We start from the raw sequence: 57,671 nt of genomic DNA, 5'->3' as shown, positions 1-57,671 counted from the left end.
TATCGAGGCTGTATTTGATAAATTAGATCTCTGGCAATGGTTTGGCGTGATTTGTAGCGCTGATGAAGAGAGCTTTGGTAAACCGCATCCCGCCGTTTACCTGACCGTAATGCGAAAACTGGGCCTGCAAGCCGCTCAATGTCGGGTCATTGAAGACAGCCTTAATGGCTTTACCGCCGCCCGGCGGGCTGAGATTAAAACCTTTGTTGTTGCCCCTGATTGCCATGAACCAAAATTCGCTTCGGCAGCTGGGCATTACTCAACGCTAACTGAACTTAGTCATGCTCTAAATCTTCACAGCGAACCGGCGCTAAGAGCCAGTTGCTGACTAATACGGAAGCGCAGAAATCATCCAGGGGAGTGAACGGTCTGACATCCTGGTTTCTGCGCTTCCTTTCACTTTCTTAATCTAACGTCTGTCAGGCGCGCCCATGGGTTACGCGTGAACGTCTGGCCACGGAGTCGACGATGACGGCAATCGCAAGTACGCCGCCTGTAATCATATATCGCAGCGACGAAGGCAAATTAAGTAGCGTCAGCCCGTTAGAAATACACTGAATAACAATAATACCCAGCAGGGCGGAATAGGCGCTTCCTCGGCCGCCAAACAGACTCGTACCGCCAATAACCGCCGCCGCAATGGCGTTTAAATTGACATCTCCGGTACCGGCTTGTTGGCTGGCGGACGCCAGGCGTGATGCGGCAAGAATGCCGCCGGTGGTTGCCAGCACAGAGCAAATCATAAATGCACTAATATAAATACCGCGCACGTTAATACCTGAACGGCGAGCGGCTTCACGGTTGCCACCCACGGCAAACATCGACCGGCCCCATTTTGTTCTTTTGAGCGCGTAGTTAAGCACGACGACCACGAGGATAAACAAGCCGAAAACCCATGGCACACCGCGACCGATGTTGAGATAAAACACCATAAATTCAAAAACAGCGGTCATAAACAGACTGCGAGCCCACAAAGAGCTGAGCGGTTCGCAAGACAAATTTGCTGCGGCACGGCGTGTGCGGGTGCGAAAACCCTGGGCGAGCATCACGATACCGGGTAACAGCGCAAAAATATGCGCCATCCAACCGGGCATAACTAAGACCTGGCCGAAACGCACCAGCGGCGAAACATAGGGGAGGTTGATACTGCCTGATGGCCCGAGAATATAAAGTTGCATCCCGAGCAGCGCCAGAAGCCCGGCCAACGTCGCCACAAAACTCGGCATCCCTAAACGGCTGTAAAGCTCGGCATAAATCAGGCCAACCACTGCGCCAACCGCGAGTGCAACGGCGATAGCGCCAACTACGGACCAACCCTGATTCACCCACAGCACGCCAATAATTGCCGACGCCAGGCCGCTCATCGAACCGACCGAGAGATCGATCTCACCTAACAGCAATACACAAACAATCCCCAGCGAAATAAACCCGACGGTCGCACAGTCAAATAACATATTAACGAGATTATTCGGGGCCATATAAATCGGGTTGAGAAGGGTGAAAACAATCGAAATTATAATCAGCCCTAGCACCACGGGAATCATCCCTAAATCGCCCGTTTTAATCCGGGTAATATAAGCGCGCAGCAAGCCAAAGATATTATCCTGATGGTCGACGCGCTCATCGCTGCGATCTAACCGGGTTTCGGGAAGCAGTGGTTTATTGGTCGTCATCGCTTAATTCGCCCCCAACGTATGTTCGGTTGTTTTTCTTTCCACCCGACGTGAGACGGAATTTTCTGTCGCTCCGGTAATGGCCGCCACTAATTCCTGATTGGTAGATTCGGGTGTGAAAATGCCTTTATTGCGGCCCAGACGTAATACGACAATTCTGTCTGCGACGGCCCGCACATCTTCCATATTATGACTGATGATAATGACCCCCAGACCGCGCTCGCGAACGCGTTCAATCAGGTTAAGTACTTCGGCTGTTTGCGCCACGCCAAGTGCCGCAGTTGGTTCATCCAGCATGATGATTTTCGGGTTAAGCAGAAGCGAACGGGCAATCGCCACAGTTTGGCGCTGGCCGCCGGACAACGAAGCGACCGGCTCGCGTACCGAAGGAATGCGCGCAGCCAGCTCTTTTAAAAGCGTCCAGGCGCGGACTTCCATCGTCACTTCATCAAGCTGCCAGGCCGATAATTCGTGCCCGAGAAACAAATTCGCCACCACATCTAAATTTTCACATAACGCCAAATCCTGAAAGACGGTTGAAATACCATATTCCAGCGCCTTTCCTGGCGTATCGAGAGAGATTAATTCCCCCTCGAATTCAACCATGCCGGAAGTGGGTTGATGAACCCCCGCTAATATTTTTACTAGCGTTGATTTTCCCGCGCCGTTATCACCCACCAGGGCGACGACTTCCCCGGCGTAAACATCAAGATCAATATCGGTTAGCGCAGAAACTGCACCAAAGTTTTTAGAGATTTTACTTAATTTAAGCAGCGGCTTATCAGTGCGAGGCGCGAGGTCATTTTCAATTAACATAGCCAGAACCTTAATATCGTCAGTGCGTCCGTAAGAAGATTTACGGACGCATGAGTCGTGACTTAGTGAGTAATACCTAATTTCTTACAGGCCTCTTGATATTCACCCGTACAAACCTGTTCCGGGGTCTGGATTTTCTTATCAAAAATTTCTGCTTTGATATTTTTGGACGTAATAACTGCCGGGACAAATAGCTGCGAAGGCGTGTTATAGAGAGTCGAAGTCGCTTTCGGTGTCTGCCCGTTAATTAATTGCACGGCAACATTGGCGGCAGCCGCGGCGACAATTTCCGATGGTTTAGAAATAGTGTTGTATTGATCGCCTGCGATAATTAACTGTAGTGCGGCAATGGTCGCATCATTACCGGTAACCGGTGGAATCGGCTGCACGCCACCCGCTTTGAATGCGGCAATGGCACCGCCGCCAGTGCCGTCGTTTGCCGCCACAACGCCTTTAATCTGGTCACTAAAACGCGTGATTTGGCCTGCGGTCCACTCCTGCGCTTTTGGCGGAGCCCACTCTGGCGTGTCAAATTCTGCCAGTGTTTTATAGCCCGAGTCTTTAAGCCCACGATGAATACCATCGCGAATCAGACCCGCCGCGGCATCCGTCGGCGAACCGTTGATTTCAAGCACGCCTGCGCCTGCGGGAACGCCGGATGTTTTCATGTGCTCAACCAGCGATTTGGAAATGGCATATCCGATTCCTTCGTTATCAAACGAAATATAAAAATCGGCAGGTTTTGCGGGGATAGGGCGATCGTAGGCAATCACTTTGACGCCTTGGGAGTGCGCAATTTCTACCAGGCCCGCGGCGGCGGATGAATCAACAGGATCAAGCACAATGACTTTCGCACCCTGGGCAATCGCTGAGTTGAATTGCTGTTGTTGCAACGAGGCATTGGCGTTGGCGTTTTGGTAGATAACTTTGCACTGCTGGCAAATCTTATTTAGCTCGGTTTTAAAGCCGGGGAAATCATGTTGTTCGTAACGGGTCGAGGCCTGGTCAGGCATTAAAAAGGCGACGGTTGCCGCTTCCTGAGCATGAACTGCGCCAGTAAAACCTAATACGACCATAAGGGTTGCTTTGAACATAGTACGATATTGCATCTTTCTGCTCCTCGCTGATCCGAACACGATAATCGCCTCTGTACGGCATCGCTGAGGCGAAGGGTATGTTTTAACTTATTGCAATATAAGGTAAATTTCCTTTATCACTGTTTCACTCAAGAATTATGCTGAACATCCCCATCTTGCTACCGTGAAACCAGAAATTAAACTTTTATTTATCATCTGATTTACATTTGCTCAATCGGTGAAGCAGAATTGCCACTACTCATTTAGGTTGTCAAGATAACTCAGAAAAGCGATGTGATTTTTGTGATTAACAGCAGAATAGAAGAGTGGGGAGGGTACGACGATAAGCTGGATCGGGAGGGGTGAAAGATAATAAAAAAGGCCGCATATAAATGCGGCCTTTTTGCTTCTCAGAAGAACTTAGTCTTGTTGAGAAGACTGAATCGCAGTCAGAGCGATGGTGTAAACGATATCGTCTACCAGTGCGCCACGAGACAGGTCGTTGACTGGTTTACGCATACCTTGCAGCATTGGCCCGATGGAGATCAGGTCTGCTGAGCGCTGTACCGCTTTATAGGTGGTGTTACCGGTGTTCAGGTCTGGGAAGATGAACACGGTAGCGCGACCCGCAACCGGTGAGTTTGGCGCTTTAGATTTAGCAACGTCAGCCATAACTGCGGCGTCGTACTGCAACGGACCATCGATGACCAGGTCAGGACGTTTTTCTTGAGCAATACGTGTAGCTTCACGTACTTTCTCAACGTCGCTACCTGCACCAGAAGTGCCGGTGGAGTAGGACAGCATTGCAACGCGTGGATCGATACCGAATGCAGCAGCGGAATCCGCAGACTGAATAGCGATTTCTGCCAGTTGCTCAGCAGTTGGGTCCGGGTTGATCGCGCAGTCGCCGTAAACGTAAACCTGTTCTGGCAGCAGCATGAAGAACACAGAAGAAACCAAAGAGCTGCCTGGGGCAGTCTTGATCAGCTGCAATGGTGGACGAATGGTGTTCGCGGTAGTGTGAACAGCACCAGAAACCAGACCGTCAACTTCGTCTTGCTCAAGCATCAAAGTACCCAGCACAACGTTGTCTTCCAGTTGCTCACGCGCAACAGCTTCGGTCATGCCTTTGCTCTTACGCAGCTCAACCAGACGTGCAACGTAGCTTTCGCGAACCACTTCCGGGTCAACGATTTCGATGCCAGCACTCAGTTCAACGCCTTGCGCCGCAGCAACACGGGTGATTTCATCCGGGTTACCCAACAGTACGCAAGTTGCGATACCGCGTTCAGCACAGATAGATGCCGCTTTCACGGTACGTGGCTCTTCACCTTCTGGCAGAACAACACGTTTGCCCGCTTTACGTGCCAGCTCAGTGAGCTGATAACGGAATGCTGGAGGTGACAGACGACGGCTACGCTCAGAAGTTGCAGTCAGAGATTCGATCCAGTTTGCATCAATGTGGCTTGCCACATATTCCTGCACTTTCTCGATACGCTGATGGTCGTCAGTTGGGACTTCCAGGTTGAAGCTTTGCAGGCTCAGGGAAGTCTGCCAGGTGTTAGTGTCAACCATGAACAGCGGCAGGCCAGTTGCGAATGCACGCTCACACAGTTTGGTCACGCGTGGGTCCATTTCGTAACCACCGGTCAGCAGAACTGCACCGATATCTACACCGTTCATTGCGGCCAGGCACGCTGCAACCAGCACGTCTGGACGGTCTGCGGAAGTGACCAGCAGAGAACCCGGACGGAAGTGTTCCAGCATGTGCGGAATGCTACGCGCACAGAAGGTCACAGACTTCACGCGACGAGTTTTGATGTCGCCTTCGTTGATGATGGTTGCGTTCAGGTGACGCGCCATATCAATGGCGCGAGTAGCAATCAGATCAAAGCTCCATGGCACACAGCCCAGAACTGGCAGCGGGCTGTCGGCGAACAGTGCTTTAGGATCGATATTCGCGATGCTCGCTTTAGTGGAGTCATCAAAAATCTCGGACAGGTCAGGGCGAGTACGACCTTGCTCATCAACTGGGGCGTTCAGTTTGTTAATGATTACGCCAGTGATGTTGGTGTTCTTGCTGCCGCCAAAGCTGCTACGTGCCAGCTCGATGCGCTCTTTCATCTGCTCTGGGGAGTTGTTGCCCAGGGACATAACGAAGACGATTTCAGCATTCAGCGTTTTTGCGATTTCGTAGTTCAGAGACTGCGCAAACTGATGCTTGCGAGTAGGAACCAGACCTTCAACCAGAACCACTTCAGCGTCTTTGCTGCTGGCGTGGAAGTTGGCAATGATCTCTTCCATCAGCACGTCTTGTTGGTTGCTCGACAGCAGCGACTCAACGTGATTCATGTGCAGCGGCTCAGCCGTTGGGATGTTGGAGTTAGCACGCACGATGCTGGTGGTTTGATCTGGAGTATCGTCACCGGTACGCGGTTGGGCGATAGGTTTGAAAACGCTAAGGCGAACGCCTTTTTGTTCCATAGCACGGATAACACCAAGGCTGACGCTGGTCAGGCCGACGCTGGTTCCGGTAGGGATCAACATAATAGTACGGGACACGGTATAACCTCTTTGTATATACCCGGCATATTTCGGGTCGCAGAGGATTGCAGCAACTCGAATTATTTTGGGTATAGCCCTTTTCAGGGCTCAGAAAACAACACCGCCAGCGAAGGCTGGCGGTAAGGAGAATCAAGCGGTCAGGCGAGATGCATCCTGAGCGATAACCAGTTCTTCGTTAGTCGGAATGACCATCGCAGGAACGGTACCCTCTTTGTTGATGTAGCCTGATTTGCCGAAACGAGCAGCCAGGTTGCGTTCGTGGTCAACTTCAAAGCCCAGAACACCCAGTTTGCCCAGAGACAGTTCACGTACCATTGCAGCGTTTTCACCGATACCACCAGTGAAAACAACGCCGTCCAGACGACCTTCCATCAGTGCAGTGTAAGAACCGATGTATTTCGCCAGGCGATGGCAGAACACGTCCATTGCACGTTTAGCATCTTCTTTAGTGGTGTAGTTATCTTCAACATAACGGCAATCGCTGGTGACTTCAGTCAGACCCAGCAGGCCAGACTCTTTGGTCAGCATTTTGTTGATGTCATCAACGCTCATGCCCAGGGAGTCGTGCAGGTGGAAGATGATAGCTGGATCGATGTCACCAGAACGGGTGCCCATCACCAGACCTTCCAGCGGAGTCAGACCCATAGAGGTGTCAACACACTTGCCGTTACGGATAGCAGAAACAGAACCGCCGTTGCCCAGGTGGCAAGTGATCAGGTTAACTTCTTCCACTGGCTTGTTCAGCATTTTCGCGGCTTCTTGAGTCACATAGAAGTGGCTGGTGCCGTGTGCGCCGTAGCGACGAACACCGTGCTCTCTGTACAGGTTGTACGGCAGAGCATAAAGATAAGACTCTTCTGGCATGGTCTGATGGAACGCGGTGTCGAACACAGCAACGTTTTTATCAGCCAGTTTAGGGAAAGATTTCAGTGCTTCAGCAATACCGATCAGGTGTGCCGGGTTATGCAGTGGTGCAAAAGAAGCAGTATCTTTGATACCCTGAATCACGGTCTCGTCGATAACAACGGAGCTGGTGTACTTCTCGCCGCCGTGAACAACACGGTGGCCGATAGCGGTCAGCTGCTCGGACAATTCAGGTTTTTGTGCCAAAATGGTATTAACCATAAAGTTCAGAGCTTCGCTGTGAGCGGCGCCTGCACCCAAAGCCGCTTCTTGTTTACCGCCATCCATTTTCCACTTGATACGTGCTTCAGGAAGATGGAAACATTCGGCTAAACCAGAGAGGTACTCATCACCGTTTAAAGCATCAATAATTGCGAATTTCAGTGAAGAGCTACCGCAGTTCAGAACCAGTACTAGCTTACTCGACATGGAAGTACCTACTTTTATACGTGGCTAAAAAAACGTCATTTAGTCTCTCAGCGTAGCGCATGATGAGACAGACATTTATGATTAACGTCATGCCAGAAGCGTTTTTTTGGCATGACGAATAAATACTCTAGAGTTTACGCCATATTGCGTGATTTACCGGCAATAGCGAACTGAGCAAAAATTTGACAACCTGCGGTTTCCCTTCTACGGCCATCAAGGCCGGCACAGGATACCCGATTGCAGCAGCTAAAGACAAAATATTTTGAACCATGTAATTTAGAGTTGTTGTTTTGCACAAAAATTTTATTTTTTATATGTGAAGTTGAGGTAAAGCCATGTCGACACCCCTAAATAGCCATGTAAGCTGGTTTAGCCTGTTCAGCCGTGGACAACACTATTCGAAGACCTGGCCTGTCGATAAACGCCTCGCGCCTGTCTTCGTGGAAAACCGCGTCATTCGTGCCACGCGTTTTGCCGTCCGCTTTATGCCTCCGCTCGCTGTGTTTACGCTGACCTGGCAAATTGCGCTGGGCGGTCAACTCGGCCCTGCGGTAGCAACCGCTTTATTTGCTTGTAGTTTGCCAATGCAGGGACTTTGGTGGTTAGGCAAGCGTTCCGTGACACCACTGCCGCCGACAATCCTGAGCTGGTTCTATGAAGTTCGGGGCAAATTACAAGATGCCGGGCAGGCGCTAACGCCTATTGAAGGCAAGCCAGACTACCAGGCGTTGGCCGAGGTTCTGAAGCGTGCGTTTAAGCAGTTGGACAAAACATTTCTTGATGATTTGTAAAATCCCTGCCGTTACGCATATAAAGAAGGATATTTTTCGCAGAGTACTCAACTTTGCGCAACAGGAGCTAAGAAATGGAAATGACTAACGCCCAGCGTCTGATTTTATCTAATCAGTACAAAATGATGACCATGCTCGACCCGGACAACGCCGAGCGTTATCGTCGCCTGCAAACAATCATTGAGCGTGGCTATGGCCTGCAAATGCGCGAGTTGGATCGTGAGTTTGGGGAACTGACGGAAGAAACCTGCCGCACTGTTATCGATATTATGGAGATGTACCACGCGTTGCACGTCTCCTGGACTAACCTGAAAGACAATCAAGACATCGACGAACGCCGTGTGACGTTCCTCGGTTTTGATGCGGCCACTGAAGCCCGCTTCCTGGGTTATATTCGCTTTATGGTGAACATCGAAGGTCGTTATGCGCATTTTGATGCCGGTACTCATGGCTTCAACGCGCAGACACCTATGTGGGAAAAATATCAGCGTATGTTGAAAGTGTGGCATTCATGCCCACGCCAGTATCATTTAAGTGCGAACGAGATCGCGCAAATTATTAATGCCTGAGGGGAGATGCATTGTGAAGTGCAAAGGTTTCTTGTTTGATTTGGATGGGACTCTGGTTGACTCCCTGCCAGCAGTCGAGCGTGCATGGATTAACTGGGCAAAGCGATTCGATATTTCGCCACAAGAAGTATTGGCCTTCATTCACGGCAAACAGGCGATTACGTCTTTACGTCACTTTATGGCGGGCGCGTCTGAAGAAGAGATCCAGCAGGAGTTTTTGCGTCTTGAGAAAATCGAGTCTGAAGACACTGACGGTATCGTCGCCTTACCGGGTGCGGTTGAACTGCTGACTCATCTGAACGAAGCGGGTATTCCATGGGCGATTGTCACTTCCGGTTCTTTCCCAGTGGCCTCTGCTCGCCGTGCTGCGGGCGGACTGCCTGCGCCTGAAGTGCTTGTTACAGCAGAACGTGTCGCGCGTGGTAAGCCTGAGCCTGACGCCTACCTGCTCGGTGCGCAGTTATTAGGTTTCGAGCCTGAAGAGTGTGTCGTGGTGGAAGATGCACCTGCGGGTGTGTTATCCGGCCTTTCTGCGGGTTGCCATGTCATTGCGGTCAATGCGCCAGCCGATACGCCGCGCCTCGAGCATGTCGATTATGCTCTGCATTCGTTGACTGAGCTTCTGGTTCAGAAGTTGCCAGATGGCACAGTCGAAGTGCTTAGAAAACACTAAACACATGATTTAGCCCCGCGATAGCGGGGCTTTTTTATGGCAAGATTTTTGGCTCAGAGACAACTTACAGGGAATTGTTTTGAACTCAGAACTCATTTGGGTTTTATCGCTGTTAGCGATGGCAGTGGTGTTATTCGCCACCGGAAAAGTGCGTATGGATGCGGTCGCTTTACTTGTGATTATTGCTTTTGTCCTCAGCGGCACACTCACTCTCAACGAAGCCTTCTCAGGTTTTAGTGATCCCAACGTTATCCTTATTGCTGCACTCTTTATTATCGGCGATGGCCTTGTACGCACGGGTGTAGCCACAAAAATGGGGGCATGGCTGGTGGATGTTGCGGGTAGCAGCGAAACCAAAATGCTGGTTTTGTTGATGCTCACCGTTGCAGGCCTTGGCGCATTTATGAGTTCGACGGGTGTGGTCGCGATATTTATCCCCGTGGTACTGAGTGTTTCGATGCGCATGAAAACCTCACCATCGCGCTTAATGATGCCGTTGAGTTTTGCGGGCTTAATTAGCGGCATGATGACGCTGGTCGCCACACCACCCAATCTGGTCGTAAACAGCGAACTGTTGCGCGAAGGGTTGCAGGGGTTCCATTTCTTCAGCGTGACTCCCATCGGCGTGGTCATTTTGCTGCTGGGCATAGGCTATATGCTGATTGCGCGTTTTGCCCTAAAAGGGCAGAACAAAGACGACGGCAAGCAAGACTGGCGCCGGCGTACTTTTCGCGATCTGATTAAAGATTACCGGCTGACTGGCCGTGCGCGTCGCTTGGCAATACGCCCTGGTTCGCCCATGGTTGGGCGCCGTCTTGATGATTTAAAATTGCGTGAGCGTTATGGCGCAAACGTGATTGGCCTTGAACGCTGGCGCAAATTCCGCCGGGTTATCGTCAACGTTACTGGTGTCACCGAATTTCGCGCTCGTGACGTGCTGTTGATTGATATGTCAGCTTCTGAAGTTGATCTGCGCGAATTTTGTAGCGAGCAAATGCTTGAGCCGATGGTTTTGCGCGGCGAGTATTTCTCGGACCAGGCGCTGGATGTTGGCATGGCCGAGGTTTCGTTAATCCCAGAATCCGAACTGATTGGGCAGACGCTGCGTGAAATAGGCTTCCGTACCCGTTACGGCCTGAACGTCGTTGGTTTACGTCGTAATGGCGAGGCGATGGAAGGGCTGTTGGTTGATGAGGCGCTACAGCTTGGCGATATCTTGCTGGTTGTCGGCGACTGGAAACTGATTAGCCAGTTACAGCAAAAAGGCCGCGATTTCCTGGTTCTCAATTTGCCAGTCGAAGAGGGCGAGGCGTCTCCAGCGCATAGCCAGGCACCCCATGCGATTTTCTGCCTGGCGTTGATGGTCGCCCTGATGCTGACGGACGAAATTCCTAACACCATCGCGGCCATTATTGCCTGTTTGCTGATGGGCAAGTTCCGCTGTATTGATATGGAAAGCGCGTATAAAGCAGTTCACTGGCCGAGTATTATTTTGATTGTCGGCATGATGCCTTTCGCCCTTGCACTGCAAAAAACGGGCGGGGTGGACTTGATTGTGAACGGGTTAATGAGCCTGGGCGGTGGCTACGGTCCGCATATGATGCTGATTTGCCTGTTTGTAATGTGCGCCGCGATTGGTTTGTTTATTTCAAACACCGCGACCGCGGTGTTAATGGCGCCTATTGCGTTGGCTGCGGCAAAATCGATGGGGGTTTCCCCTTATCCATTTGCCATGATCGTAGCACTTGCTGCCTCTGCTGCGTTTATGACTCCTGTGTCGTCACCCGTTAATACACTCGTTCTGGGGCCAGGAAATTATAAGTTCAGCGATTTTGTGAAGATGGGTGTGCCCTTTACGGTGATTGTTATGGTGGTGAGTGTGGTGATGGTGCCGATGTTATTCCCATTCTAAAACAACCCTCACCCCGCCCCTCTCCCTGAGAGAGAGGGGAGCACCAATCCGGATAATTCCCTCTCCTGGGGGAGAGGGTTAGGGTAAGGGCGCAATAATCAGAGTTAAAGCGGTGAGTCCTGGCTTATCTCATCGAGCGAAAGCTGGAAGCTTGGCACAAAGACATTCATGAAATAATCCATCTCTTCGCTGTGGCGGTCCGCCAGCGTTTTCTCAAGACGGCTTTTCGCCAGCAAAAACTCATTGTTCCCGGCAGAAAGCTCTTCAAGACATTTCAGATAAGCGCACAGCGCATCAGCCTGTTTGACGATTGCTCGTTCTTCATCGCTACTTTGATGTTCATCGATTAACGGCGCCCAGATATCGCGTAACTCTTCTGGCACCATATCGATCAACTTTTGCTGGGCAATTTTCTCAATGGCTTTGTATTCGTGAGCAATCTGCGAGTTGAAGTATTTAACAGGTGTTGGGAGATCACCCGTTAAGACTTCACTGACATCGTGATACATCGCCAGCAAAGCGACATGCTCGGCATTAATCTGCCCGTTAAATTTGCGGTTTTTAATCACAGCTAAAGCATGAGCGACCATCGCGACTTGCAGGCTATGCTCCGAAACGTTTTCGGTACGCACATTACGCATCAGCGGCCAACGATTGATTAATTTCAGACGTGAAAGGTGGGCAAAGAAATGGCTCTGGCTCATCGGTACACTCGGTATCAGTAGGGTGGATTCAGCTTACGCTTATCCACCCTTTGAAGCCAAAAATTACTGGTGGTAATGACCGAGGAAGCGTCCAAATTTTTGGATGGCTATTTCCAGCTCATCAACACGCGGTAAGGTCACGATACGTACGTGATCCGGCCACGGCCAGTTAAATGCTGTTCCTTGAACCAAAAGCACTTTTTCTTGCAATAAGAAATCCAGTACCATTTTTTGGTCGTCGTGGATGTTAAAGCGTTTAGCGTCGATTTTCGGGAACATATACAGCGCACCCTGCGGTTTCACACAGGAAACACCAGGAATATCGTTAATCAACTCCCAGGCACGGTTACGCTGTTCATACAGACGCCCACCTGGTGCGATAAATTCGCTGATACTCTGATAGCCACCCAACGCCGTCTGAATTGCATGCTGAGCAGGCACGTTCGCGCACAGACGCATCGACGCCAGCATCTCCAGCCCTTCGATATAACCTTTGGCGTGCTTCTTCGGCCCGTTGAGAACCATCCAGCCCTGGCGGAAGCCGGCAACACGATAAGTTTTCGACAGGCCATTAAAGGTCACGGTCAGCAGATCTGGGGCCAGTGCCGCAATTGAATGATGTTGTGCTGCGTCGTACAGAATCTTGTCGTAGATTTCATCAGCAAAAATAATCAAATTATGCTGACGCGCGATTTCCACCACTTCCAGCAGCAACTCTTTAGAGTAAACCGCGCCGGTTGGGTTGTTCGGGTTAATAATCACGATGCCGCGAGTTCGAGGTGTGATTTTAGCGCGAATATCATCAAGGTCCGGGAACCAGCCTGCTGACTCATCACATAAATAGTGAACGGCTTTACCACTCGAAAGCGAAACCGCCGCAGTCCATAAAGGGTAATCAGGGGCAGGGACCAGCATTTCATCGCCGCTGTTGAGCAATGCTTGCATTGATTGAACGATCAGCTCGGAAACACCGTTGCCGATGTAGATATCTTCAACTGTCACGTCCCGCATTTCACGTGCCTGATAATGCTGCATGATGGCTTTGCGAGCGGAGTAGAGCCCTTTCGAGTCGCAGTAACCCTGAGCCGTAGGCAGGTTACGAATCACATCGACAAGAATCTCATCCGGGGCATCAAAGCCAAAAGGCGCAGGATTGCCAATATTCAGCTTGAGGACTTTATTCCCTTCTTCTTCAAGACGCTTAGCCTCTTTGAGTACTGGGCCACGGATGTCATAACAGACGTTATCAAGTTTGCTGGATTTTTCGATAGGGGACATGAACCTGACCTTAAATGTTAGCGCCACTTCCTGCCGTGGAAGCGACCAGGCAACAATGTACTCCTGACACGCGCAGATTTGAAGGTTGTCGAAGCGTGGAAACGCAATTAATCTTTTAAAGGTAAGGAAAGTGAAAAAATGAACTGAATAGCAATTTTGCGGCGTTATATTCTGTAGGTTGTTCATTATGCGATAAAAAATATAACTAACGGTGTTATTTCTGATTCAATTAACTGCCTGATCGCAGCGATTGTAGTGAGTGATGCTGATCGTTTTGCGTATTAAATTGAGTAATAGTTAAGGAAAATTGAATATTCATGCTTAAGGTTAAAGTGAATGCATTAACGGGAGTTAATAATATGTATGTAAAATTAACTGGGAATGTGATTTATATAAACAATGAATAGAGTTAAGTTGCTTCTGTTTACATCAGAAGCCATCTGAAGCTTTAGTGTTTACTCAACTGAAGAATGAATTAAAAAAATAGAATGAGATCAGATAATTCGCAACAAAAGTTATGACTTACTACGATTTACGGTAAGATACGCTACTGAAAATGGTAAGTACTTTTGCTGAATATTACGTAACCTTATGTTTTATTGCTGGTTCGTATATGGCCGTTATGACCTGGCAATTGCCAGCATAGTGCAGTGGCTAAAAGTGCGTTTTCATCATACGTATCCCTCGTTGTCACAGTAAGTTGAATAAATAAAACTCAGTATTGAACTGGATTTACAATAATTACTCAGTTTTAATTTAAGTGACTAGTACGTTAAGACGAATGTTTGTATGTTGTTTGTGTCGGTATAATATCTCCAGGAATACGTGCGTCACATTATTGATTCACGTAAGTCTGAATGCATGAAAATAAAAAAAGTCAGAACGGCTGTCAGGATGACGGTGCTCTCCCTCAGGAGACGTTCTGTAAAAGGGAATTGCTTTATCTTTTTGATAAATCACAGCAATAAAACTAAGGCAGACTCGTAAGAGCAACCTACTAGTGAAAAAAATATGATTAACGCAAATCGTCCGATACTTAATCTCGACCTCGATCTGCTGAGGACTTTTGTCGCCGTAGCGGATCTGAATACTTTTGCGGCAGCAGCCGTTGCGGTTTGCCGTACTCAATCGGCTGTTAGCCAGCAGATGCAGCGTCTGGAACAGTTAGTAGGGAAAGAGCTTTTTGCTCGTCATGGCCGTAACAAGCTTTTGACAGAGCACGGTATTCAGCTTCTGGGTTATGCGCGAAAAATTCTGCGTTTTAATGATGAAGCATGTACATCGTTAATGTTTAGCAATTTACAAGGTGTGCTGACTATCGGTGCATCTGATGAAACCGCGGATACTATCCTGCCATACCTGCTTAACCGGATAAGCTCTGTCTATCCTAAGCTGGCGTTGGATGTGCGCGTTAAACGTAACCCGTTTATGGCCGAAATGCTCAACCAGCAGGAAGTTGATTTGGTTGTCACTACGGCGAAACCGGAACATTTTGAGTCCATTGTTTTACGTACTTCGCCGACGTTATGGTACTGCGCTGCGGATTATGTATTCCAGAAAGGTGAAACAGTACCTTTAGTCATGCTCGACGATCCGAGCCCTTACCGCGATATGATGCTTGAGCATTTGAACGCAGAGCGCATTCCGTGGCGCATTGCTTATGTTGCTTCAACGCTATCTGCTGTGCGCGCCGCGGTGAAAGCTGGCCTGGGTGTGACGGCTCGTCCTGTAGAAATGATGAGCCCTGAGCTGCGCGTGCTGGGTGCTGTCGATGGCTTGCCATTGATACCGGATACGGAATATCTGTTGTGCCGTAATCTGCAAACCAGTAACGATTTAGCGCAGGCCATCTTTAGTGCTCTGGAATCTAACCCAAATCCATATCGCTATCTGCCTTCAACTGATGAAGATGATGGCACTGTGTTAATGGAACGTGATTTCGAATAGCACCACCCGATTTGTTCGTAACAAAATATGAAATTCTAAAATAGGTCATTGAGGCTGTTTTTCGTCTCAATGGCTTGTTTTTTAATCAGTGCAAGTTGTATTTATTGCTAATTTGTAAAAACATGTTTTAAAACAAACGACTTCATTCCTCCCTTGTTATCAGCCTTCTGCACCTTTTCTGCGAATCAACTCCTGTTTAAATGTTAAAAAACACGCTGCAATGTTGTTGGTTTTTGATATGGATTAACAAAAGCGTGTCTCAGATCAAGAAAATACTTCCTAATGGGGGGATGAATAGTTGAGATTTCCTGCCAAAATAGAGCAGTAGTTATTTTTTTCCTCCTTAACGGACACGATTCACCTTCATTAAAAACGAGTTAGTAACCTGACGTTACCAGCTTTTAACGCACTAAATGTTAATGAACTTGGGTTGATGTAAATTAATGTGTGGATACTTTTGTTAAAGTTGACAAAAGGTTATAGAAAGGAGTAAAAAACCCCATCAATTTGCTGGTAAAGTTTTGATTCCGGCAGTTATTGTAAGGTTTATTGTTCCTCCCCATGAATCGATGTGGTGTTCATCTGCCAGCAAGAGCAGAGACTTTGGCGCCACTTTTGATGAGTAAGCAATGAGTATGTCAACATCCACTGAAGTTATCGCTCACCATTGGGCGTTCGCAGTCTTTCTTATTGTTGCCATAGGCCTGTGTTGCGTAATGCTTCTCGGGGCCTGGTTCCTTGGCGGGAGAGCTAAGGGTCGGCACAAAAACACTCCCTTCGAGTCAGGTATTGACTCAGTTGGTACAGCGCGCTTACGCCTATCTGCCAAGTTTTACCTGGTTGCCATGTTCTTCGTTATTTTTGACGTGGAAGCCTTGTATCTCTATGCGTGGTCAGTTTCTATCCGTGAAAGCGGATGGGTAGGTTTCGTTGAGGCCGCAATTTTCATTTTAGTGCTACTGGCAGGCCTGGTGTATCTGGTGCGTATTGGCGCGCTTGATTGGACTCCTGCGCGTTCGCGCCGTGCCCAAATCAACCCGGAAACCGACAGTATTACTAACCGTCATACGCAAGATGCTCTAAAGAATTCGGATTACAGCAAGGCGGCAAGCGAGTAAATCCCATGAGCTTACTTAGGTAAGTAATTGGGGTTTATGAACGCAGCCAACACCGCTGTAAATTGAATTATAACGAGCATAAAATGAGGCAATAAGATGGACTATACGCTCACCCGCATAGACCCCGACGGTGAGAACGACCGTTACCCCCTGCAAAAACAGGAGATCGTAACCGATCCTCTTGATCAAGAAATCAACCGTAGTGTGTACATGGGCAAGCTCGAACATGCCATGCACGATATGGTGAACTGGGGGCGTAAAAACTCAATTTGGCCTTATAACTTTGGCCTTTCTTGCTGCTACGTTGAGATGGTGACCTCGTTTACCGCCGTACATGACGTGGCACGTTTTGGTGCCGAAGTACTGCGTGCTTCTCCGCGTCAGGCCGATCTGATGGTTATTGCAGGGACCTGCTTTACCAAAATGGCTCCCGTCATTCAGCGCCTTTATGACCAAATGCTTGAGCCAAAATGGGTTATCTCGATGGGTGCCTGCGCCAACTCAGGCGGCATGTACGACATCTATTCCGTCGTGCAGGGTGTGGATAAATTCCTGCCTGTCGATGTTTACATCCCAGGTTGTCCACCGCGTCCGGAAGCTTACATGCAGGCTCTGATGCTGCTGCAAGAATCCATTGGTAAAGAGCGTCGTCCACTGTCTTGGGTGGTTGGTGATCAGGGCGTGTATCGCGCCAACATGCAATCAGAGCGCGAGCGTAAACGCGGCGAGCGTATTGCAGTCACTAATCTTAGGTCGCCAGACGAGATTTAATTTGCGCCTGTGGTCCGCGTGAGTTTACTTCGCATATCAATAATATTAGCGCGAAGCCGCTGACCGACAGTCACCACGTACCATTTGCAATGGTGAGAATTATGACCGATTTAACCGCGCATGATGCCAACCAGGAAGCCTGGCAAACCCGTGACCATTTAGATGATCCGGTTATTGGCGAACTGCGTAACCGTTTTGGGCCGGATGCCTTTACTGTTCAGCCAACCCGTACCGGTGTTCCGGTGGTCTGGGTTAAGCGCGAACAGTTACTGGAAATTGTCGACTTCTTAAAAAGACTACCGAAACCCTTCGTCATGTTGTTTGACCTGCATGGCATGGACGAACGTCTTCGCACTCACCGCAACGGTTTACCGGCTGCGGATTTTTCCGTTTTCTACCACCTGATTTCCATCGATCGCAACCGCGATATCATGCTCAAGGTGGCGCTGTCTGAAAACGACCTGAACGTGCCAACAATTACCAAACTGTTCCCGAACGCTAACTGGTATGAGCGTGAAACCTGGGAAATGTTTGGCATCACCTTTAATGGTCACCCGCACCTGACGCGCATCATGATGCCATCAACGTGGGAAGGCCATCCGCTGCGTAAAGACTACCCGGCGCGTGCCACCGAGTTCGATCCGTTTGAATTGACCAAACAGAAAGAAGACCTCGAGATGGAAGCGTTGACCTTCAAGCCTGAAGAGTGGGGCATGAAGCGCAGCAGCGAGCATGAAGATTTCATGTTCCTAAACCTCGGTCCAAACCACCCATCCGCGCATGGTGCATTCCGTATCGTTCTGCAACTCGACGGTGAAGAGATTGTCGATTGCGTACCGGACATCGGTTACCACCACCGTGGCGCTGAGAAAATGGGTGAGCGTCAGTCCTGGCACAGCTACATTCCGTATACCGACCGTATCGAATACCTCGGCGGCTGCGTAAACGAAATGCCATACGTGCTGGCGGTTGAAAAACTGGCGGGTATCAAGGTTCCTGAACGTGTAGACGTTATTCGCGTCATGTTGTCCGAACTGTTCCGTATTAACAGCCACTTGCTGTACATCTCTACGTTTATTCAGGACGTGGGCGCGATGACTCCGGTGTTCTTCGCCTTTACCGACCGTCAGAAAATCTATGACCTGGTCGAAGCGATTACCGGTTTCCGTATGCACCCGGCCTGGTTCCGTATCGGCGGTGTGGCACATGACTTGCCAAACGGCTGGGAGCGCTTGCTAAAAGAGTTCCTCGACTGGATGCCAAAACGTCTGGATTCCTACGAGAAAGCAGCACTGCGTAACACCATTTTGAAAGGTCGTTCACAGGGCGTTGCTGCTTACGGTAAGAAAGAAGCGCTAGAGTGGGGCACTACCGGTGCTGGCCTGCGCGCAACGGGTGTTGATTTCGATATCCGTAAAGCTCGTCCTTACTCTGGTTATGAAAACTTCGACTTCGAAATCCCGGTCGGCGGTGGCATCAGTGACTGCTACACCCGTGTGATGCTGAAAGTTGAAGAGCTTCGCCAGAGTTTGCGCATTCTTGAGCAGTGCCTGAAAAACATGCCTGCTGGCCCGTTCAAAGCTGACCACCCGCTGACAACGCCGCCGCCGAAAGAGCGCACGCTGCAACATATCGAGACCCTGATCACTCACTTCCTGCAGGTTTCGTGGGGCCCGGTTATGCCGGCTAACGAATCCTTCCAGATGATTGAGGCGACCAAAGGGATTAACAGTTACTACCTGACCAGCGACGGCAGCACTATGAGCTACCGTACCCGTATTCGTACCCCGAGCTTTGCGCACTTGCAGCAAATCCCGTCGGCGATCCGCGGCAGTCTGGTTTCTGACCTGATTGTCTATCTGGGTAGTATCGATTTTGTAATGTCTGATGTGGATCGCTAACTATGCACGATAAACAACAACCCCAGGCAGAAGCCTTTGAGCTGAGTCAAGTCGAGCGTGATGCGATTGAGCACGAAAAACATCATTACGAAGATGCTCGCGCAGCTTCTATTGAAGCGCTGAAAATTGTTCAGAAACAGCGTGGCTGGGTGCCTGACGGCGCTATTTATGCCATCGCTGAAGTTCTGGGCATTCCAGCCAGCGACGTAGAAGGTGTTGCCACATTCTATAGTCAGATCTTCCGCCAGCCGGTTGGTCGCCACGTGATTCGCTATTGCGACAGCGTGGTTTGCCACATTACTGGCTATCAGGGCATTCAGTCTGCTATTGAAGCAAAACTGGACATCAAACCGGGTCAAACCACGTTTGATGGTCGCTTTACCCTGCTGCCAACCTGCTGTCTGGGTAACTGCGACAAAGGGCCGACCATGATGATTGATGAGGACACTCACAGCTATCTGACGCCGGAAGCAATCCCTGATTTGCTGGAGCAGTATAAATGAAGACGATTATTCGTACTGCCGAAACCCATCCGCTGACCTGGCGGTTGCGTGATGACAAACAGCCTGTCTGGCTGGATGAATATCGCAGCAAAAACGGCTACGAAGGGGCGCGTCTTGCGTTGACAGGCCTGGCACCAGACGAAGTCGTGAATCGCGTTAAAGACTCCGGCCTGAAAGGGCGCGGCGGTGCGGGCTTTTCCACTGGTTTGAAGTGGAGCCTGATGCCGAAAGACGAGTCCATGAACATCCGTTACCTGCTGTGTAACGCCGATGAAATGGAACCCGGCACCTATAAAGACCGTTTGCTGATGGAGCAACTGCCGCACCTTTTGGTGGAAGGCATGCTGATTTCTGCATTCGCGCTGAAAGCCTACCGCGGTTACATCTTCCTGCGCGGTGAGTACATCGAAGCTGCTGTGCATTTGCGCCGCGCGATTGCTGAAGCAACCGAAGCAGGTTTGCTGGGCAAAAACATTCTCGGTTCTGGTTTTGATTTTGAGCTTATCGTGCACACCGGTGCTGGGCGTTATATCTGTGGTGAAGAAACCGCATTGATTAACTCCCTGGAAGGCCGCCGCGCTAACCCTCGTTCAAAACCACCATTCCCGGCCTCAAGCGGCGTGTGGGGTAAACCAACGTGTGTTAATAACGTTGAAACTCTGTGCAACGTGCCAGCGATTCTGGCCAACGGCGTGGAATGGTATCAGGGCATTTCGACCAGCAAAGATGCTGGCACCAAGCTGATGGGCTTCTCCGGGCGTGTGAAAAACCCAGGTGTCTGGGAATTACCGTTCGGTACCACCGCACGTGAGATTCTTGAAGAATATGCCGGTGGTATGCGTGATGGCCTGAAATTCAAAGCCTGGCAGCCGGGCGGGGCAGGGACAGACTTCCTGACCGAATCGCATCTTGACCTGCCGATGGAATTCGAAAGCATCGGTAAAGCGGGAAGTCGTTTAGGTACGGCGCTGGCGATGGCGGTTGACCATGAAATTGGTATGGTTCCGTTGGTGCGCAATCTGGAAGAGTTCTTTTCCCGTGAATCTTGCGGCTGGTGTACACCTTGCCGTGATGGCCTGCCGTGGAGTGTGAAAATTCTGCGTGCGCTGGAGCGTGGCGAAGGCCAGCCTGGGGATATCGAGACACTTGAGCAACTGTGTCGTTTCCTCGGTCCGGGTAAAACCTTCTGTGCGCATGCGCCAGGTGCGGTTGAGCCATTACAGAGTGCGATTAAATATTTCCGCGACGAATTCGAAGCAGGCATTGCCAAACAAGATTTCGGTAACACGCGTGCCATTGCTGGCATCCAACCGAACTTATTAAAAGCGCGCTGGTAACACCTGGCAATACTGAGTTTGCAGGTTAAAAATTTTATAATTAATGCCTAAAGAGTAATCAAGAATTTCGTGCTGAGGCAAGGCGGCAAAGGAGTGAATCCTTGGGAGTTTAGTTAACTAAATGACCAGGGTGAGCGAGAGCAGCCAACGCAACCGCAGTGTGAAAGACGAAGATTATTCGGGCCAACTGGAAGCATGCTGACTATGGCTACGATACATGTAGACGGCAAAGAATATGAGGTAAACGGGTCAGACAACCTGCTGCAAGCATGTCTGTCGCTCGGCCTTGATATTCCTTATTTTTGCTGGCACCCGGCGCTTGGTAGCGTCGGTGCTTGCCGCCAGTGCGCGGTGAAGCAATATCAGAACGCAGAAGATCTTCGTGGCCGCCTGGTGATGTCATGTATGACACCTGCCTCTGACGGTACGTTCATCTCTATTGATGACAGCGAAGCAAAAGAGTTCCGTGAAAGCGTCGTGGAATGGTTGATGACTAACCACCCACACGACTGCCCGGTATGTGAAGAAGGCGGCAACTGCCACCTGCAAGATATGACGGTAATGACCGGTCATAGCTTCCGTCGCTACCGTTTCACCAAGCGTACTCACCGTAATCAGGACCTCGGCCCGTTCATCTCTCACGAAATGAACCGCTGCATCGCTTGTTACCGCTGTGTGCGTTACTACAAAGATTATGCTGACGGCACCGATTTGGGTGTTTACGGCGCTCACGACAACGTCTACTTCGGCCGCCCTGAAGACGGCACGCTTGAGAGCGAATTCTCCGGTAACCTGGTAGAAATCTGCCCGACCGGTGTATTCACTGATAAAACTCACTCCGAGCGTTATAACCGTAAGTGGGATATGCAGTTCGCCCCAAGCATTTGCCAGCAGTGCAGCATCGGCTGTAACACAAGCCCTGGTGAGCGTTACGGTGAATTGCGTCGTATCGAAAACCGTTACAACGGCACCGTGAACCACTACTTCCTATGTGACCGTGGCCGCTTCGGTTATGGCTACGTCAACCTGAAGGATCGTCCACGCCAGCCGATCCAGCGCCGTGGCGACGATCTGATCACGCTGAACGCTGAACAAGCGATGCAGGGCGCGGCAGATATTCTGCGCCAGTCGAAGAAAGTGATCGGTATCGGATCCCCACGTGCCAGCGTCGAAAGCAACTTCGCGCTGCGTGAGCTGGTGGGTGCGGATAACTTCTACACCGGTATCGCAACGGGCGAACAAGCGCGTCTGCAACTGATGCTGAAAGTGCTGCAAGAAAGTGGCATTCACACTCCGGCACTGCGTGAAATCGAAACCTACGATGCGGTTCTGGTTTTAGGCGAAGACATTACACAAACAGGTGCGCGCGTTGCACTGGCTGTGCGTCAGGCTGTTAAAGGCAAATCACGTGAAATGGCAGCAGCACAGAAAGTCGCTGACTGGCAGATTGCGGCGATCATGAACATTGGCCAGCACGCGAAACACCCGCTGTTTGTCACCAATATCGACAGCACTCGTCTGGATGATATCGCCGCATGGACTTACCGTGCGCCGGTTGAAGATCAGGCACGTCTGGGCTTTGCGGTTGCTCACGCGTTGGATAGCAGTTCCCCAGCTGTTGAACTTGATCGTGACCTGAAAAATAAAGTCGACGTGATTGTTCAAGCGCTGGCGGGTGCGAAAAAACCATTGATCGTATCCGGTACTAACGCCGGAAGCGAAGCGGTGATTCAGGCTGCGGCAAACGTGGCTAAAGCACTGAAAGGCCGTGGTGCCGATGTTGGTATCACTATGGTTGCTCGCGCAGTCAACAGTGTTGGGCTAGGCCTTATCGGCGGTGGTTCTCTTGAAGAAGCACTGAGCGAACTGGAAAGCGGTTCTGCCGATGCGGTAGTCGTGCTGGAAAACGATCTGCATCGCCATGCCTCTGCTGCACGTGTTGACGCAGCACTTTCTAAAGCGCCGCTGGTGATGGTTATCGACCATCAACGCACGGCTATTATGGACAAAGCACACCTGGTGCTTTCCACCGCAAGCTTTGCCGAAAGCGACGGTACGGTGATTAACAACGAAGGCCGCGCACAGCGCTTCTTCCAGGTTTATGACCCGTCTTACTATGACCAGTCCATTGTGATGCTGGAAAGCTGGCGCTGGTTGCATTCTCTGCACAGCACCGTTCAAAGCCGTGAAGTGGACTGGACGCAGCTTGACGATGTTATCGATGCTTGTGTGAAAGCGCTGCCGCAACTGGCCGGGATTAAAGATGCGGCACCTGATGCCAGCTTCCGTATCCGTGGTCAGAAACTGTCGCGTTCTCCAATCCGCTCCAGTGGCCGTACGGCTATGCGCGCTAACATCAGCGTGCACGAACCACGCCAGCCGCAGGATAAAGACACGATGTTCGCCTTCTCAATGGAAGGGAACAACAGCCCACTTGCGAACCGCCAGCAAATTCCATTTGCATGGGCACCAGGCTGGAACTCACCGCAGGCATGGAACAAATTCCAGGCCGAAGTGGGTGGCAACCTGCGCCATGGTGACCCGGGTGTGCGTCTGATTGAAGCCTCCGAAACGGGGATTGATTTCTTCACCGACGTGCCAGAAACCTTCCAGGCGGAAGACGGGAAGTGGCGTATTGCGCCTTATTACCATCTGTTTGGTAGCGATGAAATGTCACAACGTTCTCCGGTCTTCCAGAGCCGTATGGCTGAGCCGTATATCAAGCTGAACCCGGCTGATGCTGCAAAACTGGGCGTGAACGCCGGAAGCCTGATTTCGTTTAGCTATGAAGGCCAGACGCTGAGTCTGCCGCTGCAACTTTCCGAAGGTCTGGCGGCAGGGCAGGTTGGTTTACCGATGGGGATGCCTGGCATTGCTCCGGTACTGGCGGGTGCTCGTCTTGAAAATCTTCAGGAGGCTGGCCAATGAGTTGGTTAACACCGGATGTTATCGACATTCTGCTGAGCATTCTCAAGGCTGTCGTTATCTTGCTGGTCGTGGTGACATGCGGCGCGTTCATGAGTTTCGGTGAGCGTCGTTTGCTGGGCCTGTTCCAGAACCGTTACGGACCTAACCGTGTTGGCTGGGGCGGCTCGCTCCAGTTAGTCGCGGACATGATCAAAATGTTCTTTAAAGAAGACTGGACCCCGCGCTTTGCGGACCGCGTCATCTTTACCCTGGCACCGATGATTGCCTTCACCTCGATGCTGCTGGCCTTTGCGATTGTGCCAGTTAGCCCGAACTGGGTGGTTGCCGACCTGAACATTGGTATTTTGTTCTTCCTGATGCTGGCTGGCCTCGCGGTTTACGCGGTGTTGTTCGCTGGCTGGTCAAGTAACAACAAATACTCGCTGTTGGGTGCGATGCGTGCTTCCGCGCAGACACTCAGCTACGAAGTGTTCCTCGGTCTTTCCCTGATGGGCGTTGTTGCGCAGGCGGGTTCGTTTAATATGGGCGATATCGTTGATAACCAGGCTAACCTGTGGAACGTGATTCCGCAGTTCTTCGGCTTTGTTACCTTCGCCATCGCAGGCGTTGCGGTTTGTCACCGTCACCCATTTGACCAACCTGAAGCGGAACAAGAACTGGCAGATGGTTACCACATCGAATACTCAGGCATGAAATTCGGCCTGTTCTTCGTGGGTGAGTACATCGGCATCGTTACCGTTTCAGCTCTGATTGTCACCCTGTTCTTTGGTGGCTGGCATGGCCCGTGGTTACCACCGTTCATCTGGTTTGCGCTGAAAACTGCGTTCTTCATGATGATGTTCATTTTGATTCGTGCATCGTTGCCTCGTCCGCGTTATGACCAGGTGATGTCGTTTGGCTGGAAAATTTGCCTGCCGCTGACACTGATCAATCTGCTGGTGACCGCCGCGGTCATTCTCTATCAGGCACCATAAGGGGTGAAAAAACCATGACATTGAAAGAGTTAGCGGTTGGTTTCGGCACCCAGGTACGCAGTATCTGGATGATTGGTCTGCACGCGTTTGCCAAACGTGAAACGCAGATGTATCCGGAAGAGCCAGTCTATTTACCGCCGCGCTACCGTGGCCGTATTGTGCTGACGCGCGATCCGGACGGTTCAGAGCGCTGTGTTGCTTGTAACCTGTGTGCGGTTGCCTGCCCGGTTGGTTGTATTTCGCTGCAAAAAGCAGAAACGAAAGATGGCCGCTGGTATCCAGAATTCTTCCGCATCAACTTCTCGCGCTGCATTTTCTGTGGCTTGTGCGAAGAAGCGTGCCCGACCACGGCCATTCAGCTCACTCCAGATTTCGAACTGGGCGAGTTTAAGCGCCAGGATTTGGTGTACGAAAAAGAGGACCTGTTGATCTCCGGTCCGGGCAAATACCCGGAATATAACTTCTACCGGATGGCAGGTATGGCAATCGACGGCAAAGATAAGGGCGAAGCAGAAAACGAAGCTAAGCCTATCGACGTCAAAGGCCTATTACCTTAAAGGAGCAAGGCAATGGAATTCGCTTTTTATATTTGCGCAATCATCGCGGTTGGGACCACCTTAAGGGTGATCACGCATACCAACCCGGTGCATGCCTTGCTGTATCTGATCATCTCACTGCTGGCTATCTCCGGGGTGTTCTTCTCCCTGGGGGCTTACTTTGCCGCAGCGCTTGAGATTATCGTTTACGCCGGCGCCATCATGGTGTTGTTCGTCTTTGTGGTCATGATGCTAAACCTTGGCGGCGCGGTTGTTGAGCAAGAGCGTCAGTGGCTGAAACCGCAGTTGTGGATTGGCCCTGGTGTTTTGTCTGCCGTGCTGCTTGCGGTGCTGGTGTACGCGATCATGGGTCTGAATGACCAGGGTATCGACGGAACATCTATCAGCGCTAAACAAGTGGGTATCGCACTGTTTGGGCCGTACGTTCTGGCAGTGGAATTAGCCTCAATGCTGCTGTTGGCGGGTCTGGTTGTGGCATTCCACCTTGGTCGTGAAGATCGCCCAGGTGAAGTGCTGAGCAACCGTCAGGCTGACCAGGCTGTGAAAAGAAAAACGGAGGAGCACGTATGATTCCGCTGCAACATGGACTTATCCTCGCGGCTATCTTGTTCGTACTGGGGCTGACGGGGCTTGTGATTCGTCGCAACCTGCTTTTCATGCTGATTAGCCTGGAAGTGATGATTAACGCCGCGGCCCTTGCATTTGTGGTCGCTGGCAGTTACTGGGGCCAGGCTGATGGCCAGGTGATGTATATTCTTGCGATTAGCTTAGCTGCCGCCGAAGCCAGTATTGGCCTCGCACTGTTATTGCAGCTCCATCGTCGTCGCCAGAGCCTGAATATCGATTCAGTAAGTGAGATGCGTGGATGAACCTTCTCTGGTTAACCATTCTTTTGCCTTTTATTGGCTTTTTATTGTTGGCGTTCTCTCGCGGTCGTTGGTCAGAAAACCTTTCTGCCACGGTTGGGGTCGGCTCAATCGGTCTTGCAGCCTTAGTGACTGCAATTGTCGGGGTTGATTTCTTTAACAATGGAAGAGAAGCGTTTACCCAGCCGTTATGGACTTGGATGTCAGTTGGTGATTTTAATATCGGCTTCAACCTGATCCTCGACGGTTTGTCATTGACCATGCTGTCGGTGGTGACTGGCGTTGGTTTCCTGATCCACATGTACGCTTCCTGGTATATGCGTGGGGAAGAGGGCTACTCCCGCTTCTTCGCTTACACCAACCTGTTTATTGCCAGCATGGTCGTGCTGGTGCTTGGCGATAACCTGCTGTTGATGTATCTGGGTTGGGAAGGCGTAGGTCTGTGCTCGTATCTGCTGATTGGTTTCTACTATACCGATCCGAAGAACGGCGCAGCGGCCATGAAAGCGTTTGTTGTAACCCGCGTGGGCGACGTGTTCCTCGCTTTCGCACTGTTCATTCTTTACAACGAACTGGGCACGCTGAACTTCCGCGAAATGGTTGAGCTGGCACCGCAGCACTTTGCGGCTGGCAACCAAATGCTGATGTGGGCAACCCTGATGCTGTTAGGCGGCGCGGTAGGTAAATCTGCTCAGTTGCCGTTGCAGACCTGGCTTGCGGATGCGATGGCAGGCCCAACGCCTGTTTCAGCGCTGATCCACGCAGCGACCATGGTTACCGCCGGTGTCTACCTGATTGCTCGTACTCACGGCCTGTTCCTGTTAACGCCGGAAGTGCTGCATTTAGTGGGCATTGTCGGTGCTGTCACGCTGGTAATGGCGGGTTTTGCTGCTCTGGTGCAAACCGATATCAAACGTGTGCTTGCGTACTCGACCATGAGCCAGATTGGCTACATGTTCCTGGCGCTGGGCGTACAAGCTTGGGATGCGGCGATTTTCCACCTGATGACACACGCCTTCTTCAAAGCGTTGCTGTTCCTGTCATCAGGCTCGGTGATTCTTGCCTGCCACCACGAACAAAACATTTTCAAAATGGGTGGTCTGCGTAAGTCCATTCCACTGGTGTATATCTGCTTCCTGGTCGGTGGTGCAGCCTTGTCTGCGTTGCCACTCATTACTGCTGGCTTCTTCAGTAAAGATGAGATTCTGGCCGGTGCGATGGCGAATGGTCATGTGAACCTGATGGTTGCAGGTCTGGTCGGTGCGTTTATGACCTCACTGTACACCTTCCGTATGATCTTCATCGTCTTCCACGGTAAAGAGCAGATTCACGCGCATGCGCTCAAAGGCATTACTCACAACCTGCCGCTGATTGTGCTGCTGGTGTTGTCCACTTTCGTGGGGGCCATGATTGTTCCGCCATTAGCGGGCGTCCTGCCAGCAACCACTGAGCTTGCGCACGGTAGCGTGCTGACCCTGGAGATCACTTCAGGCATTGTGGCTATCGCCGGGATTCTGATTGCAGCATGGCTGTGGCTGGGCAAACGTACGCTAGTAACAGCGATTGCCAACAGCGCTCCGGGCCGCTTCTTCGGTACCTGGTGGTTCCATGCCTGGGGCTTCGACTGGCTGTACGATAAAGTCTTTGTTAAGCCATTCCTGGGTATCGCCTGGTTGATTAAGAGCGATCCGCTGAATTCACTGATGAACATTCCGGCAGTACTTTCCCGCTTTGCAGGTCGTGGCCTGTTGGTGAGTGAAAACGGTTATCTGCGCTGGTATGTGGCATCAATGAGTATCGGTGCGGTGGTCGTATTGGGCCTGCTGCTGGTCTTGCGCTAAGTATTTAAGAGTTAAGTGAATTTTCTCTGAGAATTCGTTGAAAATTAGGTCCTGAAAAACAGGCGTCATCGGCGAAGTCAGACTGAACACCGCCAGCGCGGAGCAACCGGATCGTACTTGAGTACGTGAGGATTGCGAGCACTGCCGGGGTTCGGTATGACGAGCAAGATAGCCTGAACTGGACTTTAACAAGGATATTTATTGCCATGCTATTACCCTGGCTGATACTAATCCCGTTTATTGGCGGCTTCCTCTGCTGGCAGACTGAACGCTTCGGCGTAAAAGTGCCGCGTTGGATTGCGTTGGTAACGATGGGACTGACACTGGCTCTCTCTTTGCAACTGTGGTTAGCCGGTGGCTACACACTGACGCAATCCGCAGGTTTGCCGCAGTGGCAGTCTGAATTTGTTTTGCCGTGGATCCCACGCTTTGGGATTGAAATCCATCTGGCGCTGGATGGCCTGTCACTGCTGATGGTCGTATTGACCGGTCTGCTTGGTGTGCTGGCGGTACTCTGTTCCTGGAATGAAATCGAAAAATATCAGGGCTTCTTCCACCTCAACCTGATGTGGATCCTCGGTGGCGTTATCGGCGTGTTCCTTGCCATCGACATGTTCCTGTTCTTCTTCTTCTGGGAAATGATGCTGGTGCCGATGTACTTCCTGATTGCACTGTGGGGCCACAAAGCCTCCGACGGGAAGACGCGTATTACCGCTGCAACCAAGTTCTTCATCTATACCCAGGCAAGCGGCCTGGTGATGTTGATTGCGATTCTTGGCTTGGTATTCGTGCACTACAACGCAACAGGCGTGTGGACGTTTAACTACGAACTGTTGCTGCACACCCCAATGTCCCACGGTGTTCAATGGTTGCTGATGCTGGGCTTCTTTATCGCGTTTGCGGTGAAAATGCCAGTGGTGCCATTGCACGGCTGGTTGCCAGACGCGCACTCCCAGGCACCAACGGCGGGTTCTGTTGACCTCGCAGGTATCTTGCTGAAAACTGCGGCCTACGGCCTGCTGCGTTTTGCGCTGCCACTGTTCCCGGAAGCTTCCGCTGAATTTGCACCAATCGCTATGTGGTTGGGTGTTATCGGCATCTTCTACGGTGCGTGGATGGCCTTCGCACAAACTGATATCAAACGCCTGATTGCTTACACTTCTGTTTCCCACATGGGCTTCGTGTTGATTGCCATTTATACCGGCAGCCAACTGGCGTACCAGGGTGCGGTGATTCAGATGATTGCTCACGGTCTGTCTGCGGCCGGTATGTTCATCATCTGCGGCCAGATTTACGAGCGTCTGCACACTCGTGATATGCGTCTGATGGGCGGTCTGTGGAATAAAATCAAATGGCTGCCAGGTTTGTCGCTGTTCTTCGCGGTGGCAACATTGGGTATGCCGGGCACTGGTAACTTTGTTGGCGAATTTATGATTCTGTTCGGCAGCTTCCATGTCGTACCAATGATTACCATTATCTCTACTTTCGGGCTGGTCTTTGCCTCTGTTTATTCTCTGGCGATGATACATCGTGCGTACTTCGGGAAAGCAAAAAGCGAAATCAGTGATAAACAACTGGCAGGCATGTCGCTGCGCGAGTTCTTTATCATCCTGTTGCTGGTGGTGTTGTTAGTCCTGCTGGGCTTCTACCCGCAGCCAATTCTGGATACTTCGCACGCCGCGATGAGCAATATTCAGCAGTGGTTTACCAGTTCAATTCCAACTACAAGGCCGTAATTCGCCATGACTATAACTCCTCAACAATTGATCGCGCTGCTACCGCTGCTCGTCGTCGGATTGACGGTGGTGGTTGTGATGCTCTCCATAGCGTGGCGACGCGACCATTTTGTCAATGCAACACTGGCAGTAATTGGCCTTAACGCCGCACTCGTTTCACTGTGGTTTGTGGGTCAGGCTGGAGCGATGGACGTCACGCCGTTGATGCGCGTTGATGGTTTTGCCATGCTCTACACCGGGTTGGTTCTGCTGGCGAGTCTGGCAACCTGTACGTTTGCTTATCCGTGGCTTCAGGGTTACACCGATAACCGCGAAGAGTTTTACCTGCTGGTGCTGATCGCGGCACTGGGCGGTATTCTGCTGGCAAACGCCAACCACCTGGCCGCATTGTTCCTGGGTATTGAGCTGATTTCTCTGCCGTTATTCGGTTTGATTGGTTACGCTTTCCGCCAGAAACGTTCGCTTGAAGCCAGTATCAAATACACTATTTTGTCTGCCGCAGCCTCTTCATTCCTGCTGTTCGGTATGGCGCTGGTGTATGCAGAGTCTGGCGACCTGTCGTTTGTGAGCCTCGGTAAGAGCCTTGCAGACAACATGCTGCACGAACCGCTGCTGCTGGCGGGTCTGGGTCTGATGATCGTTGGTCTTGGCTTTAAACTGTCACTGGTTCCATTCCACTTGTGGACACCAGATGTTTACCAGGGCGCACCGGCTCCGGTTTCCACTTTCCTGGCAACCGCCAGCAAAATCGCCATCTTTGGTGTGGTGATGCGTCTGTTCCTCTATGCGCCAGTCGGCGATAGCGAAGCTGTTCGCGTAGTGCTGGGCATTATCGCCTTTGTTTCCATTATCTTCGGAAACCTGATGGCGCTGAGCCAGACTAATATCAAGCGTCTGCTTGGTTACTCGTCTATCTCACACCTCGGTTATTTGATGGTGGCGTTGATTGCGCTGCAAAGCGGCACTATGTCGATGGAAGCGGTAGGTGTTTATCTGGCAGGTTACCTGTTCAGCAGCCTCGGCGCGTTCGGCGTGGTCAGCCTGATGTCCAGCCCGTACCGTGGCCCGGATGCAGATTCGCTGTACTCCTATCGTGGTCTGTTCTGGCACAAGCCCATTTTGTCTGCGGTCATGACCGTGATGATGCTGTCACTGGCAGGTATCCCAATGACGCTCGGCTTTATCGGTAAGTTCTACATCATCGCGGTGGGTGTTCAGTCTCACCTGTGGTGGCTGACTGGTGCTGTGGTGCTGGGTAGTGCGATTGGTTTGTACTACTACCTGCGCGTGACGGTGAGTTTGTACCTGAACGCACCGCAACAGCCTGGCCGTGATGCACCGACTAACTGGGCATTCACTGCCGGCGGTGTTGTGGTTCTGATCTCTGCTGTGCTGGTGTTGTTGCTGGGTGTTTACCCACAACCGCTCATCACGCTGGTGCGTATGGCAACACCGATGATGTAGTTACAACCCGACCTGTGAAAGGGCTGCCCAACAGGGTGGCCCTTTTTGTTTTATGGGCTTGCTACACTTAAGTGAACATTTTCAAACGTGCGGGTGTCTATCTTGCGCCAGGTAATTAAATATGGAGTTGTATGGCCACGCATCTGGTCTGGTTTCGTAATGATTTACGGGTGAATGACAACCTGGCACTGGCTGCGGCGTGTCGTGACCCTCACGCGCGCGTGGTCGCCATTTTTATCGCAACTGCGCATCAATGGCGGCAACATGAAATGTCGCCTCGCCAGGCTGAATTCATCTGGTTGCATCTGCAAAGTCTGCATACCTCTCTTGCTGATCGCGGTATCGAACTGTTTATCCACCAGGTTGATGGTTTTGATGAGTCAGTCGAATGCCTGAATACGTTCTGTGAAGCGCAGCAAGTCGACGCACTGTTTTACAACTATCAGTATGAGCTCAATGAGCGGCGGCGTGATGCGGCTGTTGAAAAGGCATTTGGCAGCAACGTGATTTGCCAGGGCTTTGATGATAGCGTTTTATTGCCGCCGGGTAGCGTAACCACCGGCAATCACGAGATGTACAAAGTCTTCACGCCGTTTAGTAAAGCGTTCATCAAGCGGCTGCGCGAAGCATTACCAGAGTGCGTTACGGCCCCGAAAATCCGTGGGGTTATCTTGCCGGAAACGAACAAACTCACGGTCTTTGATTATCCCCGCCAGCCTGTCGATGAACGCCTGTTCCCCATTGGTGAACAGCAGGCGATTAACCAGTTGCGCCAGTTCTGCCGACAACCGGTAGCCGATTACCATGAGCTGCGTGATTTCCCGGCCGTCGACGGAACCAGCCGTTTATCGGCTTATCTGGCGATTGGCGTGCTGTCGCCGCGACAGTGCTTACACCGCTTACTGAAAGAACACCCGCAGGCGCTGGAAGGTGGTGCAGGGGCGATATGGCTAAACGAGCTTATCTGGCGCGAGTTCTACCGCCATTTGCTGGTGGCGTACCCAAAACTTTGTCGCCATCAGCCATTTATCCCATGGACAGATAACGTTGCCTGGCGGCAAGATGAAACACAGTTCATCGCCTGGCAGCAGGGCTGTACCGGTTTTCCCATCGTGGATGCGGCGATGCGGCAACTGAACAAAACCGGCTGGATGCACAACCGCTTACGCATGGTGGTGGCGAGCTTTTTGGTGAAAGATTTATTAATCGACTGGCGGTGCGGTGAACGCTACTTTATGTCACAACTGATTGATGGGGATCTGGCCGCAAACAATGGCGGCTGGCAATGGGCGGCATCTACCGGAACTGATGCCGCGCCATATTTTCGTATTTTCAACCCGACCACCCAGGGTGAGCGTTTTGACGCGAAAGGTGAGTTTATCCGCCAGTGGCTGCCTGAATTGAGTTCTGTGCCTGATAAATATATTCACACACCGTGGGTTTGGGCGGATAAACAGCCACTGACGCTGGACTATCCACGCCCCATTGTTGACCATAAACAAGCACGTATTGCGACACTCGCCGCTTATGAAGTGGCCCGTAAATCTGAAGAGAAATAAGATGAAAAATAGCGAACTGGAACGCCTGATTAACGAAAAACTCAACAGCGCTGCGATCAGCGATTACGCGCCAAATGGTTTACAGGTCGAAGGGCGTGAAGAAGTCCGCAAAATCGTTACCGGCGTGACTGCAAGTCAGGCACTCATTGACGAGGCGATACGTCTGGAAGCAGACGCAGTGATTGTTCACCATGGCTACTTCTGGAAAGGTGAGTCTCCGGTGATTCGCGGTATGAAACGTAACCGCCTGAAAGCGCTGCTGGCTAACGATATCAATCTCTTCGGCTGGCATTTGCCGCTTGATGCGCATCCACAACTGGGTAATAACGCGCAGCTTGGTGCGTTGTTGGGCATTGAAACCAAAGGGGAAGTTGAGCCGCTGGTGCCGTGGGGTGAGTTTCCAACACCGCTTTCTGGCGTAGAACTGGCTTCATGGATTGAGATGCGCCTTGGGCGCACGCCGTTGTGGTGTGGTGATACCGGCGCTGAACAAATTCGCCGTGTGGCCTGGTGTACCGGTGGTGGGCAAAACTTTATTGATAGCGCAGCCCGATTCGGCGTAGATGCATTTATTACTGGCGAAGTTTCAGAGCAGACAATCCATTCGGCACGTGAGCAGGGCCTGCATTTCTATGCGGCCGGGCATCATGCTACCGAACGTGGTGGTATCCAGGCACTGAGTGACTGGCTGAACTCTGAAACCGATTTAGACGTGACATTCATCGATATTCCTAATCCGGCATAACGCCAGCCCAAGGAGCAAAAGTGCAAAGAGCGCGGTGTTATTTGTTAGGTGAAAGTGCAGTGGTTCTGGAGCTGGAACCGCCTTTATCGCTGGAAAGCCAGCAACGAATCTGGGGATTAACCCAACGACTGATGGAAGCGCCTGCGGTTTCAGAAGTGATTCCCGGCATGAACAACATCACAGTCGTGTTACGCGAGCCGCAAAGTCTTGCGCTGGATGGTATTGAACGGATTCAGCGCTGGTGGGAAGAAAGCGAGGCGATGGTGGCTGAATCACGTCGCATTGAAATCCCTGTGACTTACGGCGGCGATTGCGGCCCGGATTTACGGGAAGTCGCGGAACATTGCGGGTTAACGCCACGCCAGGTCGTGGAGCAGCATTCAGCGGCGGATTATGTGGTCTATTTCCTCGGCTTCCAGCCAGGGTTTGCTTATCTCGCCGGGCTTGCACCCACGCTTGCTACGCCGCGGCGTGCTGAGCCACGTTTGATGGTTCCCGTGGGCTCCGTTGGAATCGGTGGCAGTCAGACGGGCATTTACCCGCTGGCGACCCCCGGCGGCTGGCAGATAATCGGCCAGACATCCGTTAAGTTATTTAACCCTAAAGATGAAAAACCAACGCTATTGGCGCCGGGTGATACCGTCCGTTTTGTGCCTCAAAAGGAGGGCGTGTGCTGAAAATAATTCGTGCCGGGATGCACATGTCAGTGCAGGACACAGGGCGTTACGGATACCGACAGTTGGGCGTTAGCCGCTGCGGCGCGCTTGATAACCCTGCGTTGCAAATCGCCAATATACTGGTGGGTAATGCGCCTGATAGCGCCGCGCTGGAAATCACGCTCGGCCACTGTGTTGTTGAATTTACCCAGGATGGCTGGTTTGCGTTAACGGGCGCTGGCTGCCACGCAGAACTGGATGGCCACGCCGTCTGGACTGGCTGGCGGTTGCCCGTGAAAGCGGGTCAACAATTAAAACTTAAAGCACCCGATCGCGGAATGCGCAGCTATCTTGCTGTCGCGGGTGGGCTGGATGTTCCTGAGGTTTTAGGCTCTTTTAGTACCGACCTGAAAGCACAAATTGGTGGTTTCGCGGGCCGTTTGCTAAAAGATGGGGATGAAATCCCTCTGCTGCCCACAACCCGACATTTCCGCGAAGCGCGGGGTGTGAAACAACTGTTGTGGGGCAACCGTGTCAGGGCGCTGGCAGGGCCGGAATACCATGAATTTACCCAAACCTCGCAAGATGTTTTCTGGCGTCTGCCGTGGCAGTTAAGCCCGCAAAGTAACCGTATGGGTTATCGCTTGCAGGGCCAGCATCTTGAGCGCAACACTGACCGCGAGCTGCTGTCCCATGGTTTATTGCCGGGTGTGGTTCAGGTGCCGCACAACGGGCAACCTATCGTGCTGATGAACGATGCGCAGACCACGGGCGGTTACCCAAGGATCGCCTGTGTTATCGAAGCGGATATGTTTAATCTGGCACAGTTACGACTCGGCGAACCCGTCCATTTCGTGCAGTGCACGCTGGAAGAAGCGCTTAAAGCACGCCGGGAACAGCAAATTTATCTCGAGCAATTGGCGTGGCGGTTGAATAACGAAGACTGATTTTCAGGGATAATGTGATGCCAGAAGGCCCGGAAATACGACGAGCGGCAGATAAACTCGAAGCCGCGGTTTTAGGTAAGCCTATCACTGCGGCCTGGTTTGCCTTTCCAGCTTTAAAAGCGTTTGAACAGGCACTTGTCGGCCAACACGTCGAGCGCATCGAAACGCGCGGTAAAGCGTTACTGACGCATTTTTCTGACGGATTAACACTCTACAGCCACAACCAGCTTTACGGCGTGTGGCGTGTGGTAAATGCAGGGGAAATGCCGGAAACCACCCGTGTGTTACGCGTTAAATTGCAGACACCCGATAAAGCTATTTTGCTCTATAGCGCCTCGGACATTGAAATGCTGGATGCGGAGGGGTTGGCGAGCCATCCGTTTTTGCTCCGCGTTGGCCCGGATGTGTTAGATCTCACTCTGAGTGCCGAGCAGGTGAAAGAACGATTATTGTCGGCAAGATTTCGCAAGCGGCAGTTCAGCGGTCTGTTGTTGGATCAGGCATTTCTGGCTGGATTAGGAAACTATCTGCGCGTTGAAATTCTTTGGGCGGTGGGTTTACTGGCGCAGCATAAAGCGCAGGATTTAACCCCCGAACAACTCGATAAACTGTCGCATGCGCTGTTGGATATTCCGCGACATTCCTACAATACGCGGGGGAATGTCGATGAAAATAAGCATCATGGGGCGATTTTTAGCTTTAAGGTGTTTCATCGTGCAGGGCAGAAGTGCGAACGCTGCGGCGGCATAATCGAGAAAACAATGCTTTCCTCCAGACCATTTTATTGGTGCCCAGGTTGTCAGCATTAAACAATCCTGAACAATGCGTTTATCTCATTTGGCAGAGATCGGGTATATTGTGATGCTGATCACAAAAAAATCTTAAAGGAAGACGTTGTACTATGAGTTATCGTTTCGCCCTGACTGCCATGGCAGCCGTTTTAGCCCTCACGGGATGCACAAAATCGAAAACTGCCGACCAGGCACCGGCTTTCGATTTCGGCTCCTCGCGGGTGACTGTGACGCATATCCCGACTAAAACTGACGATGGCACTGCAATTTACGTGACTATTGATAGCAAGGATGCCGGTACGCTGGGGACGAGTGAGAGTCTCGAGGTTCAACTGCCAGAGGGTAAACATAAAGTCGGCGGCTATGCCCGGACGTTGATTGGTCGTGTGACCATCGCGCCTGTCGAAGTGTCGACATCGAGCGATGTTATCAGCCATGTGACCTATTCTGTGGCGAACGGCAAGCCGACATTTATCGTCCGCGCTTCATCCCCAGTTCCGAAACCGAAGTCAGAATCGATTCCGGCAGAACCCATTCCGATGATACCGAAGCAAATTGAAGAGCCTGAGCCTTCGGCCACCGAGCAGACTCAGACTCAAGCACCTGCCGTGCCAGTCACAACGCCGGAAACACAGGAACCGCCGAAAGTCACCGAGTTGACGCCAACCATTCAGGCGCCGACTGAATCGCAAACATCGACACCGCAGGGCGTGAGCATTACTAATCTGACGGATACCCCGCAGGCGTAACTATGCGCGGGGTTCAGGACCTGTTTCAAATATAAAAAAACGCGCCATTTGGCGCGTTTTTACTTTCCAGAAACGAACTTATTTATTTCAAATCGGATTTGAAATCACGCTGTTCGTAGCCAGTATACAACTGACGCGGACGGGCAATTTTAATGCCGTCGTCGTGCATTTCATTCCAGTGAGCAATCCAACCAACAGTACGCGCCATCGCGAAGATAACGGTAAACATGGAAGAAGGGATCCCCATTGCTTTCAGAATGATACCTGAGTAGAAGTCCACGTTCGGGTAGAGTTTCTTCTCAATGAAGTACGGGTCGTTAAGCGCGATATGCTCAAGTTCCATCGCCACTTCAAGCAGGTTGTTATCTTTCAGATTCAGTTCTTTCAGAACTTCATGGCAGGTTTCACGCATTACTGTGGCGCGCGGGTCGTAATTTTTGTACACGCGGTGGCCAAAGCCCATCAGGCGGAAAGAGTCATTCTTGTCTTTAGCACGACGAACGAATTCAGGAATGTGTTCAACGCTGCTGATTTCTTCAAGCATCTTCAGTGCAGCTTCGTTAGCACCACCGTGCGCAGGTCCCCACAGGGATGCGATACCCGCTGCGATACACGCGAATGGGTTCGCGCCGCTTGAGCCGGCAGTACGAACGGTTGATGTGGAAGCATTTTGCTCGTGGTCCGCGTGCAGGATCAGAATGCGGTCCATTGCGCGTTCCAGAATTGGGTTAACTTCGTATTTCTCACACGGAGTGGAGAACATCATGTTCAGGAAGTTACCGGCGTAGGACAGGTCATTGCGTGGGTAAACGAACGGCTGACCAATAGAATATTTGTAACACATGGCTGCCATGGTCGGCATTTTGGACAGCAGACGGAACGCTGCAATCTCGCGGTGACGTGGGTTATTCACGTCCATGGAGTCATGATAAAACGCAGCCAGCGCACCTGTTACACCGCACATTACGGCCATTGGGTGGGAGTCACGACGGAAACCGTGGAACAAACGGGTGATTTGTTCGTGGATCATGGTGTGACGGGTCACGGTGGTTTTAAATTCTTCGTATTGTTCCTGGGTCGGCTTTTCGCCGTTCAGCAGGATATAGCAAACTTCAAGATAGTTAGAGTGGGTTGCCAGTTGATCAATCGGGAAACCACGGTGCAACAGAATGCCTTCATCACCGTCGATAAAGGTGATTTTTGATTCGCAAGATGCGGTGGAGGTAAAACCCGGGTCAAAAGTAAATACACCTTTAGAACCAAGACTGCGGATATCAATTACATCTTGCCCGAGTGTGCCTTTTAACACATCCAGTTGCAGAGCATCATCACCGTTGTAGGTGAGGGTTGCTTTTTTATCAGACATTTACGGTCTCCTTAGCGCCTTATTTCATCAGACTGCCGGATGCCCGACTTGCTTTCAAACCGACCGCGACTCTTACCAGTTTTTTATTTGGCTCTCAGCTCTGTTTTGGTATCAGTGTAACGCAGGGTACAGAGCGATGGGCGCTTGCAGGTAACACGAGTCACGCAGGCGAAAAATCAGCAAATCAAAGCGGTAGCAATCCACATTATTCAAATTCATGTACCACTAATAACTGTCCTGATTGATGGGGTCAATACCGACACACTGTTACATAACTTATTCTCAGGTGAAAGGCTGACCCTATAACTTTTACGAACTATACGGCTTTTCTGGCTCTGTTTGTAACAAGAATGTTTAAGTTTTGTCAAATCAGATGATTAAAATTTAAAATAATGTTGTTATCGTGATCCTGCTCACTGTTCAGACCAAAAGCCCTTCAAACTATATGTAGGTTAATTGTAATGAATTTGTGAAGCGCCTATACTGCCGCCAGGTCTCCGGAATACCCTGCCACCGGGCGCCACCCAGCGTTGTAGCCAGCTTTTTGGCATCTGGATGTAGCTGTTTTTGCATGACGCACAGTTATAGAAAGTTCACGCTGTCTGACCCCGCCTGCAGGCCCGGAGGAAGGAAACTATAAGAACAGCATGTGGGCGCTATTCATGATAAAAAATGCGAAAAAACAAAGACCTGTAAACCTCGATCTCACAACGATGAGGTTCCCTGTCACTGCAATCGCTTCCATCCTCCATCGTGTATCCGGCGTGATCACCTTTGTGGCTGTAGGCATCCTACTTTGGTTATTGGGCCAGTCACTCTCATCTCCAGAAGGCTTCCTTGTTGCGTCAGCAATAATGAGTAGCTTCTTTGTTAAATTCATTATGTGGGGCATCCTCACAGCACTGGCTTATCACGTGGTTGTGGGCATTCGCCACATCATGATGGACACCGGTTTGCTGGAAGAAACCCTGATAGCGGGCAAACGATCCGCGATGATTTCATTTGTTATTACTGTCGTGCTTTCACTTCTCGCAGGAGTCCTCGTATGGTAAGCAATGCCTCCGCATTAGGTCGCAATGGTGTGCATGACTATATATTGGTTCGTGCCTCCGCCATCGTAATCACCCTGTACATCATTTATATGATCGGGTTCTTCGCTGTAACCGGCGATTTAACCTACGAGGTCTGGAGTGGTTTCTTCGGCTCCGCCTTCACCAAAGTGTTCACCCTGCTGACATTGTTCTCAATTTTGATCCATGCCTGGATTGGCATGTGGCAGGTGTTGACCGACTACGTTAAACCAGTGGCGATTCGTCTTGGGCTGCAACTCGTGATTGTTGTGGCACTGCTGGTTTACGTCATTTATGGATTCGTTGTGGTGTGGGGTGTGTAATGAGTTTACCAGTCAGAGAATTTGATGCAGTTGTGATCGGTGCTGGTGGTGCAGGTATGCGCGCCGCACTGCAAATTTCACAAGGCGGCCAGACCTGCGCCTTGTTATCAAAAGTTTTCCCAACCCGTTCCCATACCGTGTCTGCGCAGGGTGGCATTACCGTAGCACTGGGTAATACTCACGAAGACAACTGGGAATGGCATATGTATGACACGGTAAAAGGTTCCGACTATATCGGTGACCAGGACGCCATTGAATATATGTGCAAAACCGGCCCGGAAGCGATTCTGGAACTGGAGCACATGGGGCTGCCGTTCTCCCGTCTTGATGATGGCACTATTTATCAGCGTCCGTTTGGCGGCCAGTCGAAAAACTTCGGCGGCGAGCAAGCGGCACGTACTGCGGCAGCGGCTGACCGTACCGGTCACGCATTGCTGCACACGCTTTATCAGCAAAACCTGAAAAACAAAACCACGATCTTCTCCGAATGGTATGCGCTGGATCTGGTGAAAAATGCCGATGGCGCAGTGGTGGGGACGACCGCGCTGTGTATCGAAACGGGCGAAGTGGTTTACTTCAAAGCGAAAGCAACCATTCTGGCAACCGGCGGTGCAGGCCGTATTTACCAGTCCACCACTAACGCCCACATTAATACCGGCGACGGTGTTGGTATGGCGCTGCGTGCGGGTGTTCCGGTGCAGGATATGGAAATGTGGCAGTTCCACCCAACCGGTATCGCCGGGGCAGGGGTTCTGGTCACAGAAGGTTGTCGTGGTGAAGGCGGTTATCTGCTGAACAAACATGGCGAGCGTTTCATGGAGCGTTATGCGCCAAACGCTAAAGACCTTGCTGGACGCGATGTTGTTGCTCGCTCCATCATGATTGAAATCCGCGAAGGTCGCGGTTGTGACGGCCCATGGGGCCCACACGCTAAACTGAAACTCGACCACCTGGGCAAAGAAGTTCTCGAATCCCGCCTGCCGGGCATCCTTGAGCTGTCTCGTACCTTTGCGCACGTCGACCCAATTAAAGAGCCTATTCCGGTTATCCCAACTTGCCACTATATGATGGGCGGTATTCCGACCAAAGTGACCGGCCAGGCGCTGACCGTGAATGCGCAGGGCGAAGACGTTCTGATTCCTGGTCTGTTTGCCGTCGGCGAAATCGCCTGCGTATCCGTTCACGGTGCCAACCGTCTGGGCGGTAACTCACTGCTCGACCTGGTAGTGTTTGGTCGTGCTGCGGGCATGCATCTGCTGGAGTCTATCGCCGAGCAAGGCGAACTGCGTGATGCGACCGAAGACGAAATTAATGCCGCGCTGGAACGCCTGAACCGCTGGAACGGCAACCGTAACGGCGAAGACCCGGTACTAATCCGTAAAGCGCTTCAGGAATGTATGCAGCACAACTTCTCGGTATTCCGTGAAGGTGACGCCATGGCTAAAGGCCTTGAGCAACTGAAACAAATCCGCGAACGCCTGAAAAATGCCCGTCTGGATGATACTTCAAGCGAGTTCAACACCCAGCGTGTTGAGTGCCTGGAGCTTGATAACCTGATGGAAACCGCTTTTGCTACCGCTGTTTCCGCTAACTTCCGCACCGAAAGCCGTGGCGCACATAGCCGCTTCGACTATCCGGACCGTGACGATGCAAACTGGTTGTGCCACAGCCTGTATCTGCCTGAGTCGGAAAGCATGACGCGCCGTGAGGTGAACATGCAGCCGAAACTGCGTCCGGCATTCCCGCCGAAAGTGCGTACTTATTAATAGCGGAGCAAAGTGATGAAACTCGAATTCTCTATTTATCGCTACAACCCGGATGTTGACGATGCTCCGCGTATGCAGGAGTACACCCTGGAAGGGGAAGAAGGGCGCGACATGATGTTGCTTGACGCGCTGATGCAACTGAAAGAAAAAGACCCAACGCTATCGTTCCGTCGCTCGTGCCGTGAAGGGGTTTGTGGCTCCGATGGCGTGAACATGAACGGTAAGAATGGCCTGGCTTGTATCACGCCAGTCTCCGCGTTGGGTAACGGAAAGCAGAAGATTGTCATCCGTCCACTGCCTGGATTACCGGTTGTGCGCGATCTGGTTGTAGACATGGGGCAATTCTATGCTCAATATGAGAAGATTAAACCTTACCTGTTGAATAATGGGCAAAATCCACCGGCTCGTGAGCATTTGCAATCACCTGAGCAGCGTGAGAAGTTGGATGGTTTGTACGAGTGTATTCTGTGTGCGTGCTGCTCGACATCCTGCCCATCGTTCTGGTGGAACCCGGACAAATTCATTGGTCCGGCAGGTTTACTGGCTGCATACCGCTTCTTGATTGACAGCCGTGATACTGAAACCGCAAGTCGTCTTGACGGAATCAGTGATGCTTTCAGCGTATTCCGCTGCCATAGCATTATGAATTGCGTCAGTGTTTGTCCTAAGGGATTGAACCCGACGAAAGCCATCGGCCACATTAAGTCGATGCTGTTGCAAAAGAGTGCCTGATAGTTCCCTCTCCTGGGGGAGAGGGTTAGGGTGAGGGCGACCGATGCTGGACACAACCCTCACCCCGACCCTCTCCCTGAGGGAGAGGGGAATAAATGCAGGAAACCTTTAAAAACTGCCCTATTGCGACAGTTTTTAAAGGTTCCTTCTCGAGCCGCCTGGAAAGGAAAAAGGCTCGTAGTTGTGAACCCCGGTAATGTGTACCACATGTGTACGCAATAGTTATTCACGGCGAAATAAGCATATAAATGCTTAAGGGATCACGATGCAGAACGGCGAAATGAAAGCCTGGCTGGATTCCTCTTACCTGGCAGGTGCAAACCAGTCCTGGATAGAGCAGCTCTATGAAGACTTCTTAACCGATCCTGACTCTGTTGATGCGCACTGGCGCTCAATGTTCCAGCAATTACCTGGAACCGGGGCCAGACCGGATCAATTCCATTCCAAAACACGTGATTATTTCCGTCGTCTGGCGAAGGATGCCTCACGTTATTCCACCGCAATTACCGACCCTGACACCGACGTTAAGCAAGTCAAAGTGTTGCAGCTGATCAACGCATGGCGTTTCCGTGGTCATCAGGCAGCAAACCTTGACCCACTTGGCCTGTGGAAACAGGATGCGGTTCCCGATCTTGACCCTGCATTCCACAATCTGACTGAAGCCGATCTCCAGGAAACCTTCAATGTGGGTTCTTTTGCCAGCGGCAAAGAAACCATGAAGCTTGCTGATCTGATTGATGCGCTGAAGCAGACGTATGGCGGTTCAATCGGTGCGGAATATATGCACATCACCAATACCGAAGAAAAACGCTGGATCCAGCAGCGTATCGAATCGGTCGTTGGGCATTCAACGTTTACTGTTGAAGAGAAAAAACGTTTCCTGCGTGAGCTGACCGCAGCCGAAGGCCTTGAGCGTTACCTGGGTGCGAAATTCCCGGGCGCAAAACGCTTCTCGCTGGAAGGCGGTGACGCACTGGTGCCAATGCTCAAAGAGATGATCCGCCATGCGGGTAAGAGCGGCACACGTGAAGTGGTTCTGGGCATGGCGCACCGTGGCCGCCTGAACGTACTGATCAACGTATTAGGTAAGAAACCGCAGGAACTGTTCGACGAGTTCGCCGGTAAGCATAAAGAACACCTCGGCACCGGTGATGTGAAGTACCACATGGGCTTCTCATCTGACGTTGAAACCGAAGGCGGCCTGGTTCACCTGGCGCTGGCGTTTAACCCTTCGCACCTTGAAATCGTCAGCCCGGTGGTTATCGGTTCTGTGCGTGCGCGCCTGGACCGTCTGGAAAAACCAGGCATTAACCAGGTTCTGCCAATCACCATTCATGGTGACGCAGCGGTTGCCGGGCAGGGCGTGGTTCAGGAAACCCTGAACATGTCCAAAGCGCGTGGTTACGAAGTGGGCGGTACGGTTCGCATCGTTATCAACAACCAGATTGGTTTCACCACATCCAACCCACTGGATGCGCGTTCTACACCGTACTGTACCGATATCGGTAAGATGGTGATGGCGCCGATTTTCCACGTGAATGCGGATGACCCGGAAGCGGTTGCGTTTGTAACCCGCCTGGCACTGGATTTCCGTAACACCTTTAAACGCGACGTGTTTATCGATCTGGTTTGCTACCGTCGCCATGGTCATAACGAAGCTGATGAGCCAAGTGCAACGCAGCCTGTGATGTACCAGAAAATCAAGAAGCACCCGACGCCGCGTAAGATCTATGCAGACCGCATGGAACAGCAAAAGCTGGCAACGCTTGAAGATGCCACCGAAATGGTGAATCTCTACCGTGATGCGCTGGATGCTGGCGAGTGTGTGGTTGAAGAATATCGCCCAATGAACATGCATTCCTTTACCTGGTCGCCATACCTCAACCACGAGTGGGATGAGAGCTATCCGAACAAGGTAGAAATGAAGCGTTTGCAGGAGCTGGCTAAGCGTATTAGCAGCGCACCTGAAACCGTAGAAATGCAGTCACGGGTGGCGAAAATCTATAGCGACCGTACTGAAATGGCGAACGGCGCGAAGAAATTCGACTGGGGTGCTGCTGAAAACCTGGCGTACGCAACACTGGTAGATGAAGGCGTTTCAGTGCGTCTGTCCGGTGAAGATGTGGGCCGTGGCACCTTCTTCCACCGCCACGCTGTGATTCACAACCAGACAAATGGTTCGACTTACACGCCGCTGCAACACGTTCACAACAGCCAGGGCGAGTTCAAAGTATGGGACTCCGTGCTGTCTGAAGAAGCGGTACTGGCATTCGAATACGGTTATGCGACGGCTGAACCGCGCACATTGACCATCTGGGAAGCTCAGTTCGGCGATTTTGCCAACGGCGCTCAGGTTGTTATCGACCAGTTCATCAGTTCTGGCGAGCAGAAATGGGGTCGTATGTGTGGCCTGGTCATGTTATTGCCACATGGTTACGAAGGCCAGGGCCCGGAGCACTCCTCTGCGCGTCTGGAACGTTATCTCCAGTTGTGTGCCGAGCAGAACATGCAGGTTTGCGTGCCTTCTACTCCGGCTCAGGTTTACCACATGCTGCGTCGCCAGGCACTGCGCGGTATGCGCCGTCCGCTGGTGGTGATGTCACCTAAATCCTTACTGCGCCACCCACTGGCAGTTTCCACTATGGATGAACTGGCTAACGGCACCTTCCTGCCTGCAATTGGCGAAGTTGACGAGCTGGATCCAGCTGGCGTGAAACGCGTGGTAATGTGTTCTGGTAAGGTTTATTACGATTTGCTGGAACAGCGTCGTAAGAACGACCAAAAAGATGTCGCGATTGTGCGCATCGAACAACTTTACCCATTCCCGCATCAGGCGATGCAGGAAGCATTAAAACCATTTGCCCACGTACATGATTTTGTCTGGTGCCAGGAAGAGCCGCTTAACCAGGGCGCATGGTATTGCAGTCAGCACCATTTCCGTGAAGTAGTTCCATTTGGATCAGGTCTGCGTTATGCAGGTCGTCCGGCCTCCGCATCACCTGCGGTAGGGTACTTGTCCGTTCACCAGAAACAGCAGCAAGATCTGGTTAATGACGCGCTGAACGTCGATTAATTAAAGGATAAAAAATGAGTAGCGTAGATATTCTAGTTCCTGACCTGCCTGAGTCCGTTGCCGATGCGACCGTTGCCACCTGGCATAAAAAACCGGGTGACACTGTGACCCGTGACGAAGTGCTGGTGGAAATCGAAACTGACAAAGTGGTACTGGAAGTACCGGCGTCTGCAGATGGTGTTCTGGATGCTGTACTGGAAGATGAAGGTACGACTGTCACTTCTCGTCAAATTTTGGGCCGCCTGCGTGAAGGCAACAGCGCGGGTAAAGAGACTTCTGCGAAATCAGAAAGCAAAGAGTCAACACCAGCGCAGCGCCAGCAGGCTTCTTTGGAAGAGCAGAGCAATGACGCACTCAGCCCGGCTATTCGCCGCCTGATTGCAGAACATTCTCTGGATGCTAACGCCATTAAAGGCAGCGGCGTTGGTGGTCGAATCACCCGTGAAGATGTTGATAAACATCTGACTCAGGCGAAAGCGGCGCAACCTGCTCAAGCTAAAGCGGCAGAAGAAACTAAAGCGCCGGTTGCACCTATTGCTGGCCGTAGCGAAAAACGCGTTCCAATGACTCGCCTGCGCAAACGTGTTGCAGAGCGCCTGCTGGAAGCGAAAAACTCCACCGCCATGCTTACTACGTTTAACGAAGTAAACATGAAGCCAATCATGGATCTGCGTAAGCAGTACGGTGATTCTTTCGAAAAACGCCACGGTGTACGTCTGGGCTTCATGTCCTTCTACATCAAAGCGGTGGTTGAAGCGCTGAAACGCTATCCAGAAGTGAACGCTTCTATCGATGGCGAAGACGTGGTTTACCACAACTACTTCGACGTGAGCATCGCGGTTTCTACTCCACGTGGCCTGGTAACGCCAGTACTGCGTGATGTTGACACCCTGGGTATGGCTGACATCGAAAAACGCATCAAAGAACTGGCAGTGAAAGGCCGTGACGGCAAACTGACAGTTGAAGACCTGACTGGCGGTAACTTCACCATCACCAACGGTGGTGTGTTTGGTTCCCTGATGTCAACGCCGATCATCAACCCGCCGCAGAGCGCGATCCTCGGCATGCACGCTATCAAAGATCGTCCTATGGCGGTTGACGGTAAAGTTGAGATCCTGCCAATGATGTATCTGGCGCTGTCTTACGATCACCGTTTGATCGATGGCCGTGAGTCAGTGGGTTATCTGGTAGCAATCAAAGAATTGCTCGAAGACCCGACTCGTCTGCTGCTGGACGTTTAGTTTTAAAGCATCACCTGCACTGTAGGCCGAAAGCTGCGCACCATCTGGCATGAATAGCGCACCGGCCTACAGGTTTATAACGATTACCCTGAAGGATGGATAGAACTCATGAACTTACACGAGTATCAGGCGAAACAGTTGTTTGCTCGATATGGCCTGCCGGCTCCAGTCGGTTACGCCTGTAATACACCGCGTGAAGCGGAAGAAGCGGCATCAAAAATTGGTGCAGGTCCGTGGGTGGTAAAATGTCAGGTTCATGCTGGTGGCCGCGGTAAAGCGGGCGGCGTGAAAGTGGTTAACAGCAAAGAAGACATCCGTGCTTTTGCTGAACACTGGCTGGGCAAACGCCTGGTCACCTATCAGACAGACGCAAATGGCCAACCGGTTCACCAGATTCTGGTTGAAGCTGCGACTGACATTGATAAAGAACTGTATCTTGGCGCGGTGGTTGATCGTAGCTCCCGTCGCGTTGTGTTTATGGCGTCTACCGAAGGTGGCGTTGAAATTGAGAAAGTTGCGGAAGAAACCCCGCATCTGATCCACAAAGTTGCACTGGATCCGCTGGCAGGCCCAATGCCTTACCAGGGCCGTGAACTGGCATTCAAACTGGGTCTGGAAGGTAAACAGGTTCAGCAGTTCACCAAGATCTTCATGGGTCTGGCGAAGATCTTCCTTGATCGCGATCTGGCGCTTATCGAAATCAACCCGCTGGTGATCACTAAGCAGGGCGACCTGGTGTGCCTTGATGGCAAACTGGGTGCTGACGGCAACGCACTGTTCCGTCAACCAGAGTTGCGCGAAATGCGTGACCCAAGCCAGGAAGATGCGCGTGAATCTCAGGCTGCACAGTGGGAACTGAACTACGTTGCCCTTGATGGCAATATCGGTTGCATGGTTAACGGTGCGGGCCTGGCAATGGGCACCATGGACATCGTTAAACTGCACGGCGGCGAACCAGCGAACTTCCTGGACGTTGGCGGCGGCGCAACCAAAGAACGCGTAACAGAAGCATTCAAAATCATTCTGTCTGACGACAAAGTGAAAGCGGTTCTGGTGAACATCTTCGGCGGTATCGTGCGTTGCGACCTGATCGCAGACGGTATCATCGGTGCGGTTGCCGAAGTGGGTGTTAACGTTCCAGTGGTTGTACGTCTGGAAGGTAACAACGCTGAACTGGGTGCGAAGAAACTGGCAGATAGTGGCCTGAATATTATTGCAGCGAAAAGTCTGACGGACGCAGCGCAGCAGGTTGTTGCTGCAGTGGAGGGGAAATAATGTCCATTTTGATCGATAAAAATACCAAGGTTATTTGCCAGGGTTTCACCGGCAGCCAGGGGACTTTCCACTCCGAGCAGGCGATTGCATACGGTACACAAATGGTTGGCGGTGTGACGCCAGGCAAAGGCGGCACTGAGCACCTCGGCCTGCCAGTATTTAACACTGTGCGTGAAGCCGTAGAAGCAACCGGTGCGACTGCATCTGTTATCTACGTTCCGGCCCCGTTCTGCAAAGACTCCATTCTGGAAGCTATCGATGCAGGCATTAAACTGATTATCACCATCACCGAAGGCATCCCGACCCTGGATATGCTGACTGTGAAAGTGAAACTGGACGAAGCTGGCGTGCGCATGATTGGGCCAAACTGCCCAGGCGTTATCACCCCGGGCGAGTGCAAAATCGGTATCATGCCAGGCCACATTCACCTGCCAGGCAAAGTGGGTATCGTTTCCCGCTCTGGTACGCTGACCTATGAAGCGGTTAAACAGACCACTGATATCGGTTTGGGCCAGTCTACTTGCGTAGGTATCGGCGGTGACCCAATCCCGGGTTCTAACTTCATCGATATTCTGAAGATGTTCCAGGAAGATCCGAAAACTGAAGCTATCGTGATGATCGGTGAGATCGGCGGCAGTGCTGAAGAAGAAGCCGCAGCTTACATCAAAGAGCATGTCACCAAGCCAGTAGTGGGTTACATCGCAGGTGTGACTGCGCCGAAAGGCAAACGTATGGGTCACGCAGGTGCAATCATTGCCGGTGGTAAAGGTACCGCGGATGAGAAATTCGCAGCACTGGAAGCCGCAGGCGTGAAAACCGTGCGCAGCCTGGCAGACATCGGTGATGCATTGAAAGCTATTTTACCTCAGTAAGCCGCGAGATAAGAGTAAGTTCCCTAAGCATATGTGAAGGGGATGAATGTTCGACATGGTTGGCCGCCCGTTTGGGTGGCCTTTTTTTTATCTGGTGTTTACCGGGCGCTTCTGACGGCATTACATGGCACATTTAGCCTGCTTACGAAGCCTTCGGCCAGATGTATGCTCAGTCGCCTTAAAAAGGCCCAGGATGGTGACGAGCTGAAAACGGTATCTACCATCCGGCAGAACAGCAATACGGTGAGGGGGTAGACGGCTGTTCAGGGTCTGACTGGAGATAGCCGTGGATAAAAATCCACTTCAACAACAATCAGAAAGGGCAGGGGAGTTGGTTGAATAGCGCCTTTGTCTGTCGGGCATGACCCACTCGAAGAAACGCCGTTCAAGATGAATTGACAGGCGTGATAGAGCTTAAGAAGTCATGCACTTGCATGGCCATTTTGTTTTTTTAAATAACTCGCACAGTGACTAAGCACATCAAAAGCAATGATTTGTTAATTTCATTGTTGTTAAAAGTGAATTAATTGTTAATTACATCAAGGGGAAGGATCAGAAACAATAAAATACCGCATGGTGATTAAAACAAAGCGGTACTGATAGCTGGATTTTTATTTTTTAACCCCGCTTCAAATAAATAACTTTTAATTATAGATATCATTCTTGCATTAACGTTATTGTCATTTGCAAAACATATGATTAACAATCGGTTCACCATTAATTGTAATGAGAAACTAAATTAACAAACGGTGAATTAATTGCGCTGGATCAATATCTAAAGCTGGCAAGTAGTAGGCAATGCAGCGTAAATTGTTGCAGATCAAACTGGCTGTGAAGCGACATTTTCGCTATAAATTGATCACTGTCGAGAAACGTAAATAACACTAAGCAATTACCTGTTTATTGTAGGGAAATTGCAGGGTAATATATTTGCGGATTATTTTTGGTTTTTATTAACGTGTTTGTAACCTTTCATCTTTTTTCGTTACATGTAAATAACCGACGAAAAGGTGGAGTTTGGAAGCGAATGTTTTTGTATTAGGGCATGCGTTGTGGTTTTCCATACGGCGAACCACGGTCGGAGTCTTTATGCGAAGAGCAAGGAGTCAAGATGTTTGATATTGTCGAACTGTCGCGCTTACAGTTTGCCTTGACCGCGATGTACCACTTTCTGTTTGTGCCACTGACGCTGGGTATGGCGTTTTTGTTGGCCATTATGGAAACCGTGTACGTTCTGTCAGGTAAGCAAATTTATAAAGATATGACCAAGTTCTGGGGCAAGTTGTTTGGTATCAACTTTGCTTTGGGCGTGGCAACTGGTTTAACCATGGAATTCCAGTTCGGCACAAACTGGTCTTACTATTCACACTACGTGGGTGATATTTTTGGTGCTCCTCTGGCCATCGAAGGCCTGATGGCATTCTTCCTTGAATCCACCTTTGTAGGTCTGTTCTTCTTCGGTTGGGATCGCCTGGGTAAAGTTCAACACATGGCGGTAACCTGGCTGGTGGCTCTTGGCTCCAACCTTTCTGCTCTGTGGATTCTGGTGGCGAACGGCTGGATGCAGAACCCGATTGCTTCCGACTTCAACTTCGAAACCATGCGTATGGAGATGGTGAGCTTCTCTGAACTGGTACTGAACCCCGTTGCACAGGTGAAATTCGTTCACACCGTGGCTTCTGGCTACGTATGTGGTGCGATGTTCATCCTCGGTGTTAGCTCCTACTACCTGCTTAAAGGCCGTGACGTCGCATTTGCGAAGCGCTCTTTTGCAATCGCTGCAAGCTTCGGTATGGCGGCTATCCTGTCTGTCATCGTGCTGGGTGATGAATCCGGTTACGAAATGGGTGACGTACAGAAAACCAAACTGGCTGCTATTGAAGCTGAGTGGGAGACACAACCTGCTCCTGCTGCCTTTACCCTGTTTGGTATTCCTGACCAGGATAAACAAGAAAATAGCTATGCGATTCAAATCCCATATGCGCTTGGCATCATCGCCACCCGCTCTGTGGATAAGCAAGTTATTGGTCTGAAAGACCTGATGGTGCAACACGAAGAACGTATTCGTAACGGCATGAAGGCTTATAGCCTGCTGGAACAGTTACGTGCTGGTTCAAAAGACCAGGCAGTTCGCGATAACTTTGAGTCCGTCAAGAAAGACTTGGGTTATGGCCTGCTGCTGAAGCGCTATACCCCGAACGTTGCTGATGCGACGGAAGAGCAGATTCAGAAAGCAACCAAAGACTCAATCCCACGCGTTGCTCCGCTGTACTTTGCATTCCGTATCATGGTGGGCTGTGGCTTCCTGATGCTGTTCATCATCGCCGCTTCGTTCTGGACCGTGACGCGTAATGCCATCGGCTCGAAAAAATGGCTGTTGCGTGCGGCGCTCTATGGTATCCCGCTGCCGTGGATTGCGATTGAATCCGGTTGGTTTGTTGCCGAATACGGTCGTCAGCCATGGGCCGTTGGTGAGGTATTGCCAACTGCGGTTGCCAACTCCTCGCTGACTGTGGGTGATCTGATCTTCTCCATGGTACTGATTTGCGGCCTTTACACGCTGTTTATGGTGGCGGAACTGTTCCTGATGTTCAAATTTGCTCGCCTTGGGCCGAGCAGTCTGAAAACAGGTCGCTATCACTTTGAGCAGTCCAATGTGGCTTCTCAGCCGGCACGCTAAGACAGGAGTCGTCAAATGATCGATTATGAAGTATTGCGTTTTATCTGGTGGCTGCTGGTTGGCATTTTGCTGATTGGTTTTGCGGTCACCGACGGCTTTGACATGGGTGTGGGCATGTTGTCTCGCATCATTGGCAAATCTGACGTTGAACGCCGCATTATGGTGAACTCCATCGCCCCGCACTGGGACGGTAACCAGGTATGGCTTATCACTGCTGGTGGTGCGTTGTTTGCTGCCTGGCCGATGGTTTATGCTGCGGCGTTCTCCGGCTTCTATGTGGCGATGATTCTGGTGCTGGCTTCATTGTTCTTCCGTCCGGTAGGTTTTGACTACCGCTCGAAGATTGAAGACATGCGCTGGCGCAACATGTGGGACTGGGGCATCTTCATCGGGAGCTTTGTGCCACCGTTGGTTATCGGTGTGGCATTCGGCAACCTGCTGCAGGGCGTACCGTTCCATGTTGATGAATATCTGCGTCTGTACTACACCGGCAACTTCTTCCAGCTGCTGAACCCGTTTGGGCTGTTGGCTGGTGTCGTGAGCGTATCCATGATCCTTGCTCAGGGTGCCACTTACTTGCAAATGCGTACTGTGGGTGAACTGCATCTGCGCGCCAAAGCGGCGGCGCAAATCTCGGCGCTGGTGATGATGGTGTGCTTCGCACTGGCCGGTGTCTGGGTGATTTACGGCATTGATGGTTACGTTGTGACTTCAGAGCTGAACCACCATGCAGCATCGAATCCGTTGACTAAAGAAGTCGCTCGTCAGGCCGGTGCCTGGATGGTGAACTTCAATAATATGCCGATTCTGTGGCTCATCCCTGCGTTAGGTGTGGTTCTGCCACTGCTGACTGTGCTGATGTCGCGTCTTGAAAAAGGTGCAATGGCATTCGTGTTCTCTTCACTGACTCTGGCTTGTGTCATTCTGACTGCTGGTGTGGCGATGTTCCCGTTCGTGATGCCTTCCAGCACCATGCTGAACGCTAGCCTGACCATGTGGGATGCAACATCCAGCCAGCTGACGCTGAATGTGATGACCTTTGTTGCTGCGGTGTTCGTGCCGATCGTTCTCATCTACACCATCTGGTGTTACTGGAAAATGTTCGGTCGAATCACTAAAGAACATATCGAAAGCAACACCCACTCTCTGTACTAAGTAAGGAGCTGATTATGTGGTACTTTGCATGGATTCTGGGGACGCTTCTTGCCTGTGCTTTCGGCATCATTACCGCCCTGGCACTTGAGCACGTAGAAGCTGCTAAAGCTGGTAAAGAAGAACATTGATGGAAGGAATTATCGCAAAGCTGTATGCGGTAATGGATAAGAGCCCGTTAAGGGCTCTTTCCTTGATCATGGCACTCATACTGGCCGGGTGTATGTTTTGGGACCCGACCCGCTTCGCAGCGAAAACCAGTGACCTGGCAATCTGGCACGGTTTTCTGCTGATGTGGGCAGTGTGTACAGGTGTGATTCATGGCGTGGGCTTTCGCCCTCGTAAAGTGTTGTGGCAGGGCGTTTTTAGCCCGTTACCCGCGCAATTAGTTCTGCTGGCAGGACTGGCTATTTTCTTCTTCTGATGCTTCTTTAACCTCAGCGCATTTCACATAAAATTTATGGGCTTTAACAAGCCCATAAATATTTACCTAACGTTTAATGCTACCCATTCCCAACCCCCATCCTCTTGCGTATAGTAGCAACGTTTAATTGCATTACCGGGATGTAAAGTGAGTACAACGCTGTTTCGATGGCCGGTTCGTGTCTATTACGAAGACACTGACGCCGGTGGTGTGGTATACCACGCCAGTTATGTTGCTTTCTATGAAAGAGCACGCACTGAAATGTTGCGCCATCACCATTTTAGCCAGCAAGATTTGTTGGCAGAGCGCGTCGCCTTTGTTGTCCGCAGAATGACAGTGGATTATCTGGCGCCAGCCCGACTCGACGATTTACTCGAAATCCAAAGTGAAATTACATCGATGCGTGGTACCTCTATGGTATTTACACAGCGAATCGTCAATGCCGATAACCAGGTACTCAACGAAGCTGAGGTCCTGATCGTCTGTGTTGATCCACACCTAATGAAGCCTCGTGCGCTTCCCAAGTCTATTGTCGCGGAGTTCAAGCAGTGACTGACATGAATATCCTTGATTTGTTCCTGAAGGCAAGCCTTCTGGTCAAATTTATCATGTTGATTTTGATTGGTTTTTCCATTGCATCATGGGCAATCATTATTCAGCGAACGCGAATCCTCAATGCTGCTACTCGTGAAGCAGAAGCATTTGAAGATAAGTTCTGGTCGGGCATTGAATTGTCCCGTCTCTATCAAGAAAGCCAGGGCCGCCGTGACAATCTTGCTGGCTCTGAACAAATTTTCTATTCAGGCTTTAAAGAGTTTGCCCGACTGCATCGTGCTAACACACACGCACCTGAAGCAGTTGTTGAAGGGGCTTCTCGAGCCATGCGTATTTCCATGAGCCGTGAGCTGGAAACGCTTGAAACGCACATTCCTTTCCTCGGGACCGTGGGTTCCATCAGTCCATATATTGGTCTGTTTGGTACGGTCTGGGGGATCATGCACGCCTTTATCGCACTAGGTGCGGTGAAACAAGCGACATTGCAGATGGTTGCGCCAGGTATCGCAGAAGCACTGATTGCAACTGCAATCGGCCTGTTCGCTGCAATCCCTGCGGTTATGGCGTATAACCGCCTGAACCAACGTGTGAACAAACTGGAATTGAATTACGACAACTTCATGGAAGAGTTCACGGCTATCCTGCACCGTCAGGCTTTTACCAGCAGCGATAAGCAGTAAGGGGTAAGTCATGGCCAGACGTGGACGTGGGCGTGGTCGTCGGGAATTAAAGTCCGAAATTAATATCGTACCTCTGCTGGATGTACTGTTGGTGTTGTTGCTTATTTTTATGGCAACCGCTCCAATCATTACTCAGAGCGTTGAGGTTGATTTGCCAGATGCGACAGATTCGCAGACGGTGAGCAGTAACGATGAACCGCCGGTCATTATTGAAGTGTCCGGGGTAGGGCAGTACAGCGTGGTGGTAGAGAAAGATCGTATGGACCAGTTGCCGTCTGAACAGGTTGTTGCGGAAGCACAACGTCGTTTGCAGGCCAATCCGAAAACGGTCTTTTTGATCGGTGGTGCTAAAGATGTTCCTTATGAGGAAATCATCAAAGCACTTAACATGCTGCATAGTGCAGGTGTGAAATCCGTCGGTCTGATGACGCAGCCAATCTGATCCATCTCGCGATATTTGGGAACCGATAGTGTCAAAGGCAACCATAGAAAACGATAAGCTCAAGCGCGCGATAATCGTCTCAGTGATCCTGCATATCATTTTGATTGCAGTCCTGATTTGGAGTTCGTTTGACGAGCACATCGACGCCAGTGCTGGCGGCGGTGGGGGTTCGGCTATTGACGCGGTCATGGTCGACCCTGGTGCAGTTGTTCAACAGTACAATCGCCAGCAGCAACAGCAGTCGAGCAGCAAACGTGCGGCGGAGCAACGCGAGAAACAAGCGCAACAACAGGCTGAAGAACTTCAGGAAAAACAGGCTGCTGAACAACAGCGTCTGAAAGCACTGGAGAAAGAACGCCTGGAAGCGCAGGAACAAGCGAAGCAACAAGCAGACCAGCAGAAACAAGCGCAAGAAGCAGCTAAAGAAGCGCAAGAGCAACAAAAGCAAGCTGAAGCGGCCGCGGCGAAAGCCAAAGCAGATGCTAAAACGCAAGCGGATGCTCAGGCAAAATCTCAGGCTGACGCTCAGGCGAAGGCTGCGGATGAAGCGGCGAAGAAAGCTGCTGCGGATGCACAAAAGAAAGCGACTGAAGAAGCGGCTAAAAAAGCCGCTGACGCAGAGAAAAAAGCGGCTGCTGAGGCCGCTGCTGCTGCCAAGAAAGCTCAGCAAGATGCGGAGAGGAAAGCCGCAGATACTGCAGCCAAGAAAGCTGCGGCTGAAGCTGCCAAAAAGGCTGCTGATGCTGAGAAAAAAGCAGCTGCTGAAGCTGCTGCGGCAGAAAAAGCGGCTTCTGAAAAAGCGGCTGCCGATAAGGCTGCTGCTGCAAAAGCTGCCGGAGAGAAGAAAGCCGCAGCAGATGCTAAGAAAAAGGCTGCTGCTGATAAAGCTGCTGCCGATAAGGCCGCCGCTGCAGGCGTTGACGATCTCTTTGGCGACCTGAGCTCAGGTAAGAATGCACCGAAAACGGGTGCTGGGGCGAAAGGTAATAGCGCAGCTGCTGCCGGAAAAGGGAATACTAAAAATAATGGCGCTTCTGGTGCCGAGATCAATGGTTACGCAGGACAGATAAAAGCAGCAATCGAAAGTAAGTTTTACCAGGATCCTGCTTTTAGCGGTAAGACCTGTACATTGCGCATAAAACTGGCTCCTGATGGCCTATTACTTGATATCAAATCAGAAGGTGGCGATCCGGCACTTTGTCAGGCAGCCATTGCGGCGGCACGACTGGCGAAGATTCCGAAACCGCCTAGCCAGGACGTTTATGAAGTTTTCAAAAACGCACCTATCGACTTTAAGCCATAGTAAAATTTTCCTCGCGAAAGTGGGGAAAACTAACCAGGCTGTGTCACAGAGTTTTGGTAGTTTTGTGTATTTGAGTTTGTTAACATTCTGCTAAATTATCGTGGGCTGTGGGTCCAGATAAGGGAGATATGATGAAGCAGGCATTTCGAGTTGCATTAAGTTTTTTAATGCTGTGGGCAGCAGTACTGCACGCAGAAGTTCGTATTGAGATCACCCAAGGGGTGGACTCAGCACGTCCAATTGGTGTGGCGCCGTTCAAATGGGCTGGCCCAGGTGCGGCACCGGAAGATATTGGTGGCATCGTTGCTGCTGACTTACGTAACAGTGGCAAATTCAATCCATTGGATCGCTCACGTTTACCGCAGCAACCTGGCTCCGCTCAGGAAGTGCAACCGGCCGCGTGGACTGCTCTGGGTATTGATGCTGTTGTGGTAGGCCAGGTCACACCAAACGGTGACGGCAGCTATACCGTGGCTTACCAGTTGGTTGATACCTCTGGCGCACCGGGTACTGTGCTGGCACAGAACTCCTACAAAGTGAACAAACAGTGGCTTCGTTATGCCGGTCATACCGCCAGCGACGAAGTGTTTGAGAAGCTGACAGGTATTAAAGGTGCGTTCCGTACGCGTATTGCTTACGTTGTGCAGACCAATGGCGGTCAGTTCCCGTATGAACTGCGCGTATCCGATTACGATGGCTACAACCAGTTTGTGGTTCACCGTTCTCCGCAGCCATTGATGTCACCAGCCTGGTCACCAGACGGTAGCAAACTGGCTTACGTAACGTTTGAAAGCGGTCGTTCAGCGCTGGTTATCCAGACTCTGGCGAATGGCGCGGTGCAGCAGGTGGCTTCTTTCCCACGTCATAACGGCGCGCCAACCTTCTCTCCAGACGGCAGCAAACTGGCATTCGCATTGTCGAAAACCGGTAGCTTGAACCTGTATGTGATGGATATTGGCTCAGGCCAGATTCGTCAGGTCACTGATGGACGTAGCAACAACACCGAACCAACCTGGTTCCCGGATAGCCAGAACCTGGCTTACACCTCCGACCAGGCTGGTCGTCCACAGATTTATAAAGTGAATGTTAACGGCGGCGCTCCACAACGTATCTCCTGGGAAGGTTCTCAGAACCAGGATTCCGATGTGAGTTCTGACGGCAAGTTTATGGTAATGGTGAGCTCCAATGGTGGGCAGCAACACATTGCCAAACAAGATCTGGTAGCGGGTGGCGTACAAACTTTATCGTCAACGTTCCTGGATGAAACGCCAAGTCTGGCACCTAACGGCACGATGGTAATCTACAGCTCTTCTCAGGGGATGGGATCTGTGCTGAATCTGGTCTCAACAGATGGGCGTTTCAAAGCGCGTCTTCCGGCAACCGATGGTCAGGTTAAATTCCCTGCCTGGTCGCCGTATCTGTGATAATAAAATATAAAGGATCAAAGAAATGCAACTGAACAAAGTGCTGAAAGGGCTGATGCTGGCACTGCCTGTTATGGCAATCGCTGCGTGTAGTTCTAACAAGAGCGCCAACAACGAGAGCGGCGAAGGTATGCTGGGCGCCGGCACTGGTATGGACGCTAACGGTAGCAATGGTAACGTGTCATCTGAAGAACAGGCTCGCCTGCAGATGCAACAGCTGCAACAGAACAACATCGTATACTTCGGTCTGGACAAGTATGATGTTTCTTCTGATTTCGCTGCAATGCTGGACGCGCACGCTAACTTCCTGCGTAGCAACCCATCTTACAAAGTGACTGTTGAAGGTCATGCGGACGAACGTGGTACCCCGGAATACAACATCTCCCTGGGTGAGCGTCGTGCTAGCGCTGTTAAGATGTACCTGCAAGGTAAAGGCGTTTCTGCAGATCAGATCTCCATCGTTTCTTACGGTAAAGAAAAACCAGCAGTACTGGGTCATGACGAAGCGGCTTAC

Annotated in this window: 52 protein-coding genes (2 of these 52 running past the window's edge); 43 read left to right on the top strand and 9 right to left on the bottom strand. The window is 51.2% G+C overall.

Annotated features, from left to right (window positions below; all coding sequences use genetic code 11):
- A protein-coding gene (locus tag M975_RS12655; protein ID WP_064512708.1) for an HAD family hydrolase crosses the window boundary here: on the top strand, positions 1-328 show its 3' portion. Its footprint begins 347 nt before the window's first position; 328 of the gene's 675 nt are visible here — the last part of the coding sequence; the start codon falls outside the window, past its left edge; the stop codon is at positions 326-328.
- Between the two features lie 91 nt (positions 329-419).
- Here the strand turns inward: M975_RS12655 and M975_RS12650 are convergent, their stop codons facing one another.
- The 5 genes from M975_RS12650 to ackA form a co-directional block, all read right to left on the bottom strand.
- Positions 420-1,673, bottom strand: coding sequence for a sugar ABC transporter permease (locus M975_RS12650; RefSeq protein WP_064512706.1), 1,254 nt, complete (start codon positions 1,671-1,673; stop codon positions 420-422).
- A 3-nt stretch (positions 1,674-1,676) separates the two neighbouring features.
- Complete coding sequence (locus M975_RS12645; RefSeq protein WP_064559921.1) at positions 1,677-2,489, bottom strand: ATP-binding cassette domain-containing protein; 813 nt, start codon at positions 2,487-2,489, stop codon at positions 1,677-1,679.
- A gap of 62 nt (positions 2,490-2,551) precedes the next feature.
- Positions 2,552-3,598, bottom strand: a complete 1,047-nt coding sequence (locus tag M975_RS12640; protein WP_064512701.1) for an ABC transporter substrate-binding protein — start codon at positions 3,596-3,598, stop codon at positions 2,552-2,554.
- Positions 3,599-3,985: 387 nt separating this feature from the next.
- Complete coding sequence (gene pta / locus M975_RS12635) at positions 3,986-6,127, bottom strand: phosphate acetyltransferase (protein WP_064512699.1); 2,142 nt, start codon at positions 6,125-6,127, stop codon at positions 3,986-3,988.
- Positions 6,128-6,259: 132 nt separating this feature from the next.
- The gene (ackA, locus tag M975_RS12630; RefSeq protein WP_064559919.1) at positions 6,260-7,462 is read right to left on the bottom strand and encodes an acetate kinase; all 1,203 of its coding nucleotides are present in this window, start codon (positions 7,460-7,462) and stop codon (positions 6,260-6,262) included.
- Between the two features lie 335 nt (positions 7,463-7,797).
- On the opposite strand from ackA, the gene yfbV reads away from it, so the two are divergent.
- From yfbV to M975_RS12610, 4 genes are all read left to right on the top strand, one after another.
- Entirely contained in the window at positions 7,798-8,253 is a 456-nt protein-coding gene (gene yfbV / locus M975_RS12625; RefSeq protein WP_064559917.1) for a terminus macrodomain insulation protein YfbV, read from the top strand.
- Positions 8,254-8,327: 74 nt separating this feature from the next.
- Positions 8,328-8,822, top strand: coding sequence for a YfbU family protein (locus tag M975_RS12620; RefSeq protein WP_064559915.1), 495 nt, complete (start codon positions 8,328-8,330; stop codon positions 8,820-8,822).
- On the top strand, positions 8,815-9,495 hold the full coding sequence (locus M975_RS12615) for a sugar phosphatase (protein ID WP_157093377.1): 681 nt from the start codon (positions 8,815-8,817) through the stop codon (positions 9,493-9,495). The genes M975_RS12620 and M975_RS12615 overlap by 8 nt, the downstream gene beginning before the upstream one ends.
- A gap of 79 nt (positions 9,496-9,574) precedes the next feature.
- Complete coding sequence (locus M975_RS12610; RefSeq protein WP_064559911.1) at positions 9,575-11,407, top strand: SLC13 family permease; 1,833 nt, start codon at positions 9,575-9,577, stop codon at positions 11,405-11,407.
- A gap of 104 nt (positions 11,408-11,511) precedes the next feature.
- On the opposite strand, the gene yfbR is transcribed toward M975_RS12610, so the two are convergent.
- Positions 11,512-12,111, bottom strand: coding sequence for a 5'-deoxynucleotidase (gene yfbR / locus M975_RS12605; protein ID WP_064559909.1), 600 nt, complete (start codon positions 12,109-12,111; stop codon positions 11,512-11,514).
- Positions 12,112-12,174: 63 nt separating this feature from the next.
- Entirely contained in the window at positions 12,175-13,389 is a 1,215-nt protein-coding gene (gene alaA, locus M975_RS12600) for an alanine transaminase AlaA (RefSeq protein ID WP_064559907.1), read from the bottom strand.
- A 1,011-nt stretch (positions 13,390-14,400) separates the two neighbouring features.
- Here alaA and lrhA point away from each other — a divergent pair.
- The 20 genes from lrhA (at position 14,401) to M975_RS12500 (ending at position 36,779) form a co-directional block, all read left to right on the top strand.
- Positions 14,401-15,336 carry a transcriptional regulator LrhA gene (gene lrhA / locus M975_RS12595; RefSeq protein WP_064559905.1) on the top strand — a complete coding sequence of 312 codons (936 nt, stop codon included), beginning with the start codon at positions 14,401-14,403 and terminating at the stop codon, positions 15,334-15,336.
- Between the two features lie 629 nt (positions 15,337-15,965).
- Positions 15,966-16,454, top strand: a complete 489-nt coding sequence (gene nuoA / locus M975_RS12590) for an NADH-quinone oxidoreductase subunit NuoA (RefSeq protein ID WP_064559903.1) — start codon at positions 15,966-15,968, stop codon at positions 16,452-16,454.
- A gap of 96 nt (positions 16,455-16,550) precedes the next feature.
- Positions 16,551-17,225, top strand: a complete 675-nt coding sequence (locus M975_RS12585) for a NuoB/complex I 20 kDa subunit family protein (RefSeq protein ID WP_064512680.1) — start codon at positions 16,551-16,553, stop codon at positions 17,223-17,225.
- An 89-nt stretch (positions 17,226-17,314) separates the two neighbouring features.
- On the top strand, positions 17,315-19,126 hold the full coding sequence (nuoC, locus tag M975_RS12580) for an NADH-quinone oxidoreductase subunit C/D (protein WP_157093376.1): 1,812 nt from the start codon (positions 17,315-17,317) through the stop codon (positions 19,124-19,126).
- 2 nt (positions 19,127-19,128) lie between these two features.
- A complete protein-coding gene (nuoE, locus tag M975_RS12575) occupies positions 19,129-19,629 on the top strand; it encodes an NADH-quinone oxidoreductase subunit NuoE (protein WP_064559899.1) in 501 nt (166 codons plus the stop codon).
- Positions 19,626-20,966: an NADH-quinone oxidoreductase subunit NuoF gene (gene nuoF, locus M975_RS12570; RefSeq protein WP_064559897.1), complete on the top strand. Its 1,341-nt coding sequence runs from the start codon at positions 19,626-19,628 to the stop codon at positions 20,964-20,966. Before nuoE ends, nuoF begins: the two co-directional genes overlap by 4 nt.
- A gap of 204 nt (positions 20,967-21,170) precedes the next feature.
- Entirely contained in the window at positions 21,171-23,894 is a 2,724-nt protein-coding gene (gene nuoG / locus M975_RS12565) for an NADH-quinone oxidoreductase subunit NuoG (protein ID WP_064559895.1), read from the top strand.
- Positions 23,891-24,868, top strand: a complete 978-nt coding sequence (gene nuoH / locus M975_RS12560; RefSeq protein ID WP_064559893.1) for an NADH-quinone oxidoreductase subunit NuoH — start codon at positions 23,891-23,893, stop codon at positions 24,866-24,868. Before nuoG ends, nuoH begins: the two co-directional genes overlap by 4 nt.
- A 14-nt stretch (positions 24,869-24,882) precedes the next feature.
- Positions 24,883-25,425: an NADH-quinone oxidoreductase subunit NuoI gene (nuoI, locus tag M975_RS12555; RefSeq protein WP_064559891.1), complete on the top strand. Its 543-nt coding sequence runs from the start codon at positions 24,883-24,885 to the stop codon at positions 25,423-25,425.
- Positions 25,426-25,437: 12 nt separating this feature from the next.
- Positions 25,438-25,995, top strand: coding sequence for an NADH-quinone oxidoreductase subunit J (nuoJ, locus tag M975_RS12550; protein WP_064559890.1), 558 nt, complete (start codon positions 25,438-25,440; stop codon positions 25,993-25,995).
- Positions 25,992-26,294: an NADH-quinone oxidoreductase subunit NuoK gene (nuoK, locus tag M975_RS12545; protein ID WP_034458791.1), complete on the top strand. Its 303-nt coding sequence runs from the start codon at positions 25,992-25,994 to the stop codon at positions 26,292-26,294. The genes nuoJ and nuoK overlap by 4 nt, the downstream gene beginning before the upstream one ends.
- Positions 26,291-28,132 carry an NADH-quinone oxidoreductase subunit L gene (gene nuoL, locus M975_RS12540; RefSeq protein ID WP_064559888.1) on the top strand — a complete coding sequence of 614 codons (1,842 nt, stop codon included), beginning with the start codon at positions 26,291-26,293 and terminating at the stop codon, positions 28,130-28,132. Before nuoK ends, nuoL begins: the two co-directional genes overlap by 4 nt.
- Positions 28,133-28,338: 206 nt before the next feature.
- Complete coding sequence (gene nuoM / locus M975_RS12535; protein ID WP_064559886.1) at positions 28,339-29,868, top strand: NADH-quinone oxidoreductase subunit M; 1,530 nt, start codon at positions 28,339-28,341, stop codon at positions 29,866-29,868.
- A gap of 6 nt (positions 29,869-29,874) precedes the next feature.
- Positions 29,875-31,332 (top strand): NADH-quinone oxidoreductase subunit NuoN, encoded by a 1,458-nt coding sequence (gene nuoN / locus M975_RS12530; protein ID WP_064559884.1) that lies wholly within the window; start codon positions 29,875-29,877, stop codon positions 31,330-31,332.
- Between the two features lie 131 nt (positions 31,333-31,463).
- Positions 31,464-32,891 (top strand): deoxyribodipyrimidine photo-lyase, encoded by a 1,428-nt coding sequence (gene phrB, locus M975_RS12525; protein WP_064559882.1) that lies wholly within the window; start codon positions 31,464-31,466, stop codon positions 32,889-32,891.
- A gap of 1 nt (position 32,892) precedes the next feature.
- Positions 32,893-33,636 carry a type 2 GTP cyclohydrolase I gene (locus M975_RS12520; RefSeq protein WP_064559880.1) on the top strand — a complete coding sequence of 248 codons (744 nt, stop codon included), beginning with the start codon at positions 32,893-32,895 and terminating at the stop codon, positions 33,634-33,636.
- A 20-nt stretch (positions 33,637-33,656) separates the two neighbouring features.
- On the top strand, positions 33,657-34,313 hold the full coding sequence (gene pxpB, locus M975_RS12515; RefSeq protein WP_064559878.1) for a 5-oxoprolinase subunit PxpB: 657 nt from the start codon (positions 33,657-33,659) through the stop codon (positions 34,311-34,313).
- Positions 34,307-35,239 (top strand): 5-oxoprolinase subunit PxpC, encoded by a 933-nt coding sequence (gene pxpC / locus M975_RS12510; protein WP_064559876.1) that lies wholly within the window; start codon positions 34,307-34,309, stop codon positions 35,237-35,239. Before pxpB ends, pxpC begins: the two co-directional genes overlap by 7 nt.
- Positions 35,240-35,256: 17 nt before the next feature.
- A complete protein-coding gene (nei, locus tag M975_RS12505) occupies positions 35,257-36,048 on the top strand; it encodes an endonuclease VIII (RefSeq protein ID WP_064559875.1) in 792 nt (263 codons plus the stop codon).
- 92 nt (positions 36,049-36,140) lie between these two features.
- Positions 36,141-36,779: a hypothetical protein gene (locus M975_RS12500; RefSeq protein ID WP_064559873.1), complete on the top strand. Its 639-nt coding sequence runs from the start codon at positions 36,141-36,143 to the stop codon at positions 36,777-36,779.
- 82 nt (positions 36,780-36,861) lie between these two features.
- On the opposite strand, the gene M975_RS12495 is transcribed toward M975_RS12500, so the two are convergent.
- The gene (locus M975_RS12495) at positions 36,862-38,145 is read right to left on the bottom strand and encodes a citrate synthase (protein WP_064559871.1); all 1,284 of its coding nucleotides are present in this window, start codon (positions 38,143-38,145) and stop codon (positions 36,862-36,864) included.
- A gap of 215 nt (positions 38,146-38,360) precedes the next feature.
- A complete protein-coding gene (locus tag M975_RS23580; RefSeq protein WP_425339007.1) occupies positions 38,361-38,513 on the bottom strand; it encodes a hypothetical protein in 153 nt (50 codons plus the stop codon).
- A gap of 279 nt (positions 38,514-38,792) precedes the next feature.
- Here M975_RS23580 and sdhC point away from each other — a divergent pair, with 279 nt between their 5' ends.
- From sdhC to pal, 18 genes are all read left to right on the top strand, one after another.
- Entirely contained in the window at positions 38,793-39,197 is a 405-nt protein-coding gene (gene sdhC, locus M975_RS12490) for a succinate dehydrogenase cytochrome b556 subunit (RefSeq protein WP_064512637.1), read from the top strand.
- Positions 39,191-39,538 carry a succinate dehydrogenase membrane anchor subunit gene (sdhD, locus tag M975_RS12485; RefSeq protein WP_034458774.1) on the top strand — a complete coding sequence of 116 codons (348 nt, stop codon included), beginning with the start codon at positions 39,191-39,193 and terminating at the stop codon, positions 39,536-39,538. The genes sdhC and sdhD overlap by 7 nt, the downstream gene beginning before the upstream one ends.
- Positions 39,538-41,304: a succinate dehydrogenase flavoprotein subunit gene (gene sdhA / locus M975_RS12480; protein WP_064559868.1), complete on the top strand. Its 1,767-nt coding sequence runs from the start codon at positions 39,538-39,540 to the stop codon at positions 41,302-41,304. The genes sdhD and sdhA overlap by 1 nt, the downstream gene beginning before the upstream one ends.
- Positions 41,305-41,319: 15 nt before the next feature.
- Positions 41,320-42,036 (top strand): succinate dehydrogenase iron-sulfur subunit, encoded by a 717-nt coding sequence (locus M975_RS12475; protein WP_064559865.1) that lies wholly within the window; start codon positions 41,320-41,322, stop codon positions 42,034-42,036.
- 265 nt (positions 42,037-42,301) lie between these two features.
- A complete protein-coding gene (sucA, locus tag M975_RS12470; RefSeq protein ID WP_064559862.1) occupies positions 42,302-45,109 on the top strand; it encodes a 2-oxoglutarate dehydrogenase E1 component in 2,808 nt (935 codons plus the stop codon).
- Between the two features lie 14 nt (positions 45,110-45,123).
- Complete coding sequence (gene odhB / locus M975_RS12465; RefSeq protein WP_064559859.1) at positions 45,124-46,350, top strand: 2-oxoglutarate dehydrogenase complex dihydrolipoyllysine-residue succinyltransferase; 1,227 nt, start codon at positions 45,124-45,126, stop codon at positions 46,348-46,350.
- Positions 46,351-46,458: 108 nt separating this feature from the next.
- Positions 46,459-47,625, top strand: coding sequence for an ADP-forming succinate--CoA ligase subunit beta (gene sucC, locus M975_RS12460; protein WP_064559856.1), 1,167 nt, complete (start codon positions 46,459-46,461; stop codon positions 47,623-47,625).
- Complete coding sequence (sucD, locus tag M975_RS12455; RefSeq protein ID WP_034458762.1) at positions 47,625-48,497, top strand: succinate--CoA ligase subunit alpha; 873 nt, start codon at positions 47,625-47,627, stop codon at positions 48,495-48,497. The genes sucC and sucD overlap by 1 nt, the downstream gene beginning before the upstream one ends.
- A gap of 1,111 nt (positions 48,498-49,608) precedes the next feature.
- Positions 49,609-51,177, top strand: coding sequence for a cytochrome ubiquinol oxidase subunit I (gene cydA, locus M975_RS12450; RefSeq protein WP_034497155.1), 1,569 nt, complete (start codon positions 49,609-49,611; stop codon positions 51,175-51,177).
- A 15-nt stretch (positions 51,178-51,192) separates the two neighbouring features.
- On the top strand, positions 51,193-52,332 hold the full coding sequence (gene cydB, locus M975_RS12445) for a cytochrome d ubiquinol oxidase subunit II (RefSeq protein ID WP_064559852.1): 1,140 nt from the start codon (positions 51,193-51,195) through the stop codon (positions 52,330-52,332).
- 14 nt (positions 52,333-52,346) lie between these two features.
- Positions 52,347-52,460 (top strand): cytochrome bd-I oxidase subunit CydX, encoded by a 114-nt coding sequence (gene cydX, locus M975_RS12440; RefSeq protein WP_064544874.1) that lies wholly within the window; start codon positions 52,347-52,349, stop codon positions 52,458-52,460.
- Entirely contained in the window at positions 52,460-52,753 is a 294-nt protein-coding gene (gene ybgE / locus M975_RS12435) for a cyd operon protein YbgE (protein WP_064559849.1), read from the top strand. Before cydX ends, ybgE begins: the two co-directional genes overlap by 1 nt.
- Before the next feature lie 147 nt (positions 52,754-52,900).
- On the top strand, positions 52,901-53,305 hold the full coding sequence (gene ybgC / locus M975_RS12430) for a tol-pal system-associated acyl-CoA thioesterase (protein WP_034458754.1): 405 nt from the start codon (positions 52,901-52,903) through the stop codon (positions 53,303-53,305).
- Positions 53,302-53,988: a Tol-Pal system protein TolQ gene (gene tolQ, locus M975_RS12425; protein ID WP_072009447.1), complete on the top strand. Its 687-nt coding sequence runs from the start codon at positions 53,302-53,304 to the stop codon at positions 53,986-53,988. Before ybgC ends, tolQ begins: the two co-directional genes overlap by 4 nt.
- Before the next feature lie 10 nt (positions 53,989-53,998).
- Positions 53,999-54,430: a colicin uptake protein TolR gene (gene tolR / locus M975_RS12420; protein ID WP_064559844.1), complete on the top strand. Its 432-nt coding sequence runs from the start codon at positions 53,999-54,001 to the stop codon at positions 54,428-54,430.
- A 28-nt stretch (positions 54,431-54,458) separates the two neighbouring features.
- Positions 54,459-55,733 carry a cell envelope integrity protein TolA gene (tolA, locus tag M975_RS12415; RefSeq protein WP_064559841.1) on the top strand — a complete coding sequence of 425 codons (1,275 nt, stop codon included), beginning with the start codon at positions 54,459-54,461 and terminating at the stop codon, positions 55,731-55,733.
- 131 nt (positions 55,734-55,864) lie between these two features.
- Positions 55,865-57,157 carry a Tol-Pal system beta propeller repeat protein TolB gene (gene tolB / locus M975_RS12410; RefSeq protein WP_034497136.1) on the top strand — a complete coding sequence of 431 codons (1,293 nt, stop codon included), beginning with the start codon at positions 55,865-55,867 and terminating at the stop codon, positions 57,155-57,157.
- A 25-nt stretch (positions 57,158-57,182) separates the two neighbouring features.
- Positions 57,183-57,671, top strand: the 5' portion of a protein-coding gene (pal, locus tag M975_RS12405; RefSeq protein WP_064559836.1) for a peptidoglycan-associated lipoprotein Pal. 33 nt of this gene lie beyond the right edge of the window; the window shows 489 of its 522 coding nt (coding positions 1-489); it begins with the start codon at positions 57,183-57,185; the stop codon falls past the right edge of the window.

The organism is Buttiauxella brennerae ATCC 51605, assembly GCF_001654925.1.
Lineage (GTDB): Bacteria > Pseudomonadota > Gammaproteobacteria > Enterobacterales > Enterobacteriaceae > Buttiauxella > Buttiauxella brennerae.
Note: the sequence above shows the minus strand (reverse complement) of the source record. Positions and strands in the feature narration are given on the sequence as shown.

Coding starts and splice junctions, on each gene's coding strand:
- sdhA (WP_064559868.1), top strand. CDS start 39,538: ATGAGTTTACCAGTCAGAGAATTTGATGCAGTTGTGATCGGTGCTGGT.
- ackA (WP_064559919.1), bottom strand. CDS start 7,462: ATGTCGAGTAAGCTAGTACTGGTTCTGAACTGCGGTAGCTCTTCACTG.
- cydB (WP_064559852.1), top strand. CDS start 51,193: ATGATCGATTATGAAGTATTGCGTTTTATCTGGTGGCTGCTGGTTGGC.
- M975_RS12620 (WP_064559915.1), top strand. CDS start 8,328: ATGGAAATGACTAACGCCCAGCGTCTGATTTTATCTAATCAGTACAAA.
- nuoG (WP_064559895.1), top strand. CDS start 21,171: ATGGCTACGATACATGTAGACGGCAAAGAATATGAGGTAAACGGGTCA.
- sdhD (WP_034458774.1), top strand. CDS start 39,191: ATGGTAAGCAATGCCTCCGCATTAGGTCGCAATGGTGTGCATGACTAT.
- M975_RS12475 (WP_064559865.1), top strand. CDS start 41,320: ATGAAACTCGAATTCTCTATTTATCGCTACAACCCGGATGTTGACGAT.
- nuoH (WP_064559893.1), top strand. CDS start 23,891: ATGAGTTGGTTAACACCGGATGTTATCGACATTCTGCTGAGCATTCTC.
- M975_RS12640 (WP_064512701.1), bottom strand. CDS start 3,598: ATGCAATATCGTACTATGTTCAAAGCAACCCTTATGGTCGTATTAGGT.
- nuoC (WP_157093376.1), top strand. CDS start 17,315: ATGGTGAGAATTATGACCGATTTAACCGCGCATGATGCCAACCAGGAA.
- M975_RS12585 (WP_064512680.1), top strand. CDS start 16,551: ATGGACTATACGCTCACCCGCATAGACCCCGACGGTGAGAACGACCGT.
- tolB (WP_034497136.1), top strand. CDS start 55,865: ATGAAGCAGGCATTTCGAGTTGCATTAAGTTTTTTAATGCTGTGGGCA.
- ybgE (WP_064559849.1), top strand. CDS start 52,460: ATGGAAGGAATTATCGCAAAGCTGTATGCGGTAATGGATAAGAGCCCG.
- nuoK (WP_034458791.1), top strand. CDS start 25,992: ATGATTCCGCTGCAACATGGACTTATCCTCGCGGCTATCTTGTTCGTA.
- nuoL (WP_064559888.1), top strand. CDS start 26,291: ATGAACCTTCTCTGGTTAACCATTCTTTTGCCTTTTATTGGCTTTTTA.
- M975_RS12650 (WP_064512706.1), bottom strand. CDS start 1,673: ATGACGACCAATAAACCACTGCTTCCCGAAACCCGGTTAGATCGCAGC.
- M975_RS12615 (WP_157093377.1), top strand. CDS start 8,815: ATGCCTGAGGGGAGATGCATTGTGAAGTGCAAAGGTTTCTTGTTTGAT.
- nuoM (WP_064559886.1), top strand. CDS start 28,339: ATGCTATTACCCTGGCTGATACTAATCCCGTTTATTGGCGGCTTCCTC.
- phrB (WP_064559882.1), top strand. CDS start 31,464: ATGGCCACGCATCTGGTCTGGTTTCGTAATGATTTACGGGTGAATGAC.
- cydX (WP_064544874.1), top strand. CDS start 52,347: ATGTGGTACTTTGCATGGATTCTGGGGACGCTTCTTGCCTGTGCTTTC.
- sucC (WP_064559856.1), top strand. CDS start 46,459: ATGAACTTACACGAGTATCAGGCGAAACAGTTGTTTGCTCGATATGGC.
- M975_RS12500 (WP_064559873.1), top strand. CDS start 36,141: ATGAGTTATCGTTTCGCCCTGACTGCCATGGCAGCCGTTTTAGCCCTC.
- sdhC (WP_064512637.1), top strand. CDS start 38,793: ATGTGGGCGCTATTCATGATAAAAAATGCGAAAAAACAAAGACCTGTA.
- nuoA (WP_064559903.1), top strand. CDS start 15,966: ATGAGTATGTCAACATCCACTGAAGTTATCGCTCACCATTGGGCGTTC.
- nuoI (WP_064559891.1), top strand. CDS start 24,883: ATGACATTGAAAGAGTTAGCGGTTGGTTTCGGCACCCAGGTACGCAGT.
- cydA (WP_034497155.1), top strand. CDS start 49,609: ATGTTTGATATTGTCGAACTGTCGCGCTTACAGTTTGCCTTGACCGCG.
- yfbR (WP_064559909.1), bottom strand. CDS start 12,111: ATGAGCCAGAGCCATTTCTTTGCCCACCTTTCACGTCTGAAATTAATC.
- nuoF (WP_064559897.1), top strand. CDS start 19,626: ATGAAGACGATTATTCGTACTGCCGAAACCCATCCGCTGACCTGGCGG.
- M975_RS12520 (WP_064559880.1), top strand. CDS start 32,893: ATGAAAAATAGCGAACTGGAACGCCTGATTAACGAAAAACTCAACAGC.
- tolR (WP_064559844.1), top strand. CDS start 53,999: ATGGCCAGACGTGGACGTGGGCGTGGTCGTCGGGAATTAAAGTCCGAA.
- sucD (WP_034458762.1), top strand. CDS start 47,625: ATGTCCATTTTGATCGATAAAAATACCAAGGTTATTTGCCAGGGTTTC.
- alaA (WP_064559907.1), bottom strand. CDS start 13,389: ATGTCCCCTATCGAAAAATCCAGCAAACTTGATAACGTCTGTTATGAC.
- odhB (WP_064559859.1), top strand. CDS start 45,124: ATGAGTAGCGTAGATATTCTAGTTCCTGACCTGCCTGAGTCCGTTGCC.
- M975_RS12495 (WP_064559871.1), bottom strand. CDS start 38,145: ATGTCTGATAAAAAAGCAACCCTCACCTACAACGGTGATGATGCTCTG.
- lrhA (WP_064559905.1), top strand. CDS start 14,401: ATGATTAACGCAAATCGTCCGATACTTAATCTCGACCTCGATCTGCTG.
- yfbV (WP_064559917.1), top strand. CDS start 7,798: ATGTCGACACCCCTAAATAGCCATGTAAGCTGGTTTAGCCTGTTCAGC.
- sucA (WP_064559862.1), top strand. CDS start 42,302: ATGCAGAACGGCGAAATGAAAGCCTGGCTGGATTCCTCTTACCTGGCA.
- nuoJ (WP_064559890.1), top strand. CDS start 25,438: ATGGAATTCGCTTTTTATATTTGCGCAATCATCGCGGTTGGGACCACC.
- M975_RS12645 (WP_064559921.1), bottom strand. CDS start 2,489: ATGTTAATTGAAAATGACCTCGCGCCTCGCACTGATAAGCCGCTGCTT.
- nuoE (WP_064559899.1), top strand. CDS start 19,129: ATGCACGATAAACAACAACCCCAGGCAGAAGCCTTTGAGCTGAGTCAA.
- nuoN (WP_064559884.1), top strand. CDS start 29,875: ATGACTATAACTCCTCAACAATTGATCGCGCTGCTACCGCTGCTCGTC.
- nei (WP_064559875.1), top strand. CDS start 35,257: ATGCCAGAAGGCCCGGAAATACGACGAGCGGCAGATAAACTCGAAGCC.